This window comes from Streptomyces sp. NPDC005774 (assembly GCF_042871645.1).
Classification (GTDB): domain Bacteria; phylum Actinomycetota; class Actinomycetes; order Streptomycetales; family Streptomycetaceae; genus Streptomyces; species Streptomyces pratens.
This window is the reverse complement of the sequence record NZ_JBIAIV010000020.1, coordinates 1-56,383: the sequence shown is the minus strand read 5'-3', so window position 1 is coordinate 56,383 and position 56,383 is coordinate 1. Positions and strand designations below refer to the sequence as shown.

Sequence of the window (56,383 nt, the reverse complement as noted above, 5' to 3'; positions counted from 1 at the left end):
ACCAGCTCCGTCGGCAGCGTCAACTGCTGGCGGGGCGCGCCGTGCTGGGTGATGTCGGTGAGGATACGGGCCATCGTGCGGCCCAGCTCCTCCACCGGCTGACGCACCGTCGTCAGGGGCGGGTTCGTGTGGCGGGCGAGGACGGAGTCCTCGAACCCCACGACGGCGACATCACCCGGCACCTGCCGCTTCTGGCGGCGCAGTTCGGCCAGCGCGCCGACCGCCATCAGGTCGGAGGCGGCGAACACGGCGTCCAGGTCCGGGGCGCGTTCAAGAAGCGAACGCATCGCGCGGGTGCCGCCTTCCTCGGTGAAGTCACCCGTCTCGGCCAGGAACTCGCTTGCGGGCACTCCTGCCTCCCGGTGGGCGTCACGCCAGCCGGCGAGCCGGCTGCGGCCGACGTCCATGTCCAGCGGCCCGGTGATCGTGGCGATCCTGGTCCTGCCTCCGCGCAGCAGGTGCCGGACCGCTTCGACGGCCCCGCCCGCGTTGTCGGAGTCGACGTAGCTCAGCCGCTCGCCCGCGTCGCGTCGGCCGGCCAGCACGGTGGGCAGCCCCATCTCCTCCAGCATGCCCGGCAGCCGGTCGTGGGCGTGGACCGAGACCAGAAGAACGCCGTCCACGCGGCGCGTCGCCACCGATTCGGTCAGCTGGTCCCGCTCGGCCTGGTCGCGGACCAGCATGAGCTGCAGCTGTGTACGGCTCTCGGCGAGGGCGCCGCTGACGCCCCGGATCAGTGCGGCGAAGAACGGTTCCGAACCGAGTCGGCTCTCCGATTCCGGGATCACCAGCGCCACGGCATTGGTCCGGTTGGTGACCAGGCCGCGGGCGACCGAGTTGGGAACGTAGTTCAGTTCCTTGATCGCGGCCAGGACCCTGGACCGGGCGTCGGCACTGACCAGATCCGAGCCGTTGACGACACGGGACACCGTGGTCCGGCCCACGCCGGCACGGGCGGCGACGGTTTTGATCGTGGGACGGCGATTCCCGGCCATGTGCTCCCCCCTCGGCGGCCGCGGCCACACCGGCCGCGGAGGTGACCAGCGGCAATTCTTGCAGACGGCGGCTCGGAGCGAGTGTGCCAGGGCCTGGCATCAGGTCTCGAACTCGTTGTCCGGACTGCGAGTTGTGTTCAAGTCATTGACAGATCGGCTGTGCTGCAAGGAGTCTTCGGTCCATCGATGGGAACGTGCCCACCCCAAAGTGGGTACGTTCCCACCCCATTGCCAGAGCCGCTGTGGTCATCGCAGAACGCGTCACTCCGGTGCGTCAGCGCCGTCGCTAGGAGGAGTTCCATGGGCAGTCCCGGTTCGTTGCGTATGAGGGCGGCGGTCGCGGTCGCGGTCGCGGGCGCGCTGACGCTCGTCGTCGGCTGCAGCAGCAGCGACGACTCGGCCACGGGTGGTGGCAAAAAGGACGGCAAGGTCGTCATCACCATGGGCATGTACGGGGTGATGGGCATCAAGGAGACAGGGCTTCTCGAGCAGTACGAGAAGGAGAACCCGAACGTCGAGATCAAGGCCGAGATCGCCGGCGACGAGCAGACGTACTACACCGCGCTGCAGACCAGGCTCGCGGCCGGCAAGGGCCTGAAGGACATCCAGGGCATCGAGATCGGCCGGGCCAAGGAGATCACCGAGACCCAGGCGGACAAGTTCGCGGACTTCTCCGACGTGCCCGGCACCGACCACTTCCTGCCGTGGAAGGAGTCCCAGATCAGCACCGGGGACGGCAAGGTGCTGGGTCTGGGCACCGACATCGGCCCGATGGCCGTCTGTTACCGCAAGGACTACTTCGAGCAGGCCGGTCTGCCCACCGACCGCGAGGAGGTCGCCAAGCTCTGGGAGGGCGACTGGGACAAGTACGTCGAGGTCGGCCGCACCTTCAAGAAGGGCTTCAAGGGCGACAAGGTGTCCTACATGGACGCGGCCAGCGGCCTGTTCAACGCCATGGTCTACGGCTACCCCGAGCAGTACTACGACGACAAGGGTGAGCTGATCTATGCCAAGAACCCGGTCGTCAAGGAGGCGTGGAACCTGGCCGCCGACGCCGCGGACGACAGTCTGACGGCCAAGCTCCGTCAGTTCCAGCCGGGCTGGGACCCTGGCCTGGCCAACGGCACGTTCGCCACCGCCGTGTGCCCCGCGTGGATGCTCAGCCACATCAGCGAGAAGGCCGGTGAGGCGAACAAGGGCAAGTGGGACGTCGCCAAGGCTCCCAAGGGTGCCAACTGGGGCGGGTCCTTCCTCGGCGTGGTCGAGCAGAGCCCGGTGAAGGAGGAGGCCAAGAAGCTCGTCGCCTGGCTGACCGCGCCGGAGCAGCAGACCCACATCTTCAAGGAGATCGGCAACATCCCGTCCTCGGGAGAGGCGCTGGAGAGCGACCAGGTGAAGAACGCCAAGTCGGAGTACTTCAACGACGCGCCGATCGGCCAGATCTTCGGGGCCGCCGCCCAGGAGATCCCGGACAAGCAGGTCCTCGGCCGTAAGGACGGCACGATCAAGGACACCTTCTCCCAGGGCCTGGTTCTGATCGAGCAGCAGGGCACCCCGCGTGACGAGGCGTGGAAGACCACCGCGGAGCGCATCGAGAAGGCCGTCGGCTGACCTACTGCCCTTGGCAGTCCGGGCCCGCCGGCGTCCTGCCGGCGGGCCCGGCTCACACATTCGCTCTCAGGAAGGAAGTCCGGTGGCCACCTCCACCACCAAGGCCCTGGCCGGCGAGGAGCCGCCAGGCCCGCCGCGGAAGACGGGCGGCGAGGGCACCGCCCGGCGGCGCGGCAGGCTGCTGCACCGGCTCGACATCAAGGGCGCCCCGTACGCCTTCATCGCGCCGTTCTTCGTCGTCTTCGCCGCGTTCAGCTTCTACCCCCTCGTCTACACCTCGTGGATCTCCCTGCACGACGTGGAACTGGCCACTCTCGACGTCATGGAATGGGTGGCCTTCGACAACTACGTCGACCTCTGGAACGACTCACGGTTCTGGAACGCGCTGCGGAACACCATCACCATCGGTGTCATCTCCACGGTGCCGCAGCTGATGATGGCGCTCGGCATGGCGCACCTGCTCAACTACCGGATGCGCGCCTCGCTGTTCTTCCGCGTCGCGTCGCTGGTGCCCTACGCCACCTCGGTCGCCGCCGCCGCCCTCGTGTTCACCATGATCTTCGAACGCGACTTCGGCATGATCAACTGGGCGCTCGGCTCGGTCGGCATCGACCCGGTGAACTGGGAGGCCGACAAGTGGCCCGCCCAGGCGGCGATCTCCACCATCGTCATCTGGCGCTGGACCGGCTACAACGCGCTGCTCTACCTGGCCGCCATGCAGGCCATCCCCGCCGACCGGTACGAGGCGGCCTCCCTCGACGGCGCCTCCCGGTGGCAGCAGTTCACCCACGTCACCATCCCCGGGATCCGCTCCACCATCGTCTTCACCATCGTGCTCTCCACGATCGGCGCCACCCAGCTGTTCGGTGAGCCGCTGATCTTCGGTCAGGGACCCAACGGCATCACCGGCGGCGCGGACAACCAGTACCAGACGCTGGGACTCCTGCTGTACGAGGAGGGCTGGAAGAACTACCAGATGGGCCGCTCGGCGACCGTCGCCTGGGCGATGTTCCTGCTGCTCGTCCTCGCCTTCGTCGTGCAGCGCCTGATCAAGCGCCTGCGCTCCCGCACGTCCTGACCTGGAGTCGCCATGACCACTCAAAGTCTCCCGGCCCGGACGGACGCCGCGGCCCGGACCTCCGCCGAGAAGCCGACCGGCCGCGGTGGCCGCCGGCTGCTGCTGCGCCCGCGCGCCGGCCGCCAGCACCACGCGGGCCCGCTCGCCTACGTCCTGCTCGCCATCATGGCGCTGCTGTCGATCTTCCCGCTGTACTGGACGATGGTGGCCGCCTCCACCGACAACACCCGGGTCAGCCAGACGCCGCCGCCGTTCCTGCCCGGCCCGAACCTGTTCAGCAACCTCGCCCGGGCCTGGGACGAGGCGGCGATGGGCAAGGCCATGATGAACAGCCTCATCGTGGCCGGGGTGATCGCCCTGTCCACGGTGCTGTTCGCGACCCTGGCGGGTTTCGCCTTCGCCAAACTGCGGTTCAAGGGACGCAACGCCCTGCTCATGCTGGTGATCGGCACCATGCTGGTGCCGCCGCAGCTCGCCGTCGTGCCGCTGTTCATGATGATGGCCGAGCTGGGCTGGTCGCAGCAGTTGCCCGCCGTCATCTTTCCCACGCTGGTCAGCGCCGTCGGCGTCTTCTTCATGCGGCAGTACCTGGCGGAGGCGCTGCCGGACGAGCTCGTCGAGGCCGGACGCGTGGACGGGGCGCACTCGCTGCGGATCTTCTGGAGCATCGTGCTGCCCGTCGCACGGCCCGCGATGGCCGTCCTGTTCATGATCACGTTCGTGCACGCGTGGAACGACTTCTTCTGGCCGTTCGTGGTGCTCGACATGACCAACCCGACCGTCCCCGTCGCCCTCACCCAGCTCAGCGCGGGCTATGTCCGCGACCAGTCGCTGATCATGGCGGGCGCGCTGCTCGGCACCCTGCCGCTGCTGGCGATGTTCATCGTCTTCGGCCGCCAGATCGTCAGCGGCATCATGGCCGGCGCCGTCAAGGGCTGACCCGCCGCGCCCGCACCCCCGGGCCCGTACCCCCACCGGGCGTTCGCGCGCCCGCCCCCACCACCCCGAAAGGACTCACGTGGTCACCGCAGCACAGCAGACCGCGTCCGCCCCGGACGCCGCCCTCACCTTCCCCGAGGGTTTCCTCTGGGGATCCGCGACCGCCTCCTACCAGATCGAGGGGGCCGCAGCCGAGGACGGCCGCACACCGTCCATCTGGGACACCTACGCCCGCACCCCCGGCCGGGTCCGCAACGGCGACACCGGTGACACCGCCACCGACCACTACCACCGCTGGCGCGAGGACGTCGCCCTCATGGCCGAACTCGGCCTGGGCGCCTACCGCTTCTCCCTCGCCTGGCCCCGGATCCAGCCCACCGGCCGCGGCCCCGCCGTCCAGAAGGGCCTGGACTTCTACCGGCGTCTCGTCGACGACCTGCTGGAGAAGGGCATCCAGCCCGTCGCCACCCTCTACCACTGGGACCTGCCGCAGGAACTGGAGGACGCCGGAGGCTGGCCCGAGCGCGCCACGGCCGAGCGGTTCGCCGAGTACGCGGCCCTCGCCGCGGACGCCCTGGGCGACCGGGTGAAGACCTGGACCACTCTGAACGAGCCCTGGTGCAGTGCCTTCCTCGGCTACGGCTCCGGAGTGCACGCCCCCGGCCGCACCGACCCGGTCGCCGCCCTGCGGGCCGCCCACCACCTCAACCTGGGCCACGGCCTGGCCGTCCAGGCACTGCGCGACCGCCTCCCCGCCGACGCCCGGTGCTCGGTCACCCTCAACATCCACCAGGTCCGCCCGCTCACCCCCGCCGACGCCGACACCGACGCGGTCCGCCGCATCGACGCCCTCGCCAACCGGGTCTTCACCGGCCCGATGCTCCAGGGCGCCTACCCGGAGGACCTGCTCAAGGACACCGCGGAACTGACCGACTGGTCCTTCGTGCGCGACGGCGACCTGAAGCAGATCCACCAGCCGCTGGACTTCCTCGGCGTGAACTACTACACCCCCACCGTCGTCTCCGCGACCGACGGCAGCGGCGCCCACACCTCCGACGGACACGGAAAGAGCGCCCACAGCCCCTGGCCGGGCGCCGACAAGGTCGCCTTCCACCAGCCGCCCGGCGAGACCACCGCCATGGGGTGGGCCGTCGACCCCACGGGCCTGTACGACCTGCTGCGCCGCCTGGCCGCCGACTTCCCGCGGCTGCCGCTGTACATCACCGAGAACGGCGCGGCGTTCGACGACTACGCCGACCCCTCCGGCCAGGTCAACGACCCCGCGCGGATCGCCTACGTACGCGGCCACCTGGCCGCCGTCCACCGGGCCATCGTGGACGGCGCGGACGTACGCGGTTACTTCCTCTGGTCCCTGCTGGACAACTTCGAGTGGGCCCACGGCTACAGCAAGCGCTTCGGCGCCGTCTACGTGGACTACCCCACCGGCACCCGCATCCCGAAGGCCAGCGCCCGCTGGTACGCCGAGGTGGCCCGCAGCGGCGTCCTCCCCGGAGCCTGACCCGGGGCCGGCTCGGTGCGGCACCCTCGCAGGTGCCGCACCGGGGACGGGGGAGGGCCGTTCGCACGGTGCAATAGGGTCGTGTCCATGGCCCGGTTCAAGGACTTCAGCTTCAAGCTCGTCGTCATCGAGCAGCTCATGTACATCGACGAGAAACTGACCCCGCGGTTCAGCCTGGCCGGCCTCCTGAAGGAGAAGGGCCTCGGCGACGACCCCTGGGAGTACGCGCAGGAGCACGACCTGGCGTACAAGGTGGTGCCGGAGGCGCGCGAGTACTTCGCGTCGCTGGAGCTGCGTGACGAACTCCTGGCCGGCGTCGAGGAACTGTGCATGGACGGCGGTAACCGGGTGTACCAGGAGTGCGCACCGGTCTGGGACGGCGAGGACGACCTGTTCGACATCACCTCCCTCGACGACCTCGTTCTCCTCCCGAACCTCCGCCGCGTCCTGGGCTCGGAGTTCCTGGGCCCCGATCTGGCGGGCGTCCTCGAGAGCCGGGGCATCACGGCCGACTAGGACGTGACGGGACGCCCGTCCCCCGTGGTGAACCGCGGTCGGACGGACGGGAGCGTACGAGAACGGAGTGGCGCGTTGATCCGGGTCGCACGAGGGGCCACCGGGTTCCGGGGACGGGGAGATGCCCCACTGCCGGAAGCCGACCTCGTGGCCTTCAGGACCGCCTGTCACGCCGTGGCTCGATCGATTCGCGGCCGGGTCGGCGACGTGACCTCGGCCGGGGTCACGCCGAACTTCCACACCGCGCGGATCATCACCCCGTACGGGGCCTGCACGGTCCTTGCCACGCGGTACTCCCGGTCGTCGCTTTCACGGGCGCACCCCCCCCCCGCGGGCCGGTGCGCCCGTGCCCGATTTCCTGTCCCCGCCGGCATGGGCGGATGCGTTCGGGCCGGCGGGCTTCCAGGCGCTGGACGCCGAAGAACTGACGATGCCGTTGACCTCGGTGCACACCAACGAACTCACTGAAGCAGGTACGCCACTGGCGTCCCGGGAGGCTGCCTGGACAAGGCGTCCTCGACGGCCTGAACACCCACGTCACCCCACCCGACCACGGGGCCCGGAAACCGCCGGGCCCCGTGGTCGGGTGTCGGTGGCCGCGGGCACGGTGGCGGTGCCGGTGGGGGAGGAGGGCCGGCGGTGTGCCCGGGCTGCTCGCGGCGGCCGACGGAACCGGGCCGAACCCACCGGGCGCCGGCTCTCAGGACGCGGGCGGAGTGAGTACCACGAAGTCCGCGTTCCACGGGTCGAGGCAGACGGCGAGCCGGCCGACTCCTTCCGCGTCCTCGGGCCCCATCTGCACACTGCCCCCGTTGCCGGTGGCCGCGGCGACCGCGGCGTCACAGTCGGCGACGGCGAAGACCGGGTGCCAGTACGGGCGCCCGCCGGCCGGCGCGAGGTCCTCCTTGCCGAGCTCCATGAGGCCGCCGTGCATCCGCTCCTCGGGAAGGCCGGCGGGAGTGATGAGGTGGTACGTGCCCCCATCGCCCGGCATTTCCATGTCGCTGAACCGCCAGCCGAAGACACCGCCGTAGAACTCCTTCGCGGCCGTCGCGTCGCTCGTGTGCAGCTCGGTCCAGCACAGGGAGCCCGGCTGGTCCACCAGCTCGACGCCTTTGCTGGTGCCCGGCTGCCACACGGCGAACTGGCCTCCCAGTGGATCGCTGTACTGCGCCATGCGGCCCCACTCGTCGAGGTCCGTCGGCGCCATCCGCACCGTGCCGCCCCCGCTCTCCACGGCCCGGGTCGCGGCGTCCGCGTCGTCGACACGGTAGTAGATCATCCAGGCGGAGCGAGCCCCCTCCTCGGTGAGGGTGCCGAGTCCGGCGACGATCCTGCCGTCCTTCCGGAACATCCCGCCCTCCACATCCCCCTCGACCCCCATGGACTCGAAGTCCCAGCCGAGCACCGCGCCGTAGAAGGCCACCGCGGCACGGACGTCAGGAGTGCCCAGGTCGAGCCAACAGGGGGAGCCGGGGGCGAACTCAGTGGTGATCACGACGATTCCCTTCGCTGTTCCGGTGTCGTTCCGCGCCGTCCCAGCGTGACACCCGGCACTGACGATCGCCCTTCGACAAGCGGGGCATCGCCCCGCACGAGGACACCCGTGCGGTTACCGACGGCGCCGTACCACCTCGATGCTTGACCTCAAGCGAACTTGAGCTTCTAGGTTTCTTCCGGAGCCGCAGGAACCGGCCGGCGGTGTCTTTTCGTGGAGGATCGCCATGACCGAACGCACAGCCCACATCGAGATCCCCGACCGCTACCGCTACGCCGTGATTCCGCACATCATGGTCGACGACGCCGCCGCGGCGATCGATTTCTACCAGCGGGCGTTCGGCGCACGTGAGGACTTCAGGATCGAGGCTCCGGGCGGCGGGATCCTGCACGCCGAGATCACCGTCGGACGGTCGGCCCTGATGCTGGGCGACGCCGGTACGGACGAGGCGGAGGCCGCCTCCTTCGCCGCGCCGGCCTCGCTCGGCGGAGGCACGTCCGTCACTCTGCACGTCTTCGTGCCGGACGTCGACAGCCTGGCGGAGCGCGCCCGGGCCGCCGGTGCCGAGATCCTCCAGCCCCCGAAGGACATGTTCCACGGGGACCGCACCGTCATTCTCAAGGATCCTTCGGGGCACATGTGGGTCTTCCTGACCCACCTGGAAGACATCTCGGAGGAGGAACTCCGGCGTCGCCTGGCCGCCGCCGGGTGAACCGGGCGCCGTGAGGGCGGTGACCGCCCCTCTCAACGGGTCCCGGGAGTGCGGACCGGCTCACCGACGGCGTGTGCCGCTCGCCGCCAGGCGGCACTGACCGCACCGTGCGCGACCGACGTACCTCGCGCCGTCTCCGCCGGCAGACGCACCGGACTGCCGATGTGCACGTGGAACCGTGGGCGGCGCGCCGGGGCCGTGAGCACACCGGCCAGTTGCTTCGCGAGCGTTCCCGAGCAGAGGCGCCGGGCCCCCACCTGGCCGACGGGGACCACCGGAGCACGCGTCGCGGCCACCAGCCGTGCGAGACCGGTACGGAAGGGCAGGGGTGCGGCGCACCTCGCGTCCTGGTGCAGGGGGAGACCTCCTTCGGCGTAGATGAGTACATGACGCCCCGACCCGAGCGCTTCGGCCGCGGCCGCGAGCGCCTCCGATGCCCGGGCCGATCCCCGGTGGACGGGAATGTGCCCTTCCTGTGTCAACGCCCGGCCCAGCAGCGGCACGCGCCAGAGACCCGCCGTCACCAGGACCGCCGGCATCACGTCCACGGACCGCAGGGCGGCCAGGACGACCGCGGGATCGGCCACCGAGTCGTGGTTGGCGACGAAGACACTGCCCACGGGGTACGGTCCGTCCGCCTCGAGGGTGACGGTGAGGCGCCCGAAGAAGGGCAGCAGGACGGCGGCAGCACGGCTGAGCATGGTCGGCCTTTCGACACGGGAATCCTGCTCGCCAGTTTCGCGTGCCGACGCGTTCCGGCACATGAGTATCCGCGCCCATGGGTACCGCGTGGTTCTCCCCATGACAGGGCCCTCATGACACGGCCCCCATGCCACGGCCGAGGACGGCGCCCGGTGCTTTCCGGGTTCTCCCGGCCGGTTGGCGTGCCGGGCGGGACCGCGGCGCATACGAAGCTACCTTCGTCGGCATGGCCGGTGATCGCCCGGGGTGGCGTGCGTGTGTGCTCAGCGGTGCGGTGTTCGCCGTGTGCATGGTCGGTACCACGCTGCCGACCCCTCTCTACGGTCTCTACCAGGAGAAGTTCGGGTTCTCCGAGCTGACCGTCACCGTCGTGTACGCCGTGTACGCCTTTGGTGTCATCGGTGTCCTGCTGCTGGCGGGGAACGTCTCGGACGTGGTGGGCAGGCGCCCGGTGCTGCTGTGGGGTCTGGGATTCGCGGCCCTGAGCGCCGTCTGTTTCCTCAGCGCCACCGACCTGGGATGGCTGTACGCGGGGCGGCTGCTGTCGGGACTGTCCGCCGGGCTGTTCACCGGGGCCGCCACGGCGTTCGTGATGGAGCTGGCGCCGCCCGGCGGCGCCTCTCGCGCCACATTCGTCGCGACCGCCGCCAACATGGGCGGGCTGGGATGCGGACCGCTGCTCGCGGGAGTCCTGTCCCAGTACGCGGCCGGGCCGTTGTACCTGCCGTTCGTCGTGCACCTGGCCCTGGTGGCCGGCTCGGTCGTTGTCCTGCTGAGACTTCCGGAGACCGTACGGGAGCGACGCCCGCTGAGCACCGTACGGCCGCGACGGCCCGGCCTGCCCCCGCAGGTGCGGGCGGTGTTCGGGCCGGCGGCGATCGCCTCGTTCGTGGGTTTCGCGCTGTTCGGGGTGTTCACGGCGGTCAGCCCGGCGTTCCTCGCGCAGTTCCTGAACGTGCAGAACCGCGCCCTGAGCGGTCTGGTCGTCGCGCTGGCGTTCTTCGCCTCGACCGCCGGGCAACTGGCCGTCGGCCGGGTCGGGGCGACACGGTCCCTGCCATGGGGCTGTGCCGGTCTTCTCGCCGGACTGGCGCTGCTCGCCGGCGCGCTGCACTGGGACCTGCTCGCGCTGGTGGTGCTGAGCGCGATCGTCGGCGGCGCCGGGCAGGGGCTGGCGTTCCGCGGCGCGCTGTCCGCTCTGGCCGAGGTGTCTCCGGCGGGTGAGCGGGCGGGGGTCATCTCCATGCTGTTCGTGGTGGCCTACGCGGGCATCTCGGTGCCGGTGATCGGCGTGGGCGTACTGACGGGCCCTCTCGGCCTGCAGGACGCGGGGCTGGTGTTCATCGCGTGCATGATCGTCCTGGTGGTGACCGCGGCCGTCTACCTCCTGAGGCGACCGGTACCGTCGGGGACGTGAGCGCGGGGACCGCGGTGACATCCGCCCTGCGCCGGTGCCCGCCCTGCGTCGACACCTGCCGTGGCCCGGACCGACCGCCGAGCATACGGCCGCCACCTCACGGGCTGCGACACGCCACCCGCGTGTTCGCGAGGAGGAGGGACGCGGGGCGCCATGGCAGGGCCTGGGGTGGGCCGTCTCGTCATCCCGGAGGACCCACACCGTGGAGATGCTGATGCCGGTCCTGTTCGCCCTGGGCGCCGCGTTCAGCAACGCGCTTGCCACCGTCCTCCAGCGCAAGGCGGCTCTCGGCGTGCCCCGGTCCGACAAGCTGAGGGCCGGATTGATGCTCGACCTGCTGCGGCGCCCCGTCTGGCTCGCCGGCATCATCGCCATGATCACCGCGGTGGTCTGCCAGGCCGTGGCGCTTGTGACGGGACCGCTGACGATCGTTCAGCCCCTGTTCGTACTGGAGCTGCCGCTCGCTCTGGCCATCGCCGCGGTGGTGCTGCGGGGGCGGCTGTCCCGCACCGGCTGGGCGGCCGCCTTCGCCGTGGTGGCAGGACTCACCGTCGCCCTGGCCGCCGTCTCGCCCGCGGGAAACCGCACGCACGTGCCGATGGACCGCTGGATCCCGGCACTCGCCGTCTGCGTCACCGCGATCGTCGCCCTCGTGCTCGCCGCGCTCCGCCGGCCCGAGGGCCGCACCCGCGCAGCCTGCTTCGGGCTGGCCACCGCCGTCGCGTACGCGGTGACTGCGGCGCTGATGAAGGCGTCGATGCACACACTCGACGACGGCGGTGCCACCGCGTTCCTCACGGCCTGGCAGACCTACGGCTTCGCCCTGTTCGGTGCGTCGGCGCTGTTCCTCCTGGAGAACGCGATGCAGGCGGGCCCCCTGGTCGCGTCCCAGCCCGCCATCACCCTCGGCGACGCGAGCGTGAGCCTGGCCCTCGGGCTCACGGTCTACTCCGAGTCCGTGCGGTCGGGCTGGTGGCTCCTGCCCCAACTGCTGGGCGTCGCCCTGATCGTGGCAGGTGTGCTGATGCTCTCGAGGCTGCCGCTCGCCCGTTCCCTGACCGGCGAGGACCGCTCCACCGTCAACGCCGAGGCTCCGTGAGCCGTCCCCGTGGGCGGCCATGAGCCGGCGGACGCCGGGCGGGCGGGACAGGTACCGTGCGACGGTATGGAACCACCGGCTCGTCCGCAGTCCGCCGACGGCACCCGGCGCCGCGCCCGTGACCTCGGCATCGTCATCGGACGGGCCGCTCCCGGCCCCTTCGACGCGATCACCGATGTGCCGGGCGTCCGCGTCGGCCACACCACCGTCCGACGGCCCCCGGACGTGCACAGCGGAGTCACCGCCATCGTGCCCGACGCCGTCGGCCCCCGCACCCCGCTGCCCGCGGGCGTCTTCACCGGCAACGGCTACGGCAAGCTCATCGGCACGACCCAGCTCACCGAACTCGGCACGCTGGAGACACCGGTGCTGCTCACCTCCACCCTGTCCGCCTTCCGCGTCGCCGACGCCCTCGTCGGCTGGATGCTCGAACAGCCCGGCTGCGACGAGGTGCAGAGCCTCAACCCTGTCGTGGGAGAGTGCAACGACGGTTTCCTCTCCGACATCCGAGCCCGGCCCGTCCACGAGGAACATGTGAGGGCGGCCCTCGACGGGGCATCGGGAGGGCCGGTGGCCGAGGGCTGTGTCGGCGCGGGGACCGGCACGGTCGCCCTGGGATTCAAGGCCGGCATCGGGACCGCTTCCCGCACGCTGGATCTGGCAGGCCGGTGCTTCACCGCGGGCGTCCTGGTGCAGGCGAACTTCGGCGGCACCCTGCGAGTGCTCGGTCGTACCGTCACACCGTCACACCGCGGTCCGCGGTCCGCGGGCCGTGACACCGACGGCGGCGCGCCGGTCGCGGAGACCGGCTCCTGCATGATCGTGGTGGCCACCGACGCCCCTCTGGACGCGCGTCAGCTCACCCGCGTCGCACGGCGTGCGGTCTTCGCCCTGGCCCGCACGGGCGCGGCCTACAGCCATGGCAGCGGTGACTACGCCGTGGCCTTCGGCACGCGGCCGGGCGGGGGTGCTCCCGTGGCGGATGCCGATCTGGGGCCGCTGTTCGAAGCGGTTCTCGACGGCGTAGAGGAGGCGGTGCTCAACTCGCTGCTCGCCGCGACCACGGTCACCGGCCCGGGTGGCCGCACGGTGCCGGTCCTTTCGGCGGACGCCCTGCTCGCCGTGCTCACGTCCCCTCCACTCTCTCCGTCACCTCCGTCCGGTCCGACGCCGCCGGCCTGACGGGCGGATCCGGCAGCGGCGGTCGCCGCTCCGGTTGCGCGGGGTCACCGCTTGCGCGCCACGCCGCCGAACAGGGCGACCTCCTCGGTGGGTTCGCTACCGGGGGCCGGGCCCGGGTGCCAGCGGTTGCAGGAGACCACACCGGGTTCGAGGAGCTGGAGCCCTCCGAAGAAACCGGCGACGGTGCCGGGGGACCGCTGGGTCAGCCGCGGGGTGCCGTGCTCGTTCCAGAAGGCCACCGCCGCGTCGACGTCGGGCATGTCCGGGCGGGTGATGGTGTGCGACAGCACGAGGTGACTGCCCGTCGGCAGGGCGTCCATCAGACGCCGCACGATCCCGTGGGCCTCCTCGTCGTCCTCGACGAACATGGCGACTCCCAGCAGGACCAGCGCCACGGGACGGCTGAGGTCGAGCAGTTTCCCGGCCTGCGCCAGGATCGTGTCGGTGTTGCGCAGGTCCTCGTCGAGGTAGGACGTACGGCCCTCGGGCGAACTGGTCAGCAGGGCCGCCGCATGGGCCAGGACGATCGGGTCGTTGTCGACGTAGACGACACGGGACTCGGGGGCGAGCCGCTGGGCGACCTCGTGCGTGTTGTCGGCGGTGGGCAGCCCGGTGCCGATGTCGAGGAACTGCCGTATGCCGCACTCGGTCACCAGGTACCGCACCGCACGCCGGAGGAACCGCCGGTCCGCGCGGGCGTACTCGCCGATGCCGGGGTGGAGCCTGCGGATCTCCTCTCCCGCCTCCCGGTCGACGGCGCAGTTGTCCTTGCCGCCCAGCCAGTAGTTCCAGATCCGGGCCGTGTGCGGCAGATCGGCCCTGATCCCTTTGTCCGGCTCACTGGTGGTGGGGGTCTCGGGCATCGACGCTCCCTGTGAAACGGTTGGGTCCCAAGTGGCAACCTATGCACAGAAGTTGGAGGGCGCGAGGGGAGCGGCCCAAGCGGAGCGGGAGATCGGCGCACCGCGAGGAGCGTCCGCCGACGGCACCCGGAAGGCGACACGACGGGACACCCCGGCATCGAGGCGGGGCAGAGGTACCGGGGACCTGGTGGAGAAACCCGCCCACCTGGTACAGGTGTTGACGTGCTGCCAGACGATCTGTCGCGCCGACCGGGCCCCGCCCCTCCCGCGCGTCCCACCCTCCACCTGATCCGGAGCAGGCATGAAACCGAGCTTTTCCCGCCCCGTCCGCGGCGCTGCCGCCACCGCCGCGCTGGCCGCCGTCCTGCTCGCCGCGGCGGCGCCGGCGACAGCCGCGGGTGCCGGCGCCACCGGTGCCGACGCCCCGGCGGTGCCGCTGAGAGTGGCGACCTACAACATCCACGCCGGTGCCGGTGAGGACGGGGTCTTCGACCTGGACCGGACCGCGCGGGCACTGCGTGATCTGGACACCGACGTGGTCGGCCTCCAGGAGGTCGACGTGCACTGGGGCAACCGCAGCGACTTCGTCGACGAGGCCCGTGCGCTGGCCGGGAAGCTGGACATGCGCGTGTTCTTCGCACCGATCTACGATCTGTACCCGGCAGTCGAGGGCGCAGAGCGCCGGCAGTACGGTGTCGCCGTCCTGAGCCGCTATCCGGTGATCGAGGCGGAGAACCACGAGATCACCCGGCTCTCCACCCAGACATCCGACCCGGTGCCGGCCCCGATGCCCGGGTTCGCCGAGGTGACGGTCGACATCAAGGGCGCACATGTGCACGTCTACAGCACACACCTGGACCACCGGGCCGACCCATCGGTCCGTGAGGCCCAGGTGGCTGACATGCTCGACGTACTGGCCGCCGACCGCGGACCGAAGATCCTGGTCGGCGACTTCAACGCCGAGGCGACGGCTCCGGAGCTGGCACCCCTGTGGCAGCGACTGCGGGACGCCGACCCGAACGGCGGTGGGACGTATCCGGCGGTCGCCCCGGCCAAGCGCATCGACCTGGTGGCCGTCTCCTTCGGCATCACCGTGACCGGTGCCGAAGCCGTGGCGACGGAGGCATCGGACCACCGTCCCGTGGTCACGGATCTGAGGGTCCCCCGACGCGGCCGCTGAACGATCCGGATGCCTCGAGGCGGTACGTCACTCCCGCTCGGGGACGCTCATCTCACCCAGGAGCGACCAGTCGTCCTGCGCGACCGTCGCGTTCACGATGCGGGGCGTCTCGGCCAGGTGGGGCGGCAGGGTCCGCTGCGCGGCCCTGAAATGCTCGGAGTGCACATGGGCCGCCCCCGCCTCGTCGTTGCGGAAGGCCTCGACCAGGACGTATTCCGTCGGGTCATCGAGGCTGCGGGACCAGTCGAACCACAGACAGCCGGGCTCGTCCCGGGTGGCCGAGGTGAAGTCCGCGGCGATCCCCGGCCACTCGTCGGCGTATTCGGGGCGTACCCGGAACTTGGCGGTGATGAAGATCATTCTGTCTCCCTCGTCATTCTCCGGCGCGGTCGCGCCCTCTGGCGCGGCGCTCTTCGCGTCCGGGCGCATCCGACGGGCGAACCCTGCCACAGAGCCTGCCACCTCGCCTGTCCTGCCACCCCGACCTCGCGGTGCGTGTCGATGACGTCGCCCGCCACACCGACCGGCTCCGCCGGCACAGCGGTGATCAGCGCCAAGGGGCTCGGAGGCCACCGGGGCGCTGATCATGGCCGGTGGCAGTCCGCCACGATGGCCCGGTGACGTCACTTCTCGTCCGGATCGATCAGGCATACCGGGCACGCGCGTTCCCGGAGCCACGACTCCCCCTCGCTTGGGCGCGGATCGCCGCGGATCACATGGGCCGCCCATCCTCGTGGGGAGGAGTGACTGCGGCCGCCCATGCGCGCGGGCGCGGGGCGGTCGGGGCGGAACTCGCCACAGGGTGCCCGGTGAGATGGTTCCGCCCGACCGGCCGGCGTGCGGCGCCCACCACGCGTGGACACCGCAGAGGGGCCTCGATCCGGCCGTCGGTGCGCCGGAGGCGCAGCCGCTTCGGATGCGGCACGGAGACCCTGTGCCGGACGTCCTCGTCCTGGTGCCGCCTACTCGCCCACCCGCTGCGCGGGCTCCGGGCGAGCAGACCGCCGGACGTCGGTTTCCCCCCGGCCCATGAGGCCCGACAGGGACAGGGCACCCGGCCCGAAGAACACGATGAGCAGGAATCCCCAGCAGAAGAGCGCGGGGGCGAGGCCACCGTTCTGCAGCGGGAACAGACCGTCCTTCTGGTGCTCCGTGAAGTAGGCGAAGGCCATGATGCCCGAGCTGACGAAGGCCGCGCTGCGCGTCGTGACTCCGAAAAGGATGAGGACGCCACATGCCAGCTCGATCACCCCGGCGTACCAGAACGGCCAGTCGCCCACCGGGCTGGCCGTTCGGTCCAGCACCCCGAAGACCGTAGCGGCGCCCTCACTGGCGAACAGCAGACCCAGGACCATACGGAACAGGCCCAGTACGAGGGGCTGGCGGCTCGTCAGCCGGTCGCTGATGCGTGCGGTGCTCATCGGGCACTCCTTGAAGATGTTGCTGCGCGTCGGGTGCTTCGGGCTATGGGGAATTCTGGTGTGCGTGTCTTCCCGCACTCCCTACGCATGCGCGGCCCGGCGGGTTCAGGCGTATCGCAAGGTTCTTGCACATCATCACGTTCCGTTTCCCTGAAGGCATGGTCGCCCCAGGTCTCGAAACGGGAATGCAGGCCTGTCGTCCGACAAGCCCTTCCACCGAACGGGCGCGCACGAGACGGAGGACGAGCCTGTGGATCACGGACCGAAGACAGGGCACGGCCAGTGGTGCCCAGGGCGTGAGGTCTCCGGCACGGGCATTGCACAGGGCGATGAAGGCGATGGTGCGCTCGTCCTGGTGCCCGGCCCGTACCGAAAGCGTCAGCGGCCGGAGCACGCCACGACCGGGCAGACCTCGCCGAGGCCGAACCGGACACGATGCACAAGGTGCGGCCGTCGGTGTTCGGGCAGGGCCCAGAACTGGTCCCTGGTGCGATGGACCCGAACATTGCACGGACGAACGTCATGGCCGTGGTGACCTCCTGGCTGCCGAAACCCGTGTGCAGGGCTCGAAGGAGCGGACGGGAGGCTGTTTCAGCGGCCTGGCGACGACAGCGCGCCCGGAGCGGGGCCGCCCAGGGCCTGGCGGCCACGTCTCCGGCTGCCGGGCCCCACCCCTGCTCACATCCGCCCCGCACACGGCTTGCCCCGAACGCCGCAGCCTTCTCCGGCCCTGCCCGGGGAACCCGTCTTCGTATGAACACCAACGCGCAGCACCCCTCCCCTGAGCACCGGCGCCCGGACGGCGTTTCCGACACGACGGTCAAAGCCCTGGGAGGGCTGTCGAAGGCGCTGGAGACGGCCGAACGGGCCCGTGGTGCGCTCTATACGTTCCATCAGCTGACCGGCAGCGCCGACCTCGGCCTTGACGACGCGGTGCGCCTGCTCCGCGAGGCCGGCCACGAGGAGCAGGCCGACCGGGTGGAGCGTGAGATCCTCGGCCGCAACGTGATCCCGGGGCACTGGACCTTCCAGATCGTCGAGGCGTACAACGCCACGTACTACCGGCCCTTCCAGCAGATCGAGCAGGAGATCCGGCAGGAACTGGCAGAGGGACGCGATCACCTGTACGAGGCGGAGATGAAGGAGGCCCGTCGTACCCGGAACCACCCCGACCACGCTGCCCGCCCCGCCACCTGACCCTCGCGACCGGTGCCGAAGGCCCGGTGGACGGCGCTGACACAGTGTCCCCGGGCCTCACCCATGGCCTGCGGGGACGATTGTTCGGCTGAAGCCCTGCAGAGCCCTTCGCCGCGTAGGCGACAGTCCTCCACGATCATTTGCACGTGGTTTCGGTCCGCCCGGCGAGGTGCCGGGCACGGAGCGGGCGGCGGTCCCGGCCCGCTGAGCGTGGGATGCGGAATACAGCGCCCGCCGACGCTGTTGTCCGTCATGTCTGGCATGCCCGAGTCAACGGCTCGGGCGGTGGCGAAAGGAGCACCTCATGGCACGCAGCACTGCACGGCCGGTCGTCAAGCTGAAGTCGACAGGAGGTACGGGAGTCACCTACGTGACCCGCAAGAACCGTCTGAACGACCCCGACCGGCTGGTCCTGCGGAAGTACGACCCGGTTGCCGGTGAGCACGTCCTCTTCCGCGAAGAGCGATGACACCTGCCTCCGCCGCCCTACGGCGGAGGCCCCGAGGGGGAACCGAGGCTGACGCCCCTCGTTCGACCTCGTGGAAGGAGACCCTGATGAAGGTACGCAAGTCCTTGCGCTCGCTGAAGGCCAAGCCGGGTGCCCAGGTGGTACGCCGGCGGGGCGTGACGTTCGTGATCAACAAGAAGGATCCGCGTTTCAAGGCCCGCCAGGGCTGACGAGCCGCTTCGCCCCCCCGGACGGCCCGGTACCGCGAGCGCGGTACCGGGCCGTCCGGGGGGCCGGCGGGGGAGTGGAGCGGGAGGCCGGCCGCCGCTCAACCGGCGCTCACGCGGCGCCGTCGAAGAAGACCCGCACCTTCCGGGGGAGTCCCTCCCGGCCCTGCCCCCGGGGCTCACCGGTTGTCGACGTCCCGGTCGAAGTCCTTCGCGCACTGCTGCCGGTCGGCTTCGGTGTCGGCGTGCTCGACACAGTCGGTGTAGCTCTTGAATTCGTCGCTGTTGAACACGGCCGCGCCCACGGCCAGGAGCACCGATGAGGTGATGAGTACGAGCGCGCCGATCACCGCGCCGATCACGGACATCGTTCCATTGGTGGCCACGCCGTGCTTCTTGCGCCGGTAGCCGATCACTCCGAAGATCAGCGCCAGCAGGCCGAGCACGATCCCGCCGATCACGGTCCAGAACAGTACGGCGCCGACCAGTCCCAGAACCAGGGCCGCGATACCGAAGCCGTTGCGGCGCTCACCCGGACCGGCGGGCCCGCCCTGCGACCCCCCGTGGTGTCCTTGCGTCGATGTCATGGTCGCTCCTTCGGTACGAGACGGATCAGTCCTGCTTTTGGCTGCCTTCGAGGGCCTTCTGGGTCAGGTCGGTGACCTGCCGGGACGGCGGTGCCTCTGCCTCCACGTCCGTACCGAAATCGCTGAACTCCATGACGGTGCGCACCTTTGCAGACTGAGGGGACGGCGAGGCCCGGTCCGGGGCACCGCTCTCCGTGGGAGCCTTGAGCGTCATGTCGATCTGCTGCCGCCGGATGCGGCCGTCGTCGTCGAGCCACACGTCCATCGGCAGCGTCGGACCGAGTTGTTGCCGCAGAGTGGCCCCGTTGGGGAGTTCGGCGACGTCGACGGCGACCCGGTAGTGGGTGGTGTTCACCTCGCCGACTTTGGCGGTGCCCTTGCGGGTGACGTCCTTGTCGTCGATCGCCTTGGCGAACGCGGCCGCCTGGGCGGGATCGTTCACGGACTGGTCCCCGCCTCCCTGGCGCTCGGCGACCTTCTGTAAGTCGATCTTGATCCACGGCTTGCCGCCCGGGGTCTCACTCCGGGGAAGCTTCTGGTAGAGCACCTGATCGACTACCCGCTGTTCCATGCGCTCGCCCTGCGCGCTGAGGGTCATGGCGCTGTCACCGTCCTCCAGGTCGACGGTTCCCCGGCCGTTCGCCGTCACTGAGGTGCCGTCGGCCGAGGTCTGCACGCGCAGCGTCACCCGCGCGGTGTCCTGCTCGGCCGTCCTGTCGTAGGCGGAACGGACGGCCTCCGTGCCCTGCTCCCGAGCGCTGGACGTCTCCTTCCCCGCGGACCGGTCCTTCCCCTCCGGGGAGTCGCCGCCGTTGCCGCAACCGACCAGCACGGTGCCGGCCAGAACACCGGCCACGGTCGCCGTGCCCACCCGGATGCTGCCGTTTGACCTGACCATGTGATGTGTCTCCTCTCAGGTGTGCGTATGCCGGCCCACCGCGGTGCCGACATGACGTCCCGACTGCCCCTGTTTGCAACGAAAACACCTTCGAAGGTTAATATTTGACGTGGTGTCACCACGCCTGCCGGCGCGAGGGCACCCCTGCGCGGCCGGGACGGCCGGAGGGCGGCCACCGGCTTGTGGCGCGCCGTCGTCGGCCGGGGCCCAGGGCCTGTCCGGCGGATCAAGTCGAATGTGGGCGTCGACGCGAGGGGGGTCCGGCGGGGACGGTGTCAGTGCGTCAACGCCTTGACGACGGACAGGTCTTCACCGGTCAGTTCCGCGATGCGGTGCGCCGGCACCCCGGCTGCCAGGGCACGGGCGAGCAGCGCGTCCCTGCCGTCCGCGCGGGAACGGTAGGCCAGCAGTTCCTCCTCCAGCCGGGCGACGTGGTGCGGCGCGGCATACCGGCGTACGCGGCTCAGCTCCTCCTCCCCGAGAGGGACGGGCAGCCGCTCGGCATCGTCGGGAAGGGCTGCCGTCTCCTCGGGCGGCAGCAGCCGAAGTCCGGGGGACGTCGCGGTGACCCCCTGCGCTTGCAGCCATGCCCGGACCGCGGGGGTCTCCATACAGGCCAGTTCCCCGACGGCCGCGGGGGGCACGCCGAGCGTCACGGCCGTGCCGTTCAGCAGGACGAGGTAGGCGTCATCGGTCATCCTCGGGTCCTTACGGGAGAAGTTCTTGTCCTGACGGCACCCCCTATACCCCCCATCGGCCGTCTCACGACCACTCCCGGCCGTAGGCCGTCCACGCCTGCCGCGCGGCGGACAGGTGAACACCCGCGTTGTCGAGGACGAGGTCCGCAGGCACGCATCTCGGCCGCGGCCCGCCGTACCCCCACCGACCGGCTCGCCCGGCTCCTGCCCGCGGAGGGCTGTGGCGACGGCGGCGAGCGAAAACGAGTTGACCGGGCGGGGCCACAGGAGCAGGCTCCCCCACGACCTGGACGAAGCCCTGTTGCCGGCCCGCCGCCCGCACGATCGGCGGGTGCGGGCGGCGAGCCGGCGGATCGGATATGCGGAAAATGACGTCTCAGTTCCACGCGCTCTGCTTCGATGCGAACGATCCCTTCCGCCTCTCGCGCTTCTGGGCCGGTGTCTTGGGTTGGGAGACGGCCGACGACTCCGACGGCAGGCCCACTCTCCTGCCGAACGACGACACAGGGTTCCGGCTCCGATTCCTCCCGGCCCGGGAGCAGAAGTCGGGCCAGAACCGGATGCACTTCGACCTGACGAGCACGTCCCTCGACGACCAGCAGCAGGTGGTGGCGAGGGCACTCGGGCTCGGCGCCCGCCACATCGACATCGGTCAACGCCCCGAGGAGGGGCATGTGGTGCTCGCCGACCCCGAAGGCAACGAGTTCTGTGTCATCGAGCCGGGCAACAATTTCCTCGCCGACTGCGGATTCATCGGAGCACTCGCGTGCGACGGATCGCAGGAGGTCGGGTACTTCTGGAGCCGGGCCCTGGGCTGGCCGCTGGTCTGGGACCAGGAGCAGGAGACCGCGATCCGCTCACCGCGAGGCGGCCCGAAGGTGACGTGGGGTGGTCCACCGCTGATGCCGAAGACCGTGAAGAACCGGCTGCACTTCGACCTTGCCCCACCTGCCCACGGTGATCAGCAGGCAGAGGTCGACCGTCTCGTCTCCCTCGGGGCGACGCGCATCGACATCGGCCGGGGCGAGGCCGGTCGGGTGGTGATGGCCGATCCCGATGGTCATGAGTTCTGTGTGCTGACGCCCCGGGACTGAAGGAGAACGACTACCGCTTCGGATGCGCTTTTGTTCGGTGCATGGCGTCGACCGCGACAGCTCGGCCGGCGTGGAGGGGCGCCGCCAACAGGACGCCGCGGAAGATCAGTTCCTCGGTCACGGCGGCACCGGCCATGAAGCCGAACAGCCCCACCGAACCTGTCGGCGATCCCGGACCGTCGACCTCGTAGTGGCCGAGGACGGCGATGTTGGCGACGACGGCCCCGAACAGCGCCACGCCGATCAGCAGCCCGAGCCCCGTCGCGGTCCAGGCTCCTTCCCGGGCGAACTCCGTGACCGGGCGGTGCTCGGTCAGTGCCACCACCCACCGGTAGACGAGCACGCAGAGCACGGCCGTCAGGACGTCGGCGACGAGCGTCAGCCAGGGATTTCCCTCCACAGCGGCGGCACCCTTGCCGCCGACCGCGCTGACCGCCAGCACGGCGACGAGCTGCCGAACGAATCTCACGAGAATTCCTCACCACGTCCTCAGCAGGAGCACCGCGGACGCACCGACGCTATCGATCGGGCGATCAGGAATCGTCCCCTCACGGTGGACACCTGCTGTAGCTCGCATGGGGACGGGCCCACCACCGCTGCCGTGCCGGCTGCCCCCGAGGACCGGTGAGCAGACCCGTACAAAGGCGCCAATGCATCACGTCCTCAAGGGCTTTGCCTTTCCTTTACAACCCGCGCCCCCGCTGCCTCGTCTCTCCGCACGATTCATGACTGAGCCCGCCGGGCCACCGTGCGGGCGAACCGATGAAAGAGAGCGTTCCATGCGCCGAACTGTTTTCAGTGCCGCGGCACTCGCGTGCACCGCCGTGTTGGCGAGCGCGGTGCCCGCGTTCGCGGACGATCCGACTCCCGTCGCCGAGGCCACAGCGACCCCGATCGAGTCGCCGGCCGAGTCCCCGGAGCCGGAGCCGGAGTCGGCCTCGACACCGGCCGAGGAGGGGAACACGGGCGGGGTCTCCGTCGTACCGAGCGGAGCGCCCGACACCGGTGCTGCGCCGGAGTCGGCGCAGCCCGGATCCGACGCCGGGCTGATCGGCGGGGGAGCCACCGCGGTGCTCGCCGCCGGGGGCGCGGCGGTGTTCCTCGTGCGTCGCCGGCGGGCGACCGGGGCATGACGCCGCTCTCCAGGCGCGCGTTCGTCACCGCGGCGACGGCTTCGTTGCTCGTCGGCTGCGGTGGCGGCGACCGGACCGGCCGGGCCACGGCCGAACACCGGGAGAGCGCGTCACCGTCTTCGCGGCCTCCCGCCAAGGCGACGCGCGCACTTGGGCGTTCGGTCCCCATCGGCTTGGAGATCCCGGCCATCGGGGTCGACACCCCGGTCATGCAACTGGGGTTGGCCCGGGACCGCACGGTGGAGGTTCCCCCGCTCACGGCCGACGACGTGGCGGGCTGGTACCGGCACTCCCCGACGCCCGGCCAGGTCGGCCCGTCGGTGATCCTCGGACACGTCACGGTCGGCGCCCACGGGGACGGTGTCTTCCGCCGTCTCGCGCGGCTGCACCGCAGCGACCGGATCGTGGCACGCCTGGAGAACGGCACGGCGGCGGTGTTCACCGTCGACTCGATCCGGACGGTCGCCAAGGCGGACTTCCCGACGGACGCGGTCTACGGGAACGTGAACCGTCCGGAGTTGCGGCTCATCACATGCGGCGGCCCGCGTACAGGTGAGGAGTACCGCGACAACGTGATCGTCTTCGCCGCACTGAGCTCGGCGAGTCCCTGATCCGTCACGGGGTTCCGGGCCGGTGGGCTGTATACCGGCGGCCCGGAACCCTTCCCCGCGAGTGGCACCGTGTCACCGGTACCACCACGACCATGGAGAGCATTGAAACGGTCCCGTGAGAAGGCAGCGTCCGAGCTGTTCGCCGCCCTCTACCCGCGTCTCGCCGGCTGGTGCCGCCGGCTGGTCGACGACGACGAGACGGCCCACGAGATCGCCTCGGAGGCGTTCACCCGATTGTGGGCCCGCTGGGCATCCGTGACGGAACCGCGGGGCTTCCTCTACGTCACCGCGGCCAACCTCGTCCGGGACCACTGGCGCAAACTCGAGCGCGAACGCAGAGCCGTGCACCGGGTCACCGCGGAAGCCGCCGTCCATCCGCACAGCGAACTCACTGACCCGTCCGTACGCTTGCTCGTGCAGTCACTGCCGGAACGACTGCGCGTCCCGATCCTCCTGCACTACTACGCCGACATGCCGATCCGGGAGGTCTCCGCCGTGACCGGGCGCAAGGAAGGAACCATCAAGGCCGATCTCCACGCGGCCCGTGAACTGCTCCGCGCCCACCTGAGGAGAAGCCTTGATCACATACTCTGACGATGGTCCGGACTTCGAACCCGACGACCCGCTCGCCGTCATCCTGCGGCCGGCCTCCGACTACCTCGGCCCGCCCCCCGGCCGGTACGAGGAGATCCGCCGCGCCGCGGCGCGCCGTCGGCTGATCCGCGCCACGGTCGGAGTCGGTGTGTCATGCGTGGTTGCCGCCCTCGTCGCCCTGCCGCTCCAGTCGGCGACACCGGACCGGCCCGCGTCCCCCACCGTGCCCCTCGCCCCGCCCGTTGTGAGCAGCAGTCCTTCGCCCACCGACACTCCGTCGGTGACCCCCCGGCCCGTCAGCCCGTACCCCAGCGAACAGGCCCGAACCGATGGCCCGGTCACCCCGACGAGCCGGACCACCGCCCTTCCCGGCGCGCCACCGTTGACGGCTACGCCTGAAGCGGCCGAGCCGACCGATCTGCCGGAACCGGGCAGATGAAGACCGGCACCGTCCCCGCGCCGGCGTGATGGACCTGCCCTCCATGGCCGTCTTCCGCGATTTCAACTTCAAGTTGCTCGTCGGGGACTGTAAAATGTTCGGCTCTGTCCCACACGCGGTGGTGACAGAGCGTCATCGCTGATGTGCCTGGTCCGAGCTCCGAGGAGAGCAGTGGCAGGCGCGCCGTCGAGCGGGACGGGCACGGTGTCCACGGTCGTGTCACCCGTGCTGGTCTGGGAGTGTTACTGCCGGCCACGGCAGCCACTTGCCGTTACCACCGCATGTGGGACAGAGCCGTTCGTTTGGCAGACCCTGTCCGTCCCGACTCCACTGGGCGAAGCGCCGTCGGATTGGTTCAGCGGACGGCAGGTAGCGGGTTGCCACGCTGCCGGGTTCCGGCATTGTGGTGCGCTGAGGCTGGTGCGATCATCACGGCAGGAGTGATCAAGGGGGGCACATGTCCGCGTTGTTTCCAGTCGTCAGCATGGTGACAGCACTGGTGTTTGGCGTGGTGGGGGTGCTGGCTCTGGTGACTGGCCGCGTTGTCCTTCCCTGGTTGAGCAGCAGTGTGAGACGACCCGGGATCTGGGGCGCCGGCGCCTTGCTGTCGGCAGGAGCAGTTGCGACCGCGCGCATCATGCCTTTCGAGGTCAACGTGCCGATCATGCTGGGCGGTTTTGTTCTGATAGGGCTGGCGCAGGTTCTTGGGAGTCGGGAGTCCCGGCAGGCCGAGTAACCTCACGCATGGACAGCGGTGGGCAGGTGAGGGCCGCGGCCAGTGCGGCTCGGACACACAATCGTGGAACCGTTCGACGACGGTGACCTGCTTGTTCCTGCAGAGAGGACATCGAGGCCGGCGAACAGGTCAAGCCGCCCGTTGCAGCGCCCGCGGGGCGACGGGTAACCGGGCCGGACTGCACGAACCCTTGGTCGGACGCCTGGCCATGAGGGTGACAGCGGCCCAGCGGCCCCTGTGATCATCGTTTCGGAGTGCTGGACGAGCCGCTCGCGGTCCCGCGCATGCCGACGGGCGTGCATCATCCAGGCCGGTGTCCGTTCGACGACCCAGCGGCGGTCCAGGACGTCGCGCTCATAGCCCTGAACCGGCTCAATGACCCACGGGATGCCGACTCGGTCGGTGCGTCGCTGAACAGGAACCGGGTTTCGCGCGCAAAGCAACGAAGCCGAAGCTTGGCAAGGCGGATGATCCTGGCAGCCAGCGGCTCGGGGTTGCGCGAGGCCGGGTGTGATGCTCTGACGCTGCCCGGCCTGACGGACGGCGACTCGACAGTCGGACTTCGGTTGTCCGACGCGCCGCCCCGCTCAGGCCGTCAACTCGTCGTCGACGGGGATGTTCAGCTGGTCGGCCAGGGTGGTGAGGGCCGTTCCCAGCGGGAGCGCGACCCGGGTGGCGGCGTGCCGGTCGCCCCGGGTGGGGTCCCGGTTGACGATCAGTACGGGCTTTCCGGCCTGGGCCGCCTGGCGGACGAACCGGAGCCCGGACATCACCGTCAGTGAAGATCCCAGGACCAGGAGCGAGGCCGCCTCGCGGACCAGCGTGCGGCAGTGCTCGACCCGCCGCGGCGGAACGGCTTCGCCGAAGAACACCACGTCCGGTTTGAGGATGCCGCCGCAGACCGTACAGGGCAGTACGCGGAAGCCCTCGACCTGTTCGTCGGTGAGGTCGGCGTCACCGTCCGGGTTGATTCCGGCGGCCACCGGCTCGAAGCCCGTATTGGCCTCCTCCAGCCGCCGGGCGAGTTCGCGGCGCGGGCTGAGGGCGCCGCAGGAAAGGCAGACGACCCGGGCAAGGCTTCCGTGGAGTTCCACGACGTCCTCGCTGCCGGAGGCCTGGTGCAGGCCGTCGACGTTCTGGGTGATCACACCGGTGAGCAGGCCGTGCCGCGCGAACGCGGCCACGGCCCGGTGCCCGGTGTTGGGGCGGGCGCGGCCGAAGGTGCGCCAGCCGAGGTGGCTGCGCGCCCAGTACCGGCGCCGGGCCTGGGCGCCGGCGGTGAAGTCCTGGTAGGTCATCGGAGTGTGCCGGCTCAGGCTCCCGCCCTCGCCCCGGTAGTCGGGGATGCCCGACTCCGTGGAGATCCCCGCCCCGCTGAGTACCAGCACCCCGCCGGTGCTCAGCGTCTCGGCGACCGGCTCCAGATCCGTGGTGCCAGGCGACAAGTCCTCGGCAGGGGACCAGCTCAGAGTGGGGCGCATGCGCATACCGCCAGGGTACGGAACAGGCGGCCACCCCTCGCATGTGCCGCTCGTAGGGGCTGCCCGGACGCGTGCGGACAGGCATCGGCCCAGTTGGGTGAGCAGTTCGTTGCACGCCGGTTCGCACCGCCGGCACGCCTCGGCGTACACACGGCAGCGCTCGTGCATGTCCGAATGACGGACGCGCTCCTCCCCGCACGCCGTGCAGAGGGTGACGCAGACTTCGAGCGCGACCGGGCGATGTTGGCGTCGTAACCGGAGTGCCGGGCCAGGACGGCCGCGGTCACGGTGCCGATGACCACTGTGTGATGGTCGCTCCACCGGCCGCCCCGACGTCCCGCCGACAGCTGAAGCGGCCCCGTCGCGATCTGCGCGACCCTATGGAGAGTGAGGTCAGGAAGCGGTGGCGATCGAAGATCCGGGCGAAGATCGAACAGGAGGCCGTGCCCATGGAGGGCCTGGTCGTCTTCACCCGGGCCGCTTCGGCTTCATCGCCGCCCCGTCCCGCCCCGGCGCGGCCGACGATGCTCGGATCCGCGACATCACCCAGGCCCTGCCGCCCCGGGGTCGACCGGCTGTTCACCGCCCGCGATCAAGGTGCCGCCGCCCAGCAGCTTCAGCCGATCGCGGCCGAAGGGCCGTCGGAGATGTACTTCCTGCGTCGAGCGATCCACTTGATAGGAATCGATCGATGTTTTCGGTTCCTCGCCGTGCTTCCCGTGTGACGCGCCTTGTCGACGGCTTCGGCAAAAGGTGTCAGGTGCCGGGCGGAACCTCCGGACGGTGCGAACGGTCTCAGCGCGCTCGGCCGGTGGATGGTTCGTCCGGAAGGTGAAGCACTCCTGGCGGGAAGGGGGCAGGCCGGAAAGGTGGGACCGGCACCTGGTCCTGGACGCGATCTTCTCCCTGGTCCGCGGCGGGATCACCCGGCGGGCCCCGTCGGCCGGACGACACCCGCAGCCCCGCCCCGCGTTCGGCCCATGGGCGTCGATCCTGCCGGAGTAGAGCAACGGCTGCGTGCCGCCCGGCGCCCCACCGTGCCCCGGGCCGAGACGTGGGGGGCCGTGGGCATCTCGTCTCGCGTCCACGTAACCTGTACCGCGGCCGGAGCGGGAGCGGAACCCCGGCGTCCGTCGGAAGACGGCATCAAGAACGCGTAAAGATTGCCGGGTTCTGGCAATGTGCCTGGGCCAGGTCGCATGAGAGCATGCGGATGCGGATGCGGGAGATCATCGAGTGAAAGCGGGGCCCGAATGGACTGGTTTGTGGGTCTCGGTATCGCGGGACTGCTTCTGCTGCTGTTCTCGTTGATCTTCGACGGGATCCTGGAAGGCGTGTTCGGCGGCGTGTTGGACGGGCTGTTCGACGGGCTCCTGTCGCTGCCGGTCATCGCCGGGTTCGTGTCCATGCTCGGCTTCGGCGGCGCGATCGTCCTCGGCACGACGGACCTGGGGACCACTGGAGCGACGGCGGTCGGTGTGGTGGCCGGGACGGCCGCGGGGTGGCTGACCTGGAAGCTCAGCCGTGCCCTCATGCGGGACCAGACCGCTGCCACCCCGCGCGGCGGCGATCTCGTCGGCACCTCCGGCTCCGTGGTGACCGCCATCCCGGCCCAGGGGTACGGAGAGGTGCTGGTGTATCTCGCCGGACAGCCGCTGAAGCTGGCCGCGAAGAGCTCAGGGCCCGTCGCGCGGGGCGTCGAGGTCTGGGTGGAGTCCGCGCTGTCCGCGACATCGGTGGCGGTCCGGCCGGTCGAGCGCTGACCGGTACGTCACCGCAGCGCGCCGCCCACCCGCCCGGGCCTTCCGTTCCCGCGGTCGCCGTATGTCCCGTGTTCCGCATTGCCCACGTTCATGTCCGATCCGAACCGCATCGCCGTCCCCCGGGAGGGCTGAGGGGATTTCACACATATGAGCTCTGTACTGATAGCAGTGGTAGGAGTCGTCGTACTCCTGGTCCTGCTGGCCCTCGTGGTGGTCACCCGCTACAAGGTCGCGGGCCCCAGCGAGGCGTTCATCGTCACCGGCCGGCGCGGCAAGCAGTCCACCGACCCCGAGACCGGCCGGATCTTCACCGACAACAGCGGCCAGAAGGTCGTGGTCGGCGGCGGTGTCTTCGTCGTGCCCTTCGTCCAGCAGAAGTTCACCCTCGAACTGTCCAGCCGGCACATTCCGATCGCTGTCCGGGGCGCGGTCACCCTGCGCGGGGTGAAGGCAAACCTCGAGGGTGTCGCCATCGTCAAGGTCGGCGGCACCGAGGACTCGATCCGCGCCGCGGCCCAGCGCTTCCTCGACCAGCAGGACGGCATCGTCGGGTTCACGCAGGAAGTGCTCTCCGGCGCACTGCGCTCCATCGTCGGGCGCATGTCCGTCGAGGACATCATCCGGGACCGTGCCGCCTTCGCCGGGCAGGTCGCGGAGGAGGCCGAGGCCAGCCTGTCCGGGCAGGGCCTCGTGCTGGACGCCTTCCAGATCCAGGACATCACCACCGAGGGCTCCTACCTGCAGGACCTGGGCCGGCCCGAGGCGGCCCGCGCCAAGCAGGAGGCCGACATCGCCGAGGCCGTTGCCCGGCGCGCCTCCGAGCAGGCCCGGCTCAAGGCGGAGGAGGAGATCGCGATCGCCCAGCGCACCTTCGCCCTGAAGCAGGCCGAGATCAAGGCCGAGACGGACGAGGCCGCCGCCCGCGCCGACGCCGCCGGCCCGCTCGCCGAGGCAGCCCGGCGGCAGGAGGTCCTGCAGGAGCAGGAGAAGGTCGCGGCCCGGCAGGCCGAGCTGACCGACCGCGAACTGGACAGCAAGGTCCGCAAGCCCGCCGACGCCGCCCGCTACCAGGCCGAACAGGAGGCCGAGGCCCGCCGTATCGCCTCGGTCAAGGAGGCCGAGGCGGCCGCCGAGCGGGCACGGCTGACCGGTGAGGGCGAGAAGGCCCACCGCGCGGCGCTCGCCGACGCCGTACGCCTCGAGGGTGACGCCGAAGCCGCCGCGATCGCTGCGAAGGGTTCGGCGGAGGCCGACGCCATGCACAAGAAGGCCGACGCCTTCGAACGCTACGGCGACGCGGCGGTGCTGCAGATGATGGTCGAGGTGCTGCCGCAGGTCGTCGGCAAGGCCGCCGAGCCGCTGGCCGCCGTGGACAAGCTGACCGTCATCTCCACCGACGGCGCGGGGCAGCTCACGCGCACCGTCACCGACAACGTCACCCAGGGCATGGAGCTCCTCAACTCCGCCACCGGCGTCGACCTCGCGCAGCTCCTCCAGGGGCTCACCCAGCGCGGTACGTCGGCGACGCCCGCTCCCGTCGAGCCCGCCAACGGCAAGGTCGACATCTCGGAGTGACATCCCCGGCGCCGGAGCCCGCACGCCCCTCCCGGCGTGCGGGCTCCGACGCGGTGCGTACGACATGGAAGGGCGCGGGCAGCTTCACACCGGACGTCACGACGTCCCCCACACCGTGTCGGTGAAGGGCGCCGGAGGGCTTCGCCACCTCCAGGGCTGGCGGGTGTCCCTCGACCGGCTACCGGAAGAAAGATCCGAAGTGGCCCCACTCCCACCTGTGAAAGCGGGGCCACGGGCGAGCCTCGTCGTGCGGGTGGGAGCGACCTCCTTGTCCGGCGGGCCGGCCGCACGGAGGACGAGATGGATCGCCCCTGATCCCTTGCCGACGCAGGCTGCCACGGTGTGCCGTCGGCAGCCTGTTCGCAGCAGCCTGACCGCGGCACCACCACCACGACTCCCACCCGGCCTCAAACCCGCCCCGGGTGGGATCCCCCGCGTCAAGTCGACAACGCCGTCAAGACGCCTCAAGGGCGACCGGCGTGGTGCTGTCTGCCACCGTCGTCGGCGTCGTCCGGGAGCCCCTGGCCCGCAGCGCTCTCGCCGTCGAGGAGATCGTCACCGGCCATGGACTCCGACCGGTACCAGGCGTCGGGGCGTCGTCGGTCCGGATCGGCCAGCCAGCGGTGGACTGCGAGCGCGGTGGTACGGGCGTGCTCCTCCAATACGGTGAAATGGTCCCCTGGCACGGTGACTTCGGCGTGCGCCAGCCCCCAGACCGGAGCGGGCTCCGCACCGGGCAGCGGATCCCGGGCCCGTACGAAGAGGGTGGGGGAGACGAGCCGCGAGGGCTGCCGGCCGGCGAAGAGTTCGAAGTATCCGGCCATGGCGGTGAGCCGGTCAGGGCCGGCCGGGAGGAACTTTGCCGCCCGGTGCAGCATGTCCGTCGTCATGGCGGAGAGCGCCTGGTCATGGTCGTCACTGCTTGGATAGGTGTCCACCAGGACGACGGCGAGCGGGGCGGAACCCTCGGCTTCCAGCCGCTCGGCCACAGCCTGAGCCACCCAGCCACCGGCCGATCGGCCCACCAGGACCAGCGGTTCGTCACCCGCGGCCGCGCGGACGGTGGCGGTCTGAGCGGTGACGAGGGCGTCCAGCGTGGCCGGCAGTGCCTCCCCGGGGCCGAACCCCGGATGCCGTACCGCCAGGACCGGTCGCAGACCCCGCAGCCCGACGCCGAAGCGCGCGTACTCCCGGGGTCCGGAGAGCGCGCTGAGGGCAGGGAAGCAGACCAGCCGGGGCCCCGCACCGCCCCGTGCGAGCGTGACGGGTTCGAGTGCCGCACCGGGCGCTCCGACGCTGTCGAAGACCGGGCGGAGGCGTGCGGCGATAGTGAGCAGTGCCATGCCGTCCCAGGTCTGCCCCCGGTCGCAGGCGGCGCGGAAGAGCGCCCCCAGGGAATCCGAAGCACCCCCGGCGTCCGGTGCGCTCCCGGCCCGCACCGGGGCTTCCGGCCCATCGGCCGTCTCCGGGCCGCCGGGAACACCGTCGCCCGCCGGTCGACCGGGGCTGCCCGGACGGCCGACGGCATCCGGCGATTCGGAGACGCCAGGTGCGTCAGGGGTGCCGGGCGTGCCGGGGGTGCCGGGAGGAGCCGCCTCCCGGGCGTACCGCTCTGCCAGCTCGGCGGCGACCGCACGCGGAGTCGGGAAGTCGAACAGCAGCGTGGACGGCAGCGTCAGCCCCGTCGACGCCACGAGCAGGTTGCCCAGATCGACCGCGGCCAGGGAGTCGAGCCCCAGGTCCGCCAGCAGGTCGTCCCCGTCGATCGCACCCGCCCCCTCCGGGTGACCCAGTACCGAGGCCGCCAGAGTCCGCACCTCCGTGAGCAACAACCCGCCCCGCTCACCGGGTGAAGCGGCCGCCAGCCGTCGGCCGAGCGGAGCCCCGCCCCCGCCGCCCGCGCCCGCCGTGGCGGAACCGGGCGCCCGGGACCGGCCCGCCGCCGGATCGCCGTAGCCCAGGGCGGCCGGGCCGAAGCGGGCCGCCACCACCACCGGGTCGTCACCGGCCACGGCGGCGTCGAAGAGGGCCAGACCCTCGTCCTTTTCCAGCGGGCCGAATCCTGAGCGGGCCATCCGCCGCAGGTCCGTGTCGGTGAGGTGCGCCATCATGCCCTCGCTCTGCCGCCAGGGACCCCAGACGATCGACGTACCGGGCAGACCGAGACGCCTCCGGTGCCGTGCCAGGGCGTCCAACACACAATTGGCGGCCGCGTAGTTGGCCTGACCGGCGGAGCCGAAGGTACCCGCCACCGAGGAGAACAGCGCGAACATCGCCAGATCGTGTCCCCGGGTCAGCTCGTGCAGGGCGAGGGCGGCGTCCGCCTTGGGCCGCAGCACCCGCTCCAGACGGTCGGCGGTGAGCGCCGGGACGATGCCGTCGTCCAGCACCCCCGCGGCGTGCACCACACCGGTCAGCGGGTGGGCCACCGGCACCGCGTCGAGCAGGGCGGCGAGCGCCGTCCGGTCCGCGACGTCACACGCCCGAACGGTCACCCCGGCGCCTGACCTGCCCAGCTCCGCGACGAGTTCGTCCACCCCCGGAGCGTCCGGTCCACGCCGGCCGGCGAGCAGCAGATGCCGGATGCCGTGGGCGGTGACCAGGTGCCGTGCCACCAGCATGCCCAGGGAACCGGTGCCGCCGGTGACCAGGACGGTGCCCTCCGGATCGAGCCGCCGCCGGGGCCGCCGTTCCTCCGTCGCCTCGGCCACCCGTACCGGCTTCGGTACGTACACCGTGCCCTGTCGTACGGCTGTCTCCGGCGCCGCGGCGGCCAGCAGGGCGGGGAGGAGGCGCCAGGAGTCTGGGTGATCGTCCATGTCGACCAGGGCGAAACGGTCCGGATTCTCCCGCAGGGCCGAGCGGACCAGTCCCCACACCGGTGCGTGGGCCGGTACGGGAGCGCACCCGTCGGATGCGCCGGACCCCCCGGAACCGGCGCCACCGTCGACCGGACCGCCGTCCTCCGGGGCGACGGCGCCGGAGGTGACGAGGACGAGACGGGAGTCCGCCGGGCGCGGTGCGGCGAGCCACTCCCGTACCAGCTCCAGTGCCCAGCCCGCCGCCCACCGCGGCTTTGCCGCAGGGTCCTGCGCACCGCCGGTCGTGGCCGGCGGCGGCGGGCACGGTGCGACGAGGACGGCCGGCGACGTGCCGCCCGCCGCCGGATCGGCGTACACCGGAACGCCGGAGCCCCGGGGCGCGAGCACATCCACCAGCCGTGTACCCGCCGCGCCCAGAACGCCCCACGGAGGCACCGCCGCGGGCACGGGCGGCTCCGGCAGCGGCACCCAGTCCATCCGGTGGAGAACCCCGGTGACCGGCTCCGCCGTTCCCCCTCCGGTACGCGGAAGGGGCCGGAGCGTCAACGAACGTACCGAGACCACCGGCGTGCCCGCCGCGTCGGTCAGCTCCACCCCGGCCCGCCCGTCCGGCCCGGGGGTGATCCTCACCCGCAACCGCCGCGCGGCGGCCGTGTGCAGGCGTACTCCGCTGAAGGCGAACGGCAGGGACACCCCGCCACCGCCCGTCCCGGCACGGTCCGCCGCGCACCCGTCGAGTGCCAGGGCGTGCAGCGCCGCGTCCAGCAGCGCGGGATGCAGGACGAATCCCGGGCCACCCGCGTCCGGGAGCGCAACCCCGGCGGTCTCGGGCAGCGCGACCTCGGCGTACAGCTCGTCCCCGAGCCGCCAGGCGCCACGCAGGCCCCGGAAGGCGGGGCCGTAGCTCAGCCCGTGCCCGGCCAGCCGCTCGTACGGGTCGGCGTCCGGAGCGCCGGCGTGCAGTGGCACCGCGTCCGGCGGTGGCCAGGGCGCGGTGCCGGCCCCGGTGGCAGCCGCTTTGCGGTCCGTCGACTGCTGCTCCGGCACGAGCGTCCCGGAGGCGTGCCGCTGCCAGGGCCGGTCGCCCGCCGGCGTGTGCGGCCGGGAGTGGAAGAGCAGGGCCCGCCGTCCCGCGTCATTGGGCCCGGACACCTTCACCTGCAGCTCGACGGCGCCGTCCGCAGGCAGTGACAGCGGTGTGGTCAGGGCGAGTTCGTCCAGGACGGGCGCGCCGGCCGACTCACCGGCGTGCAGGGCCATCTCCACGAAGGCGGCCGCCGGCAGCAGTACCGCCCCCGCCACCACGTGGTCGGCCAGCCAGGGCTGATGGCGCACCGAGAGCAGCCCGCTCAGCAACAGCCCGTCATCGTCGGCCGTCACGGTGCGGGACGAGAGGAACGGATGGGCCGGGGTGCCCGACGGAGACGTGGACCGATGCCGCGGGGTGGCGTCGAGCCAGTACCGGCGGCGCTGGAAGGCGTACGTGGGCAGGGCGACGCGCCGACCGCCGCGCCCGGCGAAGACGGCCCGCCAGTCCACGGGCACGCCATGGGTGTGCAACGCGGCCACGGTGTCGAGCAAGGCGTCCGCCTCCGGCCGCGCCCCGCGCAGGGTCGGCAGGACCAGAGGCGCCGGAGTCCGCTCACCGCCGGACGCTCCGTCCGTGCCCGTGCCCGTGCCTGTGCCCGTGTCCGTGCCCGCCGATGTCGGGCCGGGCACGGCGAGGCAACCTTCGACCAGGCCGGTGAGCACTCCGCGCGGGCCCAGCTCGACGTAGTGCGCCGCGCCCCGGTCGCGGAGGTGCGCCACCGAATCGGCGAAGCGGACCGGCCGGCGGACGTGGTCCACCCAGAACTCCGGTGCGCTCAGCTCCTCGTCGGTGGCCGCCCGGCCCGATACGGCGCTGACCAGAGGAATGCGCGGAGTGGAGAAGGAGAGGCGCCGCACGACCTCGGCGAAGTCGGCCGACATGGGTTCCATCCGCGCGGAGTGGAAGGCGTGGCTGACCCGCAGTGGCGTCGTGGACCGGCCCCGCTCCCGGAAGTACGCGGCGGTCTCCCGCACCGCGGCTTCGTCCCCGGAGACGACCACCGAAGCGGGACCGTTGACGGCGGCGATCTCCGCCGCACCCCCCGTCTTGGCAAGGTGGGCGGCCACCTCGTCCGCTCCGGCGGCCACGGCGGCCATCGCACCGCCCGGAGGCAGCGCGTCCATCAACCGGCCCCGGGCCGCCACCAGGGTGCAGGCGTCCGTGAGGGACAGCACCCCGGCGGCATGCGCCGCGGCCACCTCGCCCACCGAGTGCCCGGCCACCAGGTCCGGGCGCACACCCCAGGCCTCGAGCAGCCGGAACAGAGCCGTCTCCAGGGCGAAGAGCGCCGGTTGTGCGAACCGGGTCGTGTGCAGGAGCGCGCCCGTCTCCGTGCCGGGACCGGCGAACACGACGTCCAGCAGGGGCACCGGCAGCAAGGGGTCGAGCAGGGAACAGCACTCGTCGAACGACCGGGCGAAACTCGGATGCAGTTCCCGGGACTCGTACAACTCACGTCCCATTCCCACGCGCTGGCTTCCCTGACCGGTGAAAAGGAGGGCCAGCGGGCCCCGGCGGCGGGACGTGCCCGTCCGCACACGGGGCCGGCTTGTGCCTTCCGCCACCACCCGTAGGGAGGTGAGCAGTTCCGCACGGTCCCGGGCCACCACCACGGCCCGGTGCTCGAAGGCCTCGCGGGTGGTGGCGAGCGAGTACCCGATGTCCACCAAGGCCGTGTCCGGGTCGGCGGCCACCCTTTCGTACAGCCGCCGCGCCTGGGCCCGCAGCCCCGGCCCGCTCCTCGCCGACACCGCGACAGCCACGGACGTCGACACGGCCCCGCCGTCGACACGGTCCCTCCCGGCCCCGTCGTCCGCCGCGGAAACCGGCGGCGGAGTGTTCCGGCTCGCCGGGGCCTCCTCGAGCACCACATGGGCGTTGGTGCCGCTGATGCCGAAGGAGGACACCCCCGCCCGGCGCGGGCGGCCCGTTCCCGGCCACTCCACCGACCGGTTCAACAGCGTCATCCGCCCCGACGACCAGTCGACCCGGCGACTCGGTTCGTCGGCGTGCAGCGTACGCGGCAACACGCCGTGCGCCATCGCCTGCACCGTCTTGATCACGCCCGCCACCCCGGCGGCGGCCTGGGTGTGACCGATGTTCGACTTCACCGAGCCCAGCCGGAGCGGACGCTCACGCGTCGCTCGCCCGTACGTCGCCAGAAACGCCTCCGCCTCGATGACATCGCCCAGCCGGGTGCCGGTGCCGTGCGCCTCCACCGCGTCGATGTCCCCCGGAGTCAGTTCCGCGTCCGCGAGGGCCTGCCGGATCACCCGTTGCTGCGCCGGCCCGTGCGGCGCCGTCAGCCCGTTGCTCGCCCCGTCCTGGTTCACCGCCGAGCCGCGCACCACGGCCAGCACCGGAAGCCCGGCACGGCGCGCCTCGGACAACCGGCTCAGCAACAGCATTCCGGCGCCCTCGGCCCACCCCGTGCCGTCGGCGGACGCGCCGAACGCCTTGCAGCGGCCGTCCGGGGCCAGCGCCCGCTGGCGGCTGAACTCCACGAACGACGCGGGCCCCGACATCACCGTGGCCCCGCCGGCCAGCGCGAAGGAACACTCGCCCCGGCGCAGCGCCTGGGCCGCCAGGTGCAGGGCCACCAGGGAGGAGGAACACGCCGTGTCCACCGTGATGGCCGGGCCCTCCAGGCCGAAGGTGTAGGCGATACGGCCCGAGGCGACACTTCCGGCGCTGCCGAGGCCGAGGTAGCCCTCGACATGTTCGGGCACCTCCGTGAGGCGGCCGGCGTAGTCGCTGTACATCAGCCCGACGTACACCCCGGTCGGCGAGCCGCGCAGGGCGTGGGGAACAAGGCCGGCGCGCTCGAAGGCCTCCCACGCCACTTCGAGCAGCAGCCGGTGCTGCGGGTCCATGGCCTGGGCCTCGCGGGGGGAGATGCCGAAGAAGCCGGGGTCGAAGCGGTCCACGTCGGTGAGGAAGCCGCCCTCACGCACATACGTCCGGCCGGACCGACCCGGGTCCGGGTCGTACAGCGCCTCCGTGTCCCAGCCCCGGTCCGTGGGGAACGGGCCGATGGCGTCCCTCCCGTCGGCCACCAGCCGCCACAACTCCTCGGGGGAGGCCACGCCTCCGGGATAGCGGCAGGCCATCCCCACGATCACCACGGGGTCGTCGTCCGGCCGGGCCACGCCACGGGGCGCGATCCCGGCGCCGGACGGTGCGGCGGCACCGGCACTCGCGGCGCTCCGCGAGCGGAGGTGGGCGGCGAGCGCGGCGGCCGTGGGGAAGTCGAAGGCGACGGCCTCGGAGAGCGAGAGGCCGGTCGCCGCCGACAACCGCTCCCGCAGCACGGTCGCCGTCAGCGAGTCCATGCCCAGGTCCCGGAGCGCCGTTGTGGGCTCCACCGCCTCCGCCGTACGGCCGAGCACGGCCGCCGCCTCACTCCGCACCAGGGCCAGCAGGTCGTCCGCCGGACCCCCGGCCGCCGGCGTGCCGAGCGTTCGCGTGGGTCCGTCGGCGAGGGCATGCCGCAGGACCTTTCCGGAGGCGGTACGGGGAATGCGTTGCACCTCGTACAACTCGACGGGCACCTTGAAAGCGGACAGTTCCGCACGACAGGCGGCGAGGACCGACCCCCTGTCCAGCACACCGCCGCCCGGCTCGGGAACCAGATAGCCGACCGGCACCTCACCGAAGACGGGATGCGGGCGTCCGGCCACGGCGGCGTCCGCCACCCCGGGCAGCCTCCGCAGCACCGCCTCCACCTCCGACGGATGGATGTTCGCCCCGCCCCGGATGATCAGCTCACTCACCCGGCCGGTGATCACGATGTCCCCGGAGGCCTCGATCCTGGCCAGGTCGCCGGTGCGGAACCAGCCCTCGCGCAGCACCTCGGCGGTGGCCTCCGGCCTGCCGTGGTAGCCGGCCATGACGCCGGGTCCGCTCACCCACAACTCGCCCTCGCCGGCGTCCCGTCCGTCCGCGCCACCGCCGACCCGGACCCGGGTACCGGGCAGCGCCCGGCCGCACGACCCGGCCTTCGCCGTGTCGCCCGGTGCCGCCATGGTGACAGGGCCCGCCTCGGTGCTGCCGTAGTGCTCCAGATAGGGGGTGCGACAGATCGCCTCGAAGGAATTCCGGAACGCGGGCCCCACCGAAGCACCTGCGCTGACACAGCCCCGCAGCGCGGATGTTCCGAGGCCGCCGCCGGCTTTGTCACCCTCCTCGCGCCGGACCGCGTCGAGCAGCGCCGAATACGTCGTCGGCACCCCGCCGAGGAGGGTATAAGGGGCGTCCGTACGGCGCAGCTCACCGAGCACCTCCGCCACCGAGAACCGGGACGGGAGAGTGGCGCCGGCCCCGGTCGCGGTCACCCCGAGGACGCAGACCACCTGGCTCATGGCATGGTGGAGGGGCAACGGCCAGAGCACCCGGTCCTGTTCGGACATGCCAAGGATGCCGACGAGGCCCGCCGCGACCGGCGAGAGGCGGTTGCGCTGGGTGGACAGGACCCCCTTGGGGGTGCCGGAGGACCCGGAGGTGTAGAGCAGCCACGCCACCTCGTCCAGCCCGAGATCGTCCCGGGCGGGAACCCCGGGCTCCGTACCCGCCAGCTCTTCGTAGGGCAGAGCACCGCCCGCGGCCACGGACTCGTCCGTCAACGTGCCGGAGCCCCCGAACGACGGAGTGTCCCCGTCCTCCTCACCGCCCTCGGCCGTCACCACGATCAGTCCGGGGCGGGACAGCAGTTCTTGATGATGCGTCAGTCGGACCTCATCGGTGATGAGCACACGCGCACCGCAGTCGTCCAGCAGACGGGCCAGCTCCGCCCCCGAGCTCCCGGGATCCAGGGGTACGCCCACTCCGCTCGCCCGGGTGACGGCGAGTAAGCTCTCGACCGCCTCGACGCGGTTGCCGAGCAGGAGGGCCACCCGCTCTCCCCGCGCCAGGCCGAGCCCCGCCAAGTGGCCGGCCAGCCGCCCGGTCCTCCGCTCCAGGTCCCGGTAGGTCCGTCGCGTACGGCGGTCCTGGAAGGCGACCTTCTCCCCGAGGCGCCGGGCATGTTCCCGGAGCGACTCCGGCAGTGGCCTGATGATGTCCGCGTCTGTACTCACTTGCTCGAACCCTCCCATGGACTCGTAGGTGAGGATGGTGGCGCGGTCCACCCGGTTCCCTCGCGACGGCAGCGCCGTGCGGTGCCGGGACGGTCCCGAGGGCTCGCGAAAGCACGTCGACTGCATCAGCAGGCCCTTCGCCCCCTGGGCTCTGCGCGCCAAGGTCGCAGCGTTCACCGAGATCCATCTCGAACGGTGCGTCAGCCCTTCAGAGGCTGGAGCTTCGACGCCGCACACCCAGGAGGAACAAGGTCGACGAGTCGCACCCGTCGGTCATCTCGACCATACCGATCACCCGATCGACCACGCCCCGGGTCAACTGCGGCCCGGGCGCACTGTTGTCGGTCCGGAGCGACGGGTCCATCCGCCGGCCGGCAGGGAGAGCACACTGCCGGTTGCGTTCGTGTTCGCGGACAACACGGCCATGTGGGAGTTCTGACCGACGGCCCGTAGATCCGACGGGTGCGGGGTGCGGGGTCGGCGGGCGGACTCAGCTCAGGACGGTTTCCCAGGTGTCGACGGCGAAATGGGTCGTCATCCCGTGGCGGTCGTACAGCCGGGGAGCCCCGGTGGCGTTCGCGGTGTCCACGCCGAGCCCGATGGTGTCCCGGCCCCGTGCCGCGAAGGCCGCGAAGGCGTACCGGAGCAGGAAACCGCCGAGGCCCAGACCGCGGGCCCCGGTCAGGACGCCGAGGCCGGGGATCCACCCCATGGCCTCCCGGTCGTCGCGCGCCAGCAGGAACCCGGCGTCCCCCAGTTCGTCGGTGGAGACGATCCACACCAGGGACCAGTCCAGCGCGTCGGCGTCGATGTCGTGCAGCCACTGGTCGTACGGGCGCGGCTGGAAGTCGAAGTGCTCGGCGAAGGAAGCCTGGTGGAGAGCGTGAACGCGGACCCGGTCCTCCTCGGCACCGCAGTTCCGTATCCGCACGCCGGCGGGTACCTCGGGCACCACGTCCCGTGCGGGATCCAGCGTGCGGCGCTTCACGTGATATCGCCGTACGACCTGCCAGCCCCGCCTCAGGAGCAACTGTGTGTCGAGGGTGGGCGTCACGTTGAGGTGGAGGTGGACCACGGCTCGCCCTGCGCCGTTCTCCCGTGCCTTCTCCAGCGCCCTGGCCTCCATCGCCTCCAGCAGGTGCGCACCGGGCCGCTGATGGTCGGGCAGCACGTAGTGGTCGATGTCGATGCGGTCGCCGCCGGACTCGTCCCACAGCAGCCCGTAGGCCACCAGCGCGTCCCCGTCCCACATGAGCCACGAGTCGCGCTCCAGATCGGTCCCGGGGTGTTTCAGGTCGGCCTGGACGGTGTGCAGGTCAGTCTCGGGCCGGCCGATCTCGATCTCGTCGACCGTGTTGAGCAGTTCGGTGATGGCGGGCGCGTCCGTGAGCGCGGCAGGTCGCAGGGAGCAGTGCATGACCACCAAGGGTCCGGGGAAGGAGCACGGGCCGCAACGGATTTTCCGGCGGCCGCCCGCACTCGGGGAGACCTGACGTTCTTCGATGCGGAGTGGGAGCGCGTCTTCCCGCAGCTTCGATTCGGCGAGCGATGCCCGGCCTTGTCACGTCCCGGCCTCGATCCGGCACGGCTCGACCCCCGCATGCCCGCTGTGCGTCTGTCGCTGATGGCCGGCCGGCCGAAGGCGCGGGTCGCGTTCGGATGCCCATCGCACCCGGGCCGGAGCCTGTTTCAACTGGCGCTTCCATCTGGGCCGGTCGGCGTGGAGCCTTTGCTTGTAGGGGGACAGGCAGCCCGCCGACCTGCGCGGCGACCTCGTCGAGCAGCGGCACGCCGGGGTGCGCGGCAGAGCCCGGCCCAGCGGCAGATGGCTCGGGAGGAAACGCGGAAATGCGAAAGGGCCCGGCGGTGCCGGGCCCCAGGCAGTTGTTCGAGGGCTGTGCAGTCAGCGGTTCACGCGTGACGGTGCGAGCGCCGGTTGCCGACGACGAGGCGGTAAAGGGCGAGCAGGATGAGGGATCCGATGATCGCTGCGATCCAGGTGGAGAGGTCGAAGAACCCGTCGATGGAGTCGACTCCGAATATCACCTTGCCGAGCCAGCCGCCGAGCAGACCGCCGACAATACCGATCAGCATGGTGATGATGATGCCGCCGGGGTCCTTGCCCGGCATCAGGGCCTTGGCAATGGCGCCGGCGAGCAGGCCGATGATGATCCACGCGATGATGCCCATGATGTGCGTCTCCACTTCGTCGGATAAAAACTGTGTTAGCTCATCGTGTGCACCGTTCGCGCCCGAACAAACGTCTCCCCTGTGGGGGAGCCTCGTCCTCTTCTGCCGCCAACTGCTCAAAACCCCTGCGCCCCTGCGGCACGGGGCAGTTCGTCATACTCGTTGGGCGTGGGTCAGCGGCGCTCGGCGGCCGAGACGACGTCTGCCCGGGTAGCAGGGCCGAGCGGGCGACGGGATTCTGCCGTGCCGTTGCGGTCCAAAACGGCCTGCTGGCTCCGTCCAGGGGGCGGACGCGGCCACCACGGCCCCACCACATCAAGGAGAGCCGGCATGGCGATCCAGCGGATGGGCCATGTCTGTGTCGTTGTCCACGACCTCGAGTCCGCTATTTCCTTCTTTCTTCGACTTGGTCTGCAACCGGAGGGCAGGACGCCGGTCTAGGGACGCGGGGGGATCGTGTCGTCGGGCTCGACGACGTCCGGGTCGAGGCCGCCATGGTGCGGACCCCGGACCCCGGACGGCCGCGGCCGGCTCGAGCTGACGAAGTTCCACACGCCGTCAGTGATCGGCACCGAGCCGGAGAAGGCACCGGCGAACAGGCTGGGCCTCCGCCGCATCATGTTCGCTGTCGACGGCATCGAGGATGTCGTTGCCCGCCTGCGCACCCACGGTGCGGAACTCGTCGGCGAGGTGGGGCAGTACGAGGACAGCTATCGACTCTGCTGGGTTCGCGGCCCCGAGGGCATCATCGTCGCACTCGCCGAGCAACTCGGCTGAAGGGTGCCGAAAACGGGGTGCACCGGCGTGCCACCGCTCACGGCTCGTGCGGCCGGCCCGGCACCGGGGCCGGCAGGACGCTGGTGCAGAAGTGGCCGGACGCACGGAACAGGTCGTCGGCCGGCCGACGCTGCCACTTTGTGTCTTCCGGAGCAGTAGTGTCTTCCGGCTGCCCCAGGCTGTAATGTCCCCGACCCGGCAACCGTTCAGCAGCCTGCCTCCGTGTGCTGGGCCACCGGTGGATGCATCGAGGCTCCGCTGCCGCCGGCGGGGGGCCCGGCTGCTCCTCCAGGCATGATGCGTCGTCGCGGGGGCATCTGCCTGCCACGATCCGGGCGGGGCCGGAGGACCGGTGAGCAGGAGACAAGGGGCGACGGCATGCGAAGTGTGGGTGTGGAAGAGGAACTGCTGCTGGTGGACCCGAACAGTGGTGCGCCGGTCGCCGTCTCCGGCGCGGCGCTCGCGGCTGCCGACCGCGGGGCCTGGCAGCACGGCGGGGACGGTGCGAAGGGCCACCAGTTCGAGGAGGAGCTTCAGCAGGAGCAGGTGGAGTTCGCGACCGAGCCGGTGACGGAGATGGGCCGGCTCCAGGAGGAGATCGCCCGCTGCCGCAGGGAGGCGGCGCGGCACGCGGGCACTGCCGGCGCGAGGGTGGCGGCTGTGGCGACTTCGCCGTTGGCCGTCGAGCCGTCGCTGAGTACCGGTACCCGTTATCGGTGGCTGGGTGAGCAGTTCGGGGTGACGGCTCAGGAGCAGTTGACCTGTGGCTGCCATGTGCACGTGTCGGTGGACTCCGACGAGGAGGGTGTGGCTGTCCTGGACCGTATACGCCCGTGGCTGGCGGTTCTGACGGCGATGAGCGCGAACTCGCCTTTCTGGCAGGGGCAGGACACCGGCTACGGCAGCTATCGCAGCCGGGTGTGGAACCGCTGGCCGTCCGCCGGTCCGGTCGAGATCTTCGGGTCCGCCGACCGCTACCACGAGCAGGTCACCGCCATGGTCGAGACGGGGGTCCTCCGTGACGAGGGCATGATCTACTTCGATGCCCGGCTCTCCGCCTCGTATCCCACCGTGGAGATCCGTGTGGCGGATGTGTGCCTGGACGCTTCTGTACCTGTGCTGCTGGCCGCGCTCGCGCGTGCCCTGGTGGAGACGTCCGCCCGGGCCTGGCAGGACGACGTACCGCCGGCCAGGGTCGGGACGGGTCTGCTGCGCCTGGCCTCATGGCGAGCGGGACGCTCGGGTCTCGACGGCCCCCTCCTGCACCCCGAGACCATGCGCGAGACCTCCGCGGCCAGGGCGGTCCAGGCCATGTACCGGCACGTTCGCGAGGCGCTGGTGGACCACGGCGACGACGATCTCGTCCGCGAGGGCATCGCCCGCCTCCTCGAACAGGGCAATGGGGCGCGTACGCAACGCCGGCTGCTGGCCGAGGAGGGCAGCCTCCCCGGTGTCGTGATCCGCTGCGCCGACTTGACCACGAGCAGCTGACGTCCTTCCGTCACGCGGCTTCGTCGTCGGATTGACCGCGGCTGAGAGGAAACGCGGGGTCTTGCGCCCGGCCTCGCCGGTCCGACACCACCGCAGCCAGGTCAGGGATCCCGGTCGGAGACGGGAGGCAGGCCCTGGCCGCCGGGCAAAAGTGCTGGGCAGTTTCGTTGGGACCAGCCGGCCGTTGATCCGGATGTGCCGCTGACTGACGCGCAGGGGGCGTGGAGCGAGCTGTTACTCCCGGAGCGGACGCCAAAGCGGAGTGGCCGGTGAAGGGATCACCGTGAGGTGATCGGCGCGATCGCCTTCAGATTCCAGACCGGGAGGCAGTGGGTGCACCTGCCGGAGAAGTACGGGAACCGGCGGGCGTCTACACCCGGCTGCGGGTGTGGGCCGGCTGGAGGACATCGCCGCCAATGGGCTGCCCCCGGTGGAGGACTGCACGCCGTGGGAGGAGCTGCGCGAGGCCCGCCTAGCCTCCCAGCCGCCCGGCCGTCGCCTGGTGCCCCCGCAGCACGGCCCGCGACACGCCAGGATCGGCCTCCACCGTCCCGGCAGGCATGCTGAGGCTCCTCATCCCCAACCGGCCCCTGTCCTACCTGGAGGAACGGTTCCTCACGCACGTAGAGAAGGACAGGTGACCTCCCAGGCGGCCTCGATCATCCGGAAGATCTCGTCCCACCGCGGCCTCCGGATCGGCCGCCTCACGGGCCAGTGAACAGGCGTCGATCACGAACCTCGCGATCGTCCGGCAGGCCGTTGTGGTCTGTGGCAGGTCGAGATCGCCGGCTATGGCCGTTGCCGGCGACTCTGCATGGCGCGGCCTCACCGACTTCTCGTACTCCGCAGGGCAGGTGATTCGTCGACCATGCGCCAGATCGGTGCGGCGCTGTCCGCCTCGCGATGTCGCACCACCCTGGCCAACTCGCACCATTTCAACCACACCGTCCGGACCCGGGCACTGCACGCCTACCTGCACTGGCGCAACAGACATGTCCGCCACCCTGATCTCCTGGCAGCCCAACGACGCGAGCGTGCCCGCATCCGCGGCGAGAAAGGAATCCGCTGGGGCGGGCACCACGCCAAAGCAGCTGCCTGAGCGACTACACCCGCTCCTGGTACACCCTGATCTCGACGGGCTTGAATCTGCGGATCGTTGCCCGGTCCGCTCGCCGGCCCAGCCCCTGGGCCCACTCGTCGAGTTCATCCCCACCCCCGCGGAAGAACCACGAGTCGAAGCTTCCCAACGCCTGCAGAGCGGGTGCGGGTCTGTATCGAAGCTCGCAGTGGACCTGCACATAGTGGTCGTGATCGCCGTCGCTGTCGGCAACTTCGAACTGTCGGGCGAGGTCCAGTGTGAACCTCACAGGACCGTTGAACGAGTAGGTCCCGTACTGGAACAGGAGGCCATCAGCATCGGTCGTGTCGGGGACGTCGAACAGCCGTCGACCGAAGCGGAGGAAGGCAAGCCAGGCGGCTTCCGTGTCCAGGTCGGCAAGCGTTCGCCGCTCGACCCCCAGTTCGCCCTCAAGCAGTCCCACGGCCTCGTCCATCGGCGGTTTCCGCGTCACGCACGCCCTCCTCGTCCGCCGCAGCGGGGCTCAGCGTACTCAACCCGGCGGACCTTCCCGGCCACAGCACCAGGCGTGGCAGAGGAGGCACTGGCACTGGAACCGGCCGACTGCGCGGCCCGATTGTCGGACCGCGCTTTTACAGTCGTCTGCATGACCAAACCGTTGATCCGGGCCATCGAAGCCGGCGGGAAGTCCATCGGCGATCCGTCGGAGGCGGCCGTCCACGATCTGCTCGCCGACATGAATCTGTCGCACCCGTTCGTGATCGTCGAGCGGACCGGCAGGGAACCGGTGGACCAGCACTTCATGCAGGTCTACCTGAACGACGACTTCAGCTACCAGGTCGAGTACCGCGAGGGCGGTGACCACCTGCACTTCGAGGCGCATGTGCCGTGGCAGGGGGACATCGTCGGGCCCGAGCCGGTGGCCAAGGTCATCGGGGACTGGATGCGCGGCGGCGACAACTGGCGCACGGCACTGCCCTGGACTCCGCTCTTTCCGGTCGGCAAGGACCGGCTGCGGAGTGGGGATCCGGGGCCCGGCGGCTGCTGAGCCGTCAGGCCGTACGGTCGGTGGCGCCGCGCTCGACGCGGAACTCGTTCCCCTCCGGGCCCGCCGGCGTCATCCATCCCCGGCCGTCCTTGACGGCGGAAAACGGAGTCCTGGCGCCCAGGACCCGAGACAACTACCTTCCCGCACGTGTCCCGCACGTGTCCCGCACACCGGAACACGGCACTGTTCGGGAGAACGGGGCGGTCCGACATGAACGGAGAGCAGGAGAGGGCGATGACCCTGTTCGGGGGCGGCCTGGACGCCGTGGTGCAGAAGGCCTTCACCTGTCCGGCGTCCAAGAGCGCCGGCCCGCAGATGCGGTACCTGGCCAAGCAGCTCAAGGGCACCGAGGCGGTCGCCCAGATGCTGCGGATCTTCCAGCGCACTGTCGAGCGGTATGTGAAGGACCAGAGCAAGAAGCCCCGCCCCGACCTCGCCGCGGGTCCGGAGCGCGAGGTGAAGAGGCGGTGGCAGCCACAGGTGCGGGCCAAGGCCCGGCAGAAGGCGGCCACGACGGGCGGCATCGTTATCGACACCCGCGCCCGGCTCGGCTGTACCGCGTCGATCGGGTCGACGGACCAGGACCGCATCCGGCACCTGACCGTCGCTCTCCCGCCGCAGTACACTGCCCGTCTCTTCGACGCCCAGCAGCAAGGCGCCACTGACCGGCGCCTGGAGGAGATCACCGTCGAAGGACTCAAGGAGGCCTACTTCAGCGAGTGACGTTGAACGAAGTGTGTGACGGTGTAGCGCCGGGCGGGACGGCGCGCGTTGCCCAGCGGATGCGAGGCCGACCGGACAACGGGGCGCCGGCCGGGCGGACGCGAGCCGCACGGAGGCGTACAGGGCACCGACGGGCCGGTGGGCACGTGAGATCATCGTGTCCACGATCATGGGGCCCGGGCATTGTCGTCCTGCCGGCCACAGGCTGAGCGGCTCGACCGGAGCGCTGGCGACACCGAACTGCGGCACCTGGGGATGGGCATGGGGGACAGCGGGATAACGGAAGTGAGCCGGAAGCGTGCGCGTGCCGAGCGGCTGACCGAAGGACTGACCGTCGCCGTGGCGTCGGTCCTCTCGTTCGTCCTGCTGGCCGGCCCGGCAGTCGTCTTCGGTATAACCGTCCGGCACCTGGTCACCGACACCGGCACCACCGTGTTCAGCAGGCTCTCGGCTCCGGCGATCTTCCTGGTCCTGCTGGCGCTGCCGCTCCTCCTGGCCCGCGTGGTGTTCCGCTCGGGCCGGCGCAAGGGCAGGGAGCGGCTGACGGCGGCGGTCCCGGCAGTGCTGGCGCTGCTCGGCTCCTCCGTCGTGCCGTTCGTGGCTCTGTGCCTGATCGTCGTGTACGCGGACTGACCTCCTGCTGGCCCACCCCGAGAACGACCCACAGTGCGACACCGAACCGCGGGCCGTCGGTGGCCGCACATGCGTATCGTCCAAACTGTGCAACGTCCTGACCGCCCGCGCACTGACTGCCCGCCCCGAGGCGCTCGACGGCGACTGGCGCGTGGTCGCGTTCGACCCCGGCCCCACAACCCGGCACCGGGCTCCTGCGCGACACCCCGCCCCCGCTGCGCCTGCTGGGGCGACTGCTCAGTAGCGGCGCCCGAATGCATCCCCGTTTCAACACCCGTGACGCTGTCGGTACCGCTCTGGCCGATGTCGCTCCGGGGAAGATCATCCCTCCGGCCGGCCAGTACTACGGCCGAGTCGTCAACGACAAGCACATCTGGACCCCGCCCTCCGAGCTTGCGCGCAACGACGATGCCCGAGACGCGCCTTGGCTCGACAGTGCCCAACTGGTCGGCTTGACCTGACTACTTCGCACCCAGGGCCGGACGGATGCCGCGAGAGTGAGTCCGGATCCGCACCGGCACGGACGGAACCTGCGGGGAAGGCACCCGCGCGGACCGCTTCTTCAGCGGCCGGGTCGGACGGCGAGTCATCAGCGTGACCGACGTCCAGGCGTACCGGGACGGGCTGGAAGATCAGTTGGGCTCGCCGGGTCTCGTTGTGAATGCGGTCGTTCTCTGGAGGACTCGCTGCATCTTCGAGTGCGGCCCGCTCGGTCGTGACGTGGTTTATCGGCGCGGCCCCGTCGGCGTAGCCGAAGGAGATGCTCTCAGGCAGTTGCCTCTCGGTGGTTCCGGGTTCGGTGCGGACTGTGTCGGCAGCGGATCGGACCCAGGTACTTGGCTAGCCACCTAAAGGGTGCTATTTTTATGTGGCCAGCCACTTAAATGGTGCGGTGGTCGTGAGGTGATCAAGGAGTTGTCATGAAGGCCATCGTTTTCGACCGGTTCGGCGGCACCGAGATCCTGCACGAGACCGAGACCGAGACCGCGATCCCGACGGGGTGGACGCAGTGTTCGACGCAGTCGGCAAGGGTGCGCTCGAGGGCTCCCTCACCCTGCGCGGCGGCACCAACCGGATTGTCACCACCGCCGACTTCCGCGCCCAGGAGCTGGGCGTCGTCTTCGCCGAGGGCCCTCAGCACAAGTCGGCCACCCGGCCGGCCGAACTCGCCCGGCAGGCCGCCGCCGGTGAGCTGGTCACCACGGTCCGCGCCACCTACCCGCTCGCAAGGCCGCCGAGGCTCAGCAGGCCGGCGACGCCGGCCACGGCAAGCTCGTCCTCACCGTCGCTTGAAACCCACCCGAGCCCGGCCTTCCCAGGTCGGGCCGCCCCTTTAGGGGAACCGCAATGCCCCACACCTCACTGGACGTCCTGTGGACGCCGGCCGCCATCGGCGACATCCCCCTGCCGCACCGGCTGGCCATGGCTCCGATGACGTGGGACCGCTCAACTCCGGAAGGCGTCCCCACCGAGCTGAACGCCGAGTACTACGCCCAGCGCGCCTCGCACGCCCTCATCGTCACCGAGGGCACCCAGCCCTCCGCCGACGGGCAGGGCTATCTGCTGACCCCCGGCATCCACTCCGAGGAGCAGATCGCCGGCTGGCGCAAGGTCACCGACGCCGTCCACGCGGCCGGCGGACGGATCGTCATCCAGTTGATGCACACGGGTCGGATCGCCCACCCCGACAACACCCCGCACGGCCGGCAGCCGGTGGCCCCGTCCGCGGTCCGGCCGGCGGGCGCGATGTTCACCGCCTCCGGGCCGTTGGGGATGCCGGAGCCGCGGGCACTGTCCACCGGCGAGGTGGCCGCGACGGCGGAGGACTTCCGGCGCGCCGCCGCAGCCGCTGTGGCGGCCGGTGCCGACGGCGTCGAGATCCACGGTGCCAACGGCTATCTCGCGCACCAGTTCCTGTCCACCAACGCGAACCGTCGCACGGACCGCTACGGCGGCTCCGTCGAGGGCCGCATCCGCTTCGCGGTGGAGGTGGCCGCCGCGGTGGTGCAGGAGATCGGCGCCGGCCGCACCGGATTCCGGATCTCCCCCGGCAACCCGTTCAACGACATCGAGGAGGACGACACCCGCGAGCTGTACCCGGCCCTCGTCCGCGCCCTCGTCCCGCTGAACCTCGCCTACCTGCACGTCGCCCACGTCGGCGACGAGGAGCTGCTGGACACCCTGCGCGGGCTGTGGCCGACCGTCCTGGTCCTCAACCGGGCCGGAGCCGACCTGCCCACCCGCGCCCAGGACATCGCCGACGGGCGCGCAGATGTCGTCACCGTCGGCGCGCTGGCGCTGGCCAACCCCGACCTGGTCGAGCGGGTACGCTCCGGAGCACCGCTGAACACCCCCGACCCGGCCACCTTCTATGGTGGCGGCGCGGTCGGATACACCGACTACCCCGCCCTTGCAGTCTGAGGAGGAGCGATGACCGACACCGCACCACCTGTCCCGCAGGCCCCGGGCACGGCCGGCGAGGGGCGACTGAGCTTTGCGGTGTTCCAACTCTCCCGCGCCCACCGCGGCAGGGCCGCTGCCATGCTCCGGGAGATGCAGTTGCACCCCGGACAGGAACTGCTGCTGATGCAGCTGCTCGACAAGGACGGCCAGACCCAGTCCGAACTCCTCGAAAGTGTCGGCCTGGACCACTCCACCGTCTCCAAGTCGCTGCGCCGCATGCAGGAGGCGGGCCTGCTCACCCGGGAACCGGCCCAGCACGACCGGCGGGTGATGGTCGTCCACCTCACCGACAAGGGACGCGCCATGAAGAAGCCGATTGCGGCCATGTGGCGGACCCTGGAGGAGGCCTCGGTGCGAGACCTGACGGCGGAAGAGATCGAGGCCTTCATCGGCATCGCGTACAAGATCGAGCGGGCGGTCAAGAACTGCGACCGCCCCGACGGCGACGGACGCTGAGCCGGACGATCCGGCGCTGGGAGAATGCTGTTGGTTAATTCGGGCCTGGTTGCTTCGCCCCGTCGTCCTCGCCCGGTGCACCGCCGACACCCGGGACCGGCTCGTCTCGATGACTCGCTCTCCTTGAAGGGCCGCGCACACCCCGCTCACGTCCACCTCCTCCAGGACGGCACCGCCCACCGGACGCAAGTGCTTCTCCTGACCGACGCCGAAGCCACCCCATGGGGTACCGACCCCTCCTGGCCGGCCCCCGGACACGACTCGGGCCTCGGGGGCCAGTCACGTGGTGTCCCTCGGGCCTCGTCCCGCCCCAGCTGAGTCAGCGGGTCCATCGAGGACGACGGTGGACCCGCTGGTCCAACTCCGTAGTCCGCGTGGTAGCGACGTACCCGCTTGAGATCACGCCCGTCTGTCACTCAACGGGGCTGCCCACCCAGCAGGTTGGAAAAAGTTCACTGTCTTCGTCCGGGGTGTTCGCCCCTGTGGCAGCAAAGAGGTCGTCCGGATCTGTGCCTGCACACGACTCCGTCTGATGAGCTGCGATGCGCAAGGGAGCACCCGCCCGGGTCAGCAGCAATGGCAGCTGGAGCAGTGCTGGGTGAGGGTGAAGGAGTGCTCGGCATTCCTGTCGGCTCACCGCCTTTCGAAGGAGCGCTCTCGTGTCCGAACGCAACACCTGGATCCGCAGCCTGCACGATCTGGGCCTGGCCGCCTGGTTCGGCGGCTCACTCATGGGCGCGGTCGGCCTGAACGGCGCGGCCAGGGAGGAAGGCGGAACGGGGCAGGCCAAGGCACGGATCGCCTCATCAGGCTGGGCGAAGTGGACGCCGGTCAACGCCGCTGCCATCGGCGCGCACCTGTTCGGCGGCGGCGGGCTGCTCGCGGTGAACACCCACCGGGTCGCCCTGCAGAAGGGCGTGGCCTCCTCCACCACGGCCAAGACCGTTGTCACCGCCGGGGCTCTGGCCGCCACCGCTTACACCCGCGTCCTGGGCAAGAAGATCGAGCTGGCCTCCTCATCGGACCCGCAGGACGTCGAGAAGGCGCGGCAGCATCCCATCGACGTCGACAAGGCCCGGCGGCAGCTGGCCTATGCGCAGTGGGCCGTGCCGGCCCTGACCGGATGCCTGGTGATCCTCAACGCCCTGCACGGTGAGCAGCAGCGTCCCGAGGAACAGCTGCCCGGCATGTGGGAGCGGGCCCGCTCCGCCACTCCTTTCCTCGCGTAAAGACCGTGAAACGCCGGCAGACCGTCTCCTTCGGGACAGGAAGGAGGGGAGCGGGGGAGAGATGACGTCTCCGGGGCGGTGTGCAAGGAGACTTTGCGCATGTCCGGGCTCCGCGGTTGGCGCTGTTGCTCCGGCCGACCGACCGGGTGGGTGCGTGGGGGGCGGTCCGGGTGTGCGTTCCGGCGGCCTGCGCGCAAGCTCGATCTTGAAGGCACAAGCCGTTTCGGCGCTGCCGTCGCCTGTGCGTCGGTCGTCCAAGGAAAGACGTCCCGCTTCCTGCGGGGAAATACAGGTGCAAGACCTGCGGGCCGACCGGTGGGTGCGTTCTCCGGCTTCGTCTCCAGGGTCCGGGCGATCGGATCGGCGACCTGCTCGTCCAGCACCGTGCGGGCCGGCCCCGGTCGCGGCTCGTCCGGCGGCCCGTCGAGACGGCCCGACAGGAACCGCTTACGCCACTTCGAGGCGGTGTCACGGGACGCCCCGACCCGCTCCATCACCACACCCGTCGACACGGGAAAGCCGTCCTCCCCGACCTCGTCGCAGGCCAGGATCCCCTGGGCCTGCATCGCCATGTCCTGCGCGGACCTGCGCTGCCGCACCCAACCCTCCAACACCGAGCGTTCGTCGGCGGTCAGATCCAGCGGCGTAAGCCTCGTCGACGGTGTGGAAGCACGGAGACACGGGTGATCTCACTGGCTCGATAGAACCTCCCGTACCGGGGCAGACGCCTCTTGATCTTTGTTGACGTCCTCGGGGAGGAAACATCACCATGGCCGTACCCGCACGTGCTTCGCGTTCCGGGCGCCGCTCCCGCCGGTTCGAACTCCGGGCGACGGCCCTGTACTTCGTTCTTCTCGCCGTCATCCTGATATTGGTGGGCACGGCCGTCCGTACCGCGACGGCCGTCGTCGAGCACCATCCTGCCTGGGCCGTCGCACTCGTCCTCGTGGGCGTCGGCGGTGTCGTGGCCGGCTGCCGTAGAGGGCGCCGGCTATCGGCAGCGAGGCTCGCACGCCACGCCGCGGAAGCCCTGGACGAGGCCACGGAGACGGCGGTCGAAGTCCTCGACACCGCTCCACCGACTCCTGCCGGCGGCCCCGTGGCAGCACGGACCGATCCCTGCGGCGGTCGCCTCGACGTGGAACGGACCGCCCCTCTCCCGGAGTCCGTGAACGACGTGTTCGCGAACGCTGAGGAGATCTCCTACGAGGCGCTGGATCCCGCCGAGTTCGAGCAGGCGATAGCCGGACTGTGCCGACGCGACGGCTGCCTCGACGTGGACGCCGTGGGCGGAGCCGGTGATCTGGGCGCCGACGTCGTGGCGAGGACGCCGGACGGGCGCCTGGTCGTCATTCAGTGCAAGCGGTACTGCGACGCCAACCGGGTCGGTTCCCAGGACATGCAGCGGTTCGGCGGCACGTGTTTCACCGTTCACGAGGCCGATGTCGCCGTCGTGGTCACCACCAGCGACTTCACCGCTCCCGCGATCGAGTACGCCGAACAGTGCGGCATCGTCTGCATGGACGGTCAAGAACTCCTGCGCTGGCAGGACGGTGTGGGGCCACGGCCGTGGGAGCCGGAGTTCGCGGCCGGCTGAGGTGGGGAAGACGGGTGGCCGGTGAAGCTCCTACGGATCGGCAAGCGGTCTGTGGGAGCGATTCGGCGGTGGGACATGTGAAGCAGGTGGTGGTAGATCGCGCGGGCGACGAACCCTTGACGCTCTGCTCCCGGACGTCACGGGTTGGCGGTCGGACGAAGCCGACGACGGTGCTGCCCTGTCCACCGAGCTGTCGCGGTGGCCCGGCGGCTGCGCCCTGCACGGCCCGCGCCCCGGCGAACCAGGCACGGCCCGGCCCCGGTGCGATGTGCCGCTTCTCCTCTTCCGGCGACACGCCCCGACGACAGACAGCGGACTCGCCGGGCGGGCCTGGCCGGGGCACACCGGAAGCGTGAGCAGCGCGCTGACCGTCGTACACCCGCCCTCCCGCACGGTCGGCCGGAGAGCAGGTCGAGCCGCTTGTTGAAGCGCCTGCGGGGTGACGGGCAAGGGATCACGGCGGCAGACGAAGACGGCGGCGGTCCGGCAACCACCGCGCATCCAAGCGGCACCGGCCCGCTCCGGACCGCTCACCGTGTGTCGACATGCTGCCTCCTCCGTATCCCTCGGCTGCCGACGCACTGCCGTCCGGTCGCCCGCGGACGCCACCCGGTGGACCCGGGACCTGCCCGCACCGGCCTGACTCACTGTCCTGACCAGGCAAGACGGACGCATCAGGTGAGGTTGCGAAAACTTGGGGAAAAAGTTGTGGCAGTCGATGGGAGGTTGCTGTGGACGGTGGAGATCTGGAACTGGGCGAGTTGCTGGCCGCTGCGGAGGCGGCGCCGCCCGGTGAGTCCGTGGACGTGGTGGCACACGACCTGCAAAAGCGATTCGGTGCGGAGCAGGTGTCCTTCCTGTTCGTCGACCTCATCGGTCAGCGGCTGGTACGGCTCGCCGCGGCCGACGGTGATGTCGCGGACCATGCCGAGCCGATCGACCTGCAGGGCAGCGTCTAAGACAGTGTTCTGAAGAGCCAGCACCAGTATGTGGAACCGGACGGCCAGGGCGGACGGCGCGTCATCACGCCGGTCACCAACCGCGGTGACTGCATCGGCGTCCTGGAGGTGACCCTGCAGTCCGCCGACGACACCGTGCTCCGACAAGTGCGCGAGGCGGCACATGCGCTGGCCTACGTCATCGTCACGGACCGCCGCTTCACCGATCTGTACCACTTGGGCCGGCGCACCACCGAGACCAGCCTGGCCGCGGAGATCCAGCACCAGCTGCTTCCCTCGGCCCCCTGCTGCGAGGCGGACCAGTTCACCCTCGCCGCCGGGCTGGTCCCTGCCGACGACATCGGTGGCGACACCTACGACTACACGCTCGACCGAGGCACCCTGCACCTGTCCATCACCGACGCCATGGGCCACGACACGAACTCCGCTCTGCTGGCCACCCTGCTGGTCGGCGCACTGCGGCGGGCACGCCGTAGCGGCTGTGACGCCCTTAAACGGGCCCACCACGCCCACCAGGCTTTGCTGAGCCACAACCGCGGCCTGGCCACCGGACAGTTGCTGTGCGTCGACCTCGAAACAGGCCTCTGCGAACTGGTCAACGCCGGCCATCCCTGGCCACTGCGGCTGCGCGACGGCACCGTCGAAGAGGTCAGACTCGCCGTCAACCTGCCCTTCGGTGTGGCGGCGCCCACCTCCTACCGTCTCCAGGAACTGCACCTGCAGCCCGGAGACCGCCTGATCCTGCTCACCGACGGAATGCAGGAGCGCGGTGCCGCGGCCGTCGACCTGGCCTCGGTCGTTCACGCCACCCGCGCGCTGCATCCAAGAGAAGCCGTCCGGAGCCTGACGGCCGCGGTGCTTGATGCCTGCCATGGCAGCCTCAAGGACGACGCCACGGTCCTGATACTGGACTGGCACGGCAAACGTCGCAGACAGGCCGACACCGGGCCGGGCCCGCAGCCATGAGCCGCAGCGGCCCGCCGGACGACACCGCTTTGCCCACTACATCCTTGACGGCGTCATCGTCCGGGTCACCAAGCGAGACTTGGTCGTCCGGCTCGGATCGCTGCTGCGCCGCTGTGACCAGGCCGCGCGGGCGCCGACCCTGACCTTGACGTTCGCAGGCGGCGCCGGCCGGGAGAAGACCAGCCGCCTTGCGATCCCTCCGCGCACGACGACGACCTGCACACCTTCGCCTACCAGCCGATGGACGCCGCCGGCGAGGCTCGGCTCGTCGCCGAACAGGTCATGGGCAGGACCCGAGGCGAGTTCGGTCCCCTGCTCAGTGGGCCCGGCGGCCGTGATGCCGTTCCGTCGTGCTTCAGGACCGGGGTGTCCCTGAAGCATCCTCTTGGGCGCCGAGCCACTCGAGAAGCGTGCTCCCTCCCTCCTTCGTTCGTGCGAGTGCAGGTATGGATGCAAGACGAGGGGGTATCCGCGTGGCGGCGTCGGCTGCATTCGGCTGGCAGCGCGGTTGGCTTCGATGGCGGGAGGGATATGTCATGGTGCTCATTGACGTGGCGGCAACGGACACGCAGGCACACGGGTTGCCGGAGGTTGCCGACCCTTCTCAGGTGGCGCCGAAGGACGCCCGCGAGCTGTCCAAACTGTTCTTCGACCAGCTGGCGGTGCTTGAGGAGGGCACGCCGGAGTACAGCTACGCGCGGAACACGCTGATCGAGATGAACATGTCCCTGGTCCGCTTCGCGGCCGGTCGCTTCCGCAGCCGCGGGCCGGAGGAGAGGGAGGACATCGTCCAGGTCGGCATGATCGGTCTGATCAAGGCGATCGACCGGTTCGACCTCTCCCGGGAGGCAGAGTTCACCTCCTTCGCCATCCCCTACATCGTCGGCGAGATGAAGCGGTTCTTCCGCGACACCACCTGGGCCGTCCACGTTCCGCGCCGACTCCAGGAAGCCCGCGTCCAGCTCGCGCGCGCCACCGAGGAACTCCGCAGCCGCCTGGGCCGCACCCCGACGGTGAAGGAACTGTCGGAGCTGATGAGCCTGCCCGAGGAAGAGGTGCGGGAGGCCCGCCTCGCCGCGAACGGCTACAACTGCTCCTCCCTGGACGCCACCATCAGCGGTAGCGAGGACGGCGAAGCCGCGCTGCAGGACTTCATCGGTACCCAGGACCAGGCTCTGGAGCTGGTGGAGGACTTCCATGCCCTGGCCCCGCTCATTGCGGAACTCGATGAGCGGGGCCGGCAGATCATCCACATGAGGTTCGTGGAAGAACTCACTCAGGCCCAGATCGGCGAACGCCTGGGCGTCTCCCAGATGCACGTCTCCCGGCTGCTGTCGCGCACTCTCGCCCGGCTGCGGGAAGGCATGCTCACCGGTCACTGAGAGAGCGCCCGAGCGTGGCGGGCACACAGCTGCCCGCCGGTGGGCCGGTGGCTTCCCGATTCTTCGGGCCTGCGCTGCCACAGTCACAGACGCCGACTAGGGCCTGTATCCGGTTGCGATCAATCTGCGAGTTCCGTCCCCTCATCGGGGGCGGATCAGGTAGTCCGTAGTGCATGACGCGAGCGCAACTG

The 56,383-nt window shown here is 70.8% G+C and carries 46 protein-coding genes and 9 pseudogenes (1 of these 55 cut by a window edge); 37 read left to right on the top strand and 18 right to left on the bottom strand.

All coding sequences use genetic code 11. The features are described 5' to 3' along the window. On the bottom strand, positions 1-995 hold the 5' portion of the coding sequence (locus ACFYQA_RS19700; protein ID WP_388919155.1) for a LacI family DNA-binding transcriptional regulator. 19 nt of this gene lie to the left of the window's left edge; 995 of the gene's 1,014 nt are visible here — the first part of the coding sequence; it begins with the start codon at positions 993-995; its stop codon lies beyond the left edge, outside the window. A gap of 300 nt (positions 996-1,295) precedes the next feature. Here ACFYQA_RS19700 and ACFYQA_RS19695 point away from each other — a divergent pair, with 300 nt between their 5' ends. The 5 genes from ACFYQA_RS19695 (at position 1,296) to ACFYQA_RS19675 (ending at position 6,658) form a co-directional block, all read left to right on the top strand. Continuing rightward, the gene (locus tag ACFYQA_RS19695) at positions 1,296-2,606 is read left to right on the top strand and encodes an ABC transporter substrate-binding protein (protein WP_388919152.1); all 1,311 of its coding nucleotides are present in this window, start codon (positions 1,296-1,298) and stop codon (positions 2,604-2,606) included. A gap of 82 nt (positions 2,607-2,688) precedes the next feature. Beyond that, positions 2,689-3,684: a carbohydrate ABC transporter permease gene (locus ACFYQA_RS19690; protein WP_388919149.1), complete on the top strand. Its 996-nt coding sequence runs from the start codon at positions 2,689-2,691 to the stop codon at positions 3,682-3,684. Between the two features lie 12 nt (positions 3,685-3,696). Beyond that, positions 3,697-4,623, top strand: a complete 927-nt coding sequence (locus ACFYQA_RS19685) for a carbohydrate ABC transporter permease (RefSeq protein ID WP_388919147.1) — start codon at positions 3,697-3,699, stop codon at positions 4,621-4,623. Between the two features lie 79 nt (positions 4,624-4,702). Further along, the gene (locus tag ACFYQA_RS19680) at positions 4,703-6,142 is read left to right on the top strand and encodes a GH1 family beta-glucosidase (RefSeq protein ID WP_388919144.1); all 1,440 of its coding nucleotides are present in this window, start codon (positions 4,703-4,705) and stop codon (positions 6,140-6,142) included. 87 nt (positions 6,143-6,229) lie between these two features. Beyond that, a complete protein-coding gene (locus tag ACFYQA_RS19675; RefSeq protein WP_388919141.1) occupies positions 6,230-6,658 on the top strand; it encodes a DUF6892 domain-containing protein in 429 nt (142 codons plus the stop codon). 700 nt (positions 6,659-7,358) lie between these two features. Here the strand turns inward: ACFYQA_RS19675 and ACFYQA_RS19670 are convergent. Next, positions 7,359-8,156 carry a VOC family protein gene (locus ACFYQA_RS19670; protein WP_388919138.1) on the bottom strand — a complete coding sequence of 266 codons (798 nt, stop codon included), beginning with the start codon at positions 8,154-8,156 and terminating at the stop codon, positions 7,359-7,361. Positions 8,157-8,382: 226 nt separating this feature from the next. Here ACFYQA_RS19670 and ACFYQA_RS19665 point away from each other — a divergent pair, with 226 nt between their 5' ends. Then, complete coding sequence (locus ACFYQA_RS19665; RefSeq protein ID WP_388919135.1) at positions 8,383-8,868, top strand: VOC family protein; 486 nt, start codon at positions 8,383-8,385, stop codon at positions 8,866-8,868. Positions 8,869-8,900: 32 nt separating this feature from the next. On the opposite strand, the gene ACFYQA_RS19660 is transcribed toward ACFYQA_RS19665, so the two are convergent. After that, entirely contained in the window at positions 8,901-9,569 is a 669-nt protein-coding gene (locus tag ACFYQA_RS19660) for a lysophospholipid acyltransferase family protein (RefSeq protein WP_388919132.1), read from the bottom strand. Between the two features lie 227 nt (positions 9,570-9,796). Between ACFYQA_RS19660 and ACFYQA_RS19655 the strand changes: the two genes are divergently transcribed. The 3 genes from ACFYQA_RS19655 to ACFYQA_RS19645 all read left to right on the top strand — a co-directional run bounded on the left by ACFYQA_RS19655 (position 9,797) and on the right by ACFYQA_RS19645 (position 13,268). Next, a complete protein-coding gene (locus tag ACFYQA_RS19655) occupies positions 9,797-10,987 on the top strand; it encodes an MFS transporter (RefSeq protein WP_388919129.1) in 1,191 nt (396 codons plus the stop codon). 202 nt (positions 10,988-11,189) lie between these two features. After that, the gene (locus ACFYQA_RS19650; RefSeq protein ID WP_388919126.1) at positions 11,190-12,086 is read left to right on the top strand and encodes a DMT family transporter; all 897 of its coding nucleotides are present in this window, start codon (positions 11,190-11,192) and stop codon (positions 12,084-12,086) included. Positions 12,087-12,152: 66 nt separating this feature from the next. Then, the gene (locus ACFYQA_RS19645; protein ID WP_388919122.1) at positions 12,153-13,268 is read left to right on the top strand and encodes a P1 family peptidase; all 1,116 of its coding nucleotides are present in this window, start codon (positions 12,153-12,155) and stop codon (positions 13,266-13,268) included. Positions 13,269-13,312: 44 nt separating this feature from the next. Here ACFYQA_RS19645 and ACFYQA_RS19640 read toward each other — a convergent pair whose 3' ends face one another. Beyond that, on the bottom strand, positions 13,313-14,131 hold the full coding sequence (locus ACFYQA_RS19640) for an SAM-dependent methyltransferase (protein WP_388919119.1): 819 nt from the start codon (positions 14,129-14,131) through the stop codon (positions 13,313-13,315). A 301-nt stretch (positions 14,132-14,432) separates the two neighbouring features. Here ACFYQA_RS19640 and ACFYQA_RS19635 point away from each other — a divergent pair, with 301 nt between their 5' ends. After that, complete coding sequence (locus ACFYQA_RS19635; protein WP_388919116.1) at positions 14,433-15,311, top strand: endonuclease/exonuclease/phosphatase family protein; 879 nt, start codon at positions 14,433-14,435, stop codon at positions 15,309-15,311. 27 nt (positions 15,312-15,338) lie between these two features. Here the strand turns inward: ACFYQA_RS19635 and ACFYQA_RS19630 are convergent, their stop codons facing one another. Further along, complete coding sequence (locus ACFYQA_RS19630; RefSeq protein ID WP_388919113.1) at positions 15,339-15,671, bottom strand: putative quinol monooxygenase; 333 nt, start codon at positions 15,669-15,671, stop codon at positions 15,339-15,341. A 602-nt stretch (positions 15,672-16,273) separates the two neighbouring features. After that, positions 16,274-16,732, bottom strand: coding sequence for a DoxX family protein (locus ACFYQA_RS19625; protein WP_386394959.1), 459 nt, complete (start codon positions 16,730-16,732; stop codon positions 16,274-16,276). Between the two features lie 753 nt (positions 16,733-17,485). Between ACFYQA_RS19625 and ACFYQA_RS19620 the strand changes: the two genes are divergently transcribed. From ACFYQA_RS19620 to ykgO, 3 genes are all read left to right on the top strand, one after another. Next, positions 17,486-17,929, top strand: a complete 444-nt coding sequence (locus tag ACFYQA_RS19620) for a hypothetical protein (protein ID WP_388919110.1) — start codon at positions 17,486-17,488, stop codon at positions 17,927-17,929. A gap of 304 nt (positions 17,930-18,233) precedes the next feature. Further along, entirely contained in the window at positions 18,234-18,398 is a 165-nt protein-coding gene (gene rpmG, locus ACFYQA_RS19615; protein ID WP_388919108.1) for a 50S ribosomal protein L33, read from the top strand. An 86-nt stretch (positions 18,399-18,484) separates the two neighbouring features. After that, positions 18,485-18,607 carry a type B 50S ribosomal protein L36 gene (gene ykgO, locus ACFYQA_RS19610; protein ID WP_006130958.1) on the top strand — a complete coding sequence of 41 codons (123 nt, stop codon included), beginning with the start codon at positions 18,485-18,487 and terminating at the stop codon, positions 18,605-18,607. 176 nt (positions 18,608-18,783) lie between these two features. Here ykgO and ACFYQA_RS19605 read toward each other — a convergent pair whose 3' ends face one another. From ACFYQA_RS19605 to ACFYQA_RS19595, 3 genes are all read right to left on the bottom strand, one after another. Beyond that, positions 18,784-19,191, bottom strand: coding sequence for a DUF4190 domain-containing protein (locus ACFYQA_RS19605; protein ID WP_386394955.1), 408 nt, complete (start codon positions 19,189-19,191; stop codon positions 18,784-18,786). Between the two features lie 25 nt (positions 19,192-19,216). After that, complete coding sequence (locus ACFYQA_RS19600; RefSeq protein ID WP_388919104.1) at positions 19,217-20,089, bottom strand: hypothetical protein; 873 nt, start codon at positions 20,087-20,089, stop codon at positions 19,217-19,219. Between the two features lie 275 nt (positions 20,090-20,364). Then, complete coding sequence (locus ACFYQA_RS19595) at positions 20,365-20,787, bottom strand: DUF6003 family protein (protein WP_388919102.1); 423 nt, start codon at positions 20,785-20,787, stop codon at positions 20,365-20,367. Positions 20,788-21,155: 368 nt separating this feature from the next. Between ACFYQA_RS19595 and ACFYQA_RS19590 the strand changes: the two genes are divergently transcribed. Next, the gene (locus ACFYQA_RS19590) at positions 21,156-21,881 is read left to right on the top strand and encodes a VOC family protein (RefSeq protein ID WP_388919100.1); all 726 of its coding nucleotides are present in this window, start codon (positions 21,156-21,158) and stop codon (positions 21,879-21,881) included. An 88-nt stretch (positions 21,882-21,969) separates the two neighbouring features. Here the strand turns inward: ACFYQA_RS19590 and ACFYQA_RS19585 are convergent. After that, positions 21,970-22,350 (bottom strand): annotated as a pseudogene (locus ACFYQA_RS19585) (CPBP family intramembrane glutamate endopeptidase); the annotation flags it as partial. Positions 22,351-22,660: 310 nt separating this feature from the next. Between ACFYQA_RS19585 and ACFYQA_RS19580 the strand changes: the two are divergent. From ACFYQA_RS19580 to ACFYQA_RS19560, 5 genes are all read left to right on the top strand, one after another. Beyond that, complete coding sequence (locus ACFYQA_RS19580; RefSeq protein WP_388919098.1) at positions 22,661-23,014, top strand: sortase-dependent protein; 354 nt, start codon at positions 22,661-22,663, stop codon at positions 23,012-23,014. Continuing rightward, the gene (locus ACFYQA_RS19575; RefSeq protein WP_388919096.1) at positions 23,011-23,625 is read left to right on the top strand and encodes a class F sortase; all 615 of its coding nucleotides are present in this window, start codon (positions 23,011-23,013) and stop codon (positions 23,623-23,625) included. Before ACFYQA_RS19580 ends, ACFYQA_RS19575 begins: the two co-directional genes overlap by 4 nt. A gap of 102 nt (positions 23,626-23,727) precedes the next feature. After that, complete coding sequence (locus ACFYQA_RS19570) at positions 23,728-24,219, top strand: RNA polymerase sigma factor (protein ID WP_388919094.1); 492 nt, start codon at positions 23,728-23,730, stop codon at positions 24,217-24,219. After that, positions 24,203-24,658 carry a hypothetical protein gene (locus ACFYQA_RS19565; RefSeq protein ID WP_388919092.1) on the top strand — a complete coding sequence of 152 codons (456 nt, stop codon included), beginning with the start codon at positions 24,203-24,205 and terminating at the stop codon, positions 24,656-24,658. Before ACFYQA_RS19570 ends, ACFYQA_RS19565 begins: the two co-directional genes overlap by 17 nt. 457 nt (positions 24,659-25,115) lie before the next feature. Further along, on the top strand, positions 25,116-25,394 hold the full coding sequence (locus ACFYQA_RS19560) for a hypothetical protein (protein ID WP_388919090.1): 279 nt from the start codon (positions 25,116-25,118) through the stop codon (positions 25,392-25,394). A gap of 129 nt (positions 25,395-25,523) precedes the next feature. Here ACFYQA_RS19560 and ACFYQA_RS19555 read toward each other — a convergent pair. Together ACFYQA_RS19555 and ACFYQA_RS19550 are read right to left on the bottom strand one after the other, a co-directional pair. Beyond that, positions 25,524-25,741: pseudogene (locus ACFYQA_RS19555) on the bottom strand (IS5/IS1182 family transposase); the annotation flags it as partial. A gap of 240 nt (positions 25,742-25,981) precedes the next feature. Further along, positions 25,982-26,881 (bottom strand): NAD-dependent protein deacetylase, encoded by a 900-nt coding sequence (locus ACFYQA_RS19550; protein ID WP_386394940.1) that lies wholly within the window; start codon positions 26,879-26,881, stop codon positions 25,982-25,984. 443 nt (positions 26,882-27,324) lie between these two features. Between ACFYQA_RS19550 and ACFYQA_RS19545 the strand changes: the two genes are divergently transcribed. The 4 genes from ACFYQA_RS19545 (at position 27,325) to ACFYQA_RS19530 (ending at position 30,213) form a co-directional block, all read left to right on the top strand. After that, entirely contained in the window at positions 27,325-27,600 is a 276-nt protein-coding gene (locus ACFYQA_RS19545; protein WP_388919087.1) for a hypothetical protein, read from the top strand. A 58-nt stretch (positions 27,601-27,658) separates the two neighbouring features. Then, a complete protein-coding gene (locus ACFYQA_RS19540; RefSeq protein ID WP_388919084.1) occupies positions 27,659-27,880 on the top strand; it encodes a hypothetical protein in 222 nt (73 codons plus the stop codon). A gap of 248 nt (positions 27,881-28,128) precedes the next feature. Beyond that, the gene (locus ACFYQA_RS19535; protein WP_386394939.1) at positions 28,129-28,638 is read left to right on the top strand and encodes a hypothetical protein; all 510 of its coding nucleotides are present in this window, start codon (positions 28,129-28,131) and stop codon (positions 28,636-28,638) included. A gap of 147 nt (positions 28,639-28,785) precedes the next feature. Beyond that, on the top strand, positions 28,786-30,213 hold the full coding sequence (locus ACFYQA_RS19530) for a flotillin family protein (RefSeq protein WP_388919081.1): 1,428 nt from the start codon (positions 28,786-28,788) through the stop codon (positions 30,211-30,213). A 464-nt stretch (positions 30,214-30,677) separates the two neighbouring features. Here the strand turns inward: ACFYQA_RS19530 and ACFYQA_RS19525 are convergent, their stop codons facing one another. The 3 genes from ACFYQA_RS19525 to ACFYQA_RS19515 form a co-directional block, all read right to left on the bottom strand. Beyond that, positions 30,678-39,377 (bottom strand): type I polyketide synthase, encoded by an 8,700-nt coding sequence (locus tag ACFYQA_RS19525; protein WP_388919078.1) that lies wholly within the window; start codon positions 39,375-39,377, stop codon positions 30,678-30,680. Positions 39,378-39,690: 313 nt separating this feature from the next. Continuing rightward, entirely contained in the window at positions 39,691-40,617 is a 927-nt protein-coding gene (locus ACFYQA_RS19520) for a GNAT family N-acetyltransferase (protein ID WP_388919075.1), read from the bottom strand. A gap of 494 nt (positions 40,618-41,111) precedes the next feature. Continuing rightward, complete coding sequence (locus tag ACFYQA_RS19515; RefSeq protein WP_388919072.1) at positions 41,112-41,390, bottom strand: GlsB/YeaQ/YmgE family stress response membrane protein; 279 nt, start codon at positions 41,388-41,390, stop codon at positions 41,112-41,114. A 330-nt stretch (positions 41,391-41,720) separates the two neighbouring features. Here ACFYQA_RS19515 and ACFYQA_RS19510 point away from each other — a divergent pair. Continuing rightward, positions 41,721-42,167 (top strand): annotated as a pseudogene (locus tag ACFYQA_RS19510) (VOC family protein). Positions 42,168-42,545: 378 nt separating this feature from the next. Next, positions 42,546-43,658: a glutamate--cysteine ligase gene (locus tag ACFYQA_RS19505; protein ID WP_388919069.1), complete on the top strand. Its 1,113-nt coding sequence runs from the start codon at positions 42,546-42,548 to the stop codon at positions 43,656-43,658. A 615-nt stretch (positions 43,659-44,273) separates the two neighbouring features. Here the strand turns inward: ACFYQA_RS19505 and ACFYQA_RS19500 are convergent. Further along, a pseudogene (locus tag ACFYQA_RS19500) lies at positions 44,274-44,585 on the bottom strand (TetR/AcrR family transcriptional regulator); the annotation flags it as partial. On the opposite strand from ACFYQA_RS19500, the pseudogene ACFYQA_RS19495 reads away from it, so the two are divergent. Beyond that, a pseudogene (locus tag ACFYQA_RS19495) lies at positions 44,572-44,757 on the top strand (IS630 family transposase); the annotation flags it as partial. The pseudogenes ACFYQA_RS19500 and ACFYQA_RS19495 overlap by 14 nt on opposite strands. A gap of 4 nt (positions 44,758-44,761) precedes the next feature. Here ACFYQA_RS19495 and ACFYQA_RS19490 read toward each other — a convergent pair. After that, positions 44,762-45,211, bottom strand: coding sequence for a hypothetical protein (locus tag ACFYQA_RS19490; protein WP_388919066.1), 450 nt, complete (start codon positions 45,209-45,211; stop codon positions 44,762-44,764). Positions 45,212-45,382: 171 nt separating this feature from the next. Here ACFYQA_RS19490 and ACFYQA_RS19485 point away from each other — a divergent pair, with 171 nt between their 5' ends. From ACFYQA_RS19485 to ACFYQA_RS19450, 8 genes and pseudogenes are all read left to right on the top strand, one after another. After that, entirely contained in the window at positions 45,383-45,784 is a 402-nt protein-coding gene (locus tag ACFYQA_RS19485; RefSeq protein WP_388919063.1) for a hypothetical protein, read from the top strand. Between the two features lie 234 nt (positions 45,785-46,018). Continuing rightward, positions 46,019-46,504: pseudogene (tpg, locus tag ACFYQA_RS19480) on the top strand (telomere-protecting terminal protein Tpg); the annotation flags it as partial. 288 nt (positions 46,505-46,792) lie between these two features. Beyond that, positions 46,793-47,140: a hypothetical protein gene (locus ACFYQA_RS19475; RefSeq protein WP_388919060.1), complete on the top strand. Its 348-nt coding sequence runs from the start codon at positions 46,793-46,795 to the stop codon at positions 47,138-47,140. Positions 47,141-47,394: 254 nt separating this feature from the next. Beyond that, a complete protein-coding gene (locus tag ACFYQA_RS19470) occupies positions 47,395-47,601 on the top strand; it encodes a hypothetical protein (RefSeq protein WP_388919057.1) in 207 nt (68 codons plus the stop codon). A gap of 527 nt (positions 47,602-48,128) precedes the next feature. Then, positions 48,129-48,433: pseudogene (locus ACFYQA_RS19465) on the top strand (zinc-binding dehydrogenase); the annotation flags it as partial. A 54-nt stretch (positions 48,434-48,487) separates the two neighbouring features. Continuing rightward, complete coding sequence (locus ACFYQA_RS19460; protein WP_388919054.1) at positions 48,488-49,561, top strand: alkene reductase; 1,074 nt, start codon at positions 48,488-48,490, stop codon at positions 49,559-49,561. A 9-nt stretch (positions 49,562-49,570) separates the two neighbouring features. Next, positions 49,571-50,059, top strand: a complete 489-nt coding sequence (locus ACFYQA_RS19455) for a MarR family winged helix-turn-helix transcriptional regulator (RefSeq protein ID WP_388919051.1) — start codon at positions 49,571-49,573, stop codon at positions 50,057-50,059. 659 nt (positions 50,060-50,718) lie between these two features. Continuing rightward, on the top strand, positions 50,719-51,288 hold the full coding sequence (locus ACFYQA_RS19450) for a hypothetical protein (RefSeq protein WP_388919048.1): 570 nt from the start codon (positions 50,719-50,721) through the stop codon (positions 51,286-51,288). 377 nt (positions 51,289-51,665) lie between these two features. On the opposite strand, the pseudogene ACFYQA_RS19445 reads toward ACFYQA_RS19450, so the two are convergent. Then, a pseudogene (locus ACFYQA_RS19445) lies at positions 51,666-51,854 on the bottom strand (helix-turn-helix domain-containing protein); the annotation flags it as partial. A gap of 203 nt (positions 51,855-52,057) precedes the next feature. Between ACFYQA_RS19445 and ACFYQA_RS19440 the strand changes: the two are divergent. From ACFYQA_RS19440 to ACFYQA_RS19430, 3 genes and pseudogenes are all read left to right on the top strand, one after another. Then, entirely contained in the window at positions 52,058-52,885 is an 828-nt protein-coding gene (locus ACFYQA_RS19440) for a restriction endonuclease (RefSeq protein WP_388919045.1), read from the top strand. A 731-nt stretch (positions 52,886-53,616) separates the two neighbouring features. Further along, positions 53,617-54,810: pseudogene (locus ACFYQA_RS19435) on the top strand (PP2C family protein-serine/threonine phosphatase). Between the two features lie 536 nt (positions 54,811-55,346). Continuing rightward, positions 55,347-56,192, top strand: coding sequence for an RNA polymerase sigma factor SigF (locus ACFYQA_RS19430; RefSeq protein WP_388919042.1), 846 nt, complete (start codon positions 55,347-55,349; stop codon positions 56,190-56,192). The last annotated feature ends 191 nt before the right edge of the window (positions 56,193-56,383 follow it).

Excerpts from the sequence above, each read along its gene's own strand:
- ACFYQA_RS19530 (WP_388919081.1), top strand. The coding sequence starts at position 28,786 with ATGAGCTCTGTACTGATAGCAGTGGTAGGAGTCGTCGTACTCCTGGTC.
- ACFYQA_RS19595 (WP_388919102.1), bottom strand. The coding sequence starts at position 20,787 with ATGACCGATGACGCCTACCTCGTCCTGCTGAACGGCACGGCCGTGACG.
- ACFYQA_RS19645 (WP_388919122.1), top strand. The coding sequence starts at position 12,153 with ATGGAACCACCGGCTCGTCCGCAGTCCGCCGACGGCACCCGGCGCCGC.
- ACFYQA_RS19440 (WP_388919045.1), top strand. The coding sequence starts at position 52,058 with ATGGCCGTACCCGCACGTGCTTCGCGTTCCGGGCGCCGCTCCCGCCGG.
- ACFYQA_RS19515 (WP_388919072.1), bottom strand. The coding sequence starts at position 41,390 with ATGGGCATCATCGCGTGGATCATCATCGGCCTGCTCGCCGGCGCCATT.
- rpmG (WP_388919108.1), top strand. The coding sequence starts at position 18,234 with ATGGCACGCAGCACTGCACGGCCGGTCGTCAAGCTGAAGTCGACAGGA.
- ACFYQA_RS19430 (WP_388919042.1), top strand. The coding sequence starts at position 55,347 with ATGGTGCTCATTGACGTGGCGGCAACGGACACGCAGGCACACGGGTTG.
- ACFYQA_RS19535 (WP_386394939.1), top strand. The coding sequence starts at position 28,129 with ATGGACTGGTTTGTGGGTCTCGGTATCGCGGGACTGCTTCTGCTGCTG.
- ACFYQA_RS19665 (WP_388919135.1), top strand. The coding sequence starts at position 8,383 with ATGACCGAACGCACAGCCCACATCGAGATCCCCGACCGCTACCGCTAC.
- ACFYQA_RS19490 (WP_388919066.1), bottom strand. The coding sequence starts at position 45,211 with ATGGACGAGGCCGTGGGACTGCTTGAGGGCGAACTGGGGGTCGAGCGG.
- ACFYQA_RS19545 (WP_388919087.1), top strand. The coding sequence starts at position 27,325 with ATGGAGGGCCTGGTCGTCTTCACCCGGGCCGCTTCGGCTTCATCGCCG.
- ACFYQA_RS19600 (WP_388919104.1), bottom strand. The coding sequence starts at position 20,089 with ATGGTCAGGTCAAACGGCAGCATCCGGGTGGGCACGGCGACCGTGGCC.
- ACFYQA_RS19470 (WP_388919057.1), top strand. The coding sequence starts at position 47,395 with ATGCATCCCCGTTTCAACACCCGTGACGCTGTCGGTACCGCTCTGGCC.
- ACFYQA_RS19685 (WP_388919147.1), top strand. The coding sequence starts at position 3,697 with ATGACCACTCAAAGTCTCCCGGCCCGGACGGACGCCGCGGCCCGGACC.
- ACFYQA_RS19505 (WP_388919069.1), top strand. The coding sequence starts at position 42,546 with ATGCGAAGTGTGGGTGTGGAAGAGGAACTGCTGCTGGTGGACCCGAAC.
- ACFYQA_RS19625 (WP_386394959.1), bottom strand. The coding sequence starts at position 16,732 with ATGAGCACCGCACGCATCAGCGACCGGCTGACGAGCCGCCAGCCCCTC.
- ACFYQA_RS19695 (WP_388919152.1), top strand. The coding sequence starts at position 1,296 with ATGGGCAGTCCCGGTTCGTTGCGTATGAGGGCGGCGGTCGCGGTCGCG.
- ACFYQA_RS19580 (WP_388919098.1), top strand. The coding sequence starts at position 22,661 with ATGCGCCGAACTGTTTTCAGTGCCGCGGCACTCGCGTGCACCGCCGTG.
- ACFYQA_RS19550 (WP_386394940.1), bottom strand. The coding sequence starts at position 26,881 with ATGCGCATGCGCCCCACTCTGAGCTGGTCCCCTGCCGAGGACTTGTCG.
- ACFYQA_RS19590 (WP_388919100.1), top strand. The coding sequence starts at position 21,156 with ATGACGTCTCAGTTCCACGCGCTCTGCTTCGATGCGAACGATCCCTTC.
- ACFYQA_RS19485 (WP_388919063.1), top strand. The coding sequence starts at position 45,383 with ATGACCAAACCGTTGATCCGGGCCATCGAAGCCGGCGGGAAGTCCATC.
- ACFYQA_RS19605 (WP_386394955.1), bottom strand. The coding sequence starts at position 19,191 with ATGACATCGACGCAAGGACACCACGGGGGGTCGCAGGGCGGGCCCGCC.
- ykgO (WP_006130958.1), top strand. The coding sequence starts at position 18,485 with ATGAAGGTACGCAAGTCCTTGCGCTCGCTGAAGGCCAAGCCGGGTGCC.
- ACFYQA_RS19655 (WP_388919129.1), top strand. The coding sequence starts at position 9,797 with ATGGCCGGTGATCGCCCGGGGTGGCGTGCGTGTGTGCTCAGCGGTGCG.
- ACFYQA_RS19460 (WP_388919054.1), top strand. The coding sequence starts at position 48,488 with ATGCCCCACACCTCACTGGACGTCCTGTGGACGCCGGCCGCCATCGGC.
- ACFYQA_RS19575 (WP_388919096.1), top strand. The coding sequence starts at position 23,011 with ATGACGCCGCTCTCCAGGCGCGCGTTCGTCACCGCGGCGACGGCTTCG.
- ACFYQA_RS19520 (WP_388919075.1), bottom strand. The coding sequence starts at position 40,617 with ATGCACTGCTCCCTGCGACCTGCCGCGCTCACGGACGCGCCCGCCATC.
- ACFYQA_RS19455 (WP_388919051.1), top strand. The coding sequence starts at position 49,571 with ATGACCGACACCGCACCACCTGTCCCGCAGGCCCCGGGCACGGCCGGC.
- ACFYQA_RS19675 (WP_388919141.1), top strand. The coding sequence starts at position 6,230 with ATGGCCCGGTTCAAGGACTTCAGCTTCAAGCTCGTCGTCATCGAGCAG.
- ACFYQA_RS19660 (WP_388919132.1), bottom strand. The coding sequence starts at position 9,569 with ATGCTCAGCCGTGCTGCCGCCGTCCTGCTGCCCTTCTTCGGGCGCCTC.
- ACFYQA_RS19620 (WP_388919110.1), top strand. The coding sequence starts at position 17,486 with ATGAACACCAACGCGCAGCACCCCTCCCCTGAGCACCGGCGCCCGGAC.
- ACFYQA_RS19630 (WP_388919113.1), bottom strand. The coding sequence starts at position 15,671 with ATGATCTTCATCACCGCCAAGTTCCGGGTACGCCCCGAATACGCCGAC.
- ACFYQA_RS19635 (WP_388919116.1), top strand. The coding sequence starts at position 14,433 with ATGAAACCGAGCTTTTCCCGCCCCGTCCGCGGCGCTGCCGCCACCGCC.
- ACFYQA_RS19560 (WP_388919090.1), top strand. The coding sequence starts at position 25,116 with ATGTCCGCGTTGTTTCCAGTCGTCAGCATGGTGACAGCACTGGTGTTT.
- ACFYQA_RS19640 (WP_388919119.1), bottom strand. The coding sequence starts at position 14,131 with ATGCCCGAGACCCCCACCACCAGTGAGCCGGACAAAGGGATCAGGGCC.